At 73.7% G+C, this 46,789-nt stretch carries 29 protein-coding genes and 1 pseudogene; 12 read left to right on the top strand and 18 right to left on the bottom strand.

The window, feature by feature from the left end; translation table 11 throughout:
• The 4 genes from IH45_RS0127850 to IH45_RS0127865 all read right to left on the bottom strand — a co-directional run.
• A partial coding sequence (locus IH45_RS0127850; RefSeq protein ID WP_030674215.1) for a beta-ketoacyl [acyl carrier protein] synthase domain-containing protein occupies nt 1-1,156 on the bottom strand: 1,156 nt, incomplete at its 3' end.
• The gene (locus IH45_RS0127855) at nt 1,153-3,090 is read right to left on the bottom strand and encodes a non-ribosomal peptide synthetase (RefSeq protein ID WP_050515234.1); all 1,938 of its coding nucleotides are present in this window, start codon (nt 3,088-3,090) and stop codon (nt 1,153-1,155) included. The genes IH45_RS0127850 and IH45_RS0127855, both read right to left, overlap by 4 nt.
• On the bottom strand, nt 3,087-3,989 hold the full coding sequence (locus tag IH45_RS0127860; protein WP_030674219.1) for an NAD(P)-dependent oxidoreductase: 903 nt from the start codon (nt 3,987-3,989) through the stop codon (nt 3,087-3,089). The genes IH45_RS0127855 and IH45_RS0127860 overlap by 4 nt, the downstream gene beginning before the upstream one ends.
• Before the next feature lies 1 nt (nt 3,990).
• Entirely contained in the window at nt 3,991-4,836 is an 846-nt protein-coding gene (locus tag IH45_RS0127865) for a class I SAM-dependent methyltransferase (RefSeq protein WP_050515235.1), read from the bottom strand.
• Between the two features lie 573 nt (nt 4,837-5,409).
• On the opposite strand from IH45_RS0127865, the gene IH45_RS0127870 reads away from it, so the two are divergent.
• On the top strand, nt 5,410-6,603 hold the full coding sequence (locus tag IH45_RS0127870; RefSeq protein WP_030674222.1) for a cytochrome P450: 1,194 nt from the start codon (nt 5,410-5,412) through the stop codon (nt 6,601-6,603).
• Between the two features lie 90 nt (nt 6,604-6,693).
• On the opposite strand, the gene IH45_RS0127875 is transcribed toward IH45_RS0127870, so the two are convergent.
• From IH45_RS0127875 to IH45_RS0127900, 6 genes are all read right to left on the bottom strand, one after another.
• Nucleotides 6,694-7,245: an EF-hand domain-containing protein gene (locus IH45_RS0127875; protein ID WP_030674224.1), complete on the bottom strand. Its 552-nt coding sequence runs from the start codon at nt 7,243-7,245 to the stop codon at nt 6,694-6,696.
• Nucleotides 7,246-7,737: 492 nt separating this feature from the next.
• Nucleotides 7,738-8,562, bottom strand: a complete 825-nt coding sequence (locus IH45_RS0127880; RefSeq protein WP_030674227.1) for a SigB/SigF/SigG family RNA polymerase sigma factor — start codon at nt 8,560-8,562, stop codon at nt 7,738-7,740.
• A gap of 260 nt (nt 8,563-8,822) precedes the next feature.
• Complete coding sequence (locus IH45_RS0127885; RefSeq protein ID WP_030674229.1) at nt 8,823-13,067, bottom strand: hypothetical protein; 4,245 nt, start codon at nt 13,065-13,067, stop codon at nt 8,823-8,825.
• 3 nt (nt 13,068-13,070) lie between these two features.
• Nucleotides 13,071-16,709, bottom strand: coding sequence for a hypothetical protein (locus IH45_RS0127890; protein WP_030674231.1), 3,639 nt, complete (start codon nt 16,707-16,709; stop codon nt 13,071-13,073).
• A gap of 180 nt (nt 16,710-16,889) precedes the next feature.
• Entirely contained in the window at nt 16,890-18,380 is a 1,491-nt protein-coding gene (locus IH45_RS0127895) for a carboxylesterase/lipase family protein (RefSeq protein WP_030674238.1), read from the bottom strand.
• Nucleotides 18,381-18,401: 21 nt separating this feature from the next.
• Nucleotides 18,402-19,316, bottom strand: a complete 915-nt coding sequence (locus tag IH45_RS0127900) for an MBL fold metallo-hydrolase (protein ID WP_030674241.1) — start codon at nt 19,314-19,316, stop codon at nt 18,402-18,404.
• Nucleotides 19,317-19,531: 215 nt separating this feature from the next.
• Between IH45_RS0127900 and IH45_RS0127905 the strand changes: the two genes are divergently transcribed.
• Nucleotides 19,532-22,285 (top strand): helix-turn-helix transcriptional regulator, encoded by a 2,754-nt coding sequence (locus IH45_RS0127905; protein WP_030674244.1) that lies wholly within the window; start codon nt 19,532-19,534, stop codon nt 22,283-22,285.
• 157 nt (nt 22,286-22,442) lie between these two features.
• On the opposite strand, the gene IH45_RS0127910 is transcribed toward IH45_RS0127905, so the two are convergent.
• The 3 genes from IH45_RS0127910 to IH45_RS0127920 form a co-directional block, all read right to left on the bottom strand.
• Nucleotides 22,443-23,057, bottom strand: coding sequence for a hypothetical protein (locus IH45_RS0127910; protein WP_158813285.1), 615 nt, complete (start codon nt 23,055-23,057; stop codon nt 22,443-22,445).
• A gap of 150 nt (nt 23,058-23,207) precedes the next feature.
• Entirely contained in the window at nt 23,208-24,308 is a 1,101-nt protein-coding gene (locus IH45_RS0127915; protein WP_030674250.1) for an alpha/beta hydrolase, read from the bottom strand.
• A 241-nt stretch (nt 24,309-24,549) separates the two neighbouring features.
• Nucleotides 24,550-25,251 carry a formylglycine-generating enzyme family protein gene (locus tag IH45_RS0127920; RefSeq protein ID WP_078897813.1) on the bottom strand — a complete coding sequence of 234 codons (702 nt, stop codon included), beginning with the start codon at nt 25,249-25,251 and terminating at the stop codon, nt 24,550-24,552.
• A gap of 314 nt (nt 25,252-25,565) precedes the next feature.
• On the opposite strand from IH45_RS0127920, the gene IH45_RS0127925 reads away from it, so the two are divergent.
• The gene (locus tag IH45_RS0127925) at nt 25,566-30,065 is read left to right on the top strand and encodes a cation-translocating P-type ATPase (RefSeq protein WP_078897814.1); all 4,500 of its coding nucleotides are present in this window, start codon (nt 25,566-25,568) and stop codon (nt 30,063-30,065) included.
• Here IH45_RS0127925 and IH45_RS0127930 read toward each other — a convergent pair.
• On the bottom strand, nt 30,050-30,484 hold the full coding sequence (locus IH45_RS0127930) for a DUF3224 domain-containing protein (protein WP_030674262.1): 435 nt from the start codon (nt 30,482-30,484) through the stop codon (nt 30,050-30,052). The two genes, IH45_RS0127925 and IH45_RS0127930, sit on opposite strands and share 16 nt — an antisense overlap.
• Before the next feature lie 113 nt (nt 30,485-30,597).
• Between IH45_RS0127930 and IH45_RS0127935 the strand changes: the two genes are divergently transcribed.
• The 3 genes from IH45_RS0127935 (at nt 30,598) to IH45_RS0127945 (ending at nt 33,904) form a co-directional block, all read left to right on the top strand.
• Nucleotides 30,598-31,602 carry a helix-turn-helix transcriptional regulator gene (locus tag IH45_RS0127935; RefSeq protein WP_030674265.1) on the top strand — a complete coding sequence of 335 codons (1,005 nt, stop codon included), beginning with the start codon at nt 30,598-30,600 and terminating at the stop codon, nt 31,600-31,602.
• A gap of 148 nt (nt 31,603-31,750) precedes the next feature.
• On the top strand, nt 31,751-32,809 hold the full coding sequence (locus IH45_RS0127940) for a hypothetical protein (RefSeq protein ID WP_030674267.1): 1,059 nt from the start codon (nt 31,751-31,753) through the stop codon (nt 32,807-32,809).
• Between the two features lie 147 nt (nt 32,810-32,956).
• A complete protein-coding gene (locus IH45_RS0127945; RefSeq protein WP_030674276.1) occupies nt 32,957-33,904 on the top strand; it encodes an erythromycin esterase family protein in 948 nt (315 codons plus the stop codon).
• A gap of 5 nt (nt 33,905-33,909) precedes the next feature.
• Here the strand turns inward: IH45_RS0127945 and IH45_RS0127950 are convergent, their stop codons facing one another.
• Both IH45_RS0127950 and IH45_RS0127955 read right to left on the bottom strand, forming a co-directional pair.
• Nucleotides 33,910-38,049, bottom strand: a complete 4,140-nt coding sequence (locus IH45_RS0127950) for a non-ribosomal peptide synthetase (protein ID WP_234440699.1) — start codon at nt 38,047-38,049, stop codon at nt 33,910-33,912.
• A gap of 326 nt (nt 38,050-38,375) precedes the next feature.
• Nucleotides 38,376-39,332 (bottom strand): threonine/serine dehydratase, encoded by a 957-nt coding sequence (locus IH45_RS0127955; RefSeq protein WP_030674280.1) that lies wholly within the window; start codon nt 39,330-39,332, stop codon nt 38,376-38,378.
• A 246-nt stretch (nt 39,333-39,578) separates the two neighbouring features.
• Here IH45_RS0127955 and IH45_RS0127960 point away from each other — a divergent pair, with 246 nt between their 5' ends.
• Complete coding sequence (locus IH45_RS0127960) at nt 39,579-40,556, top strand: hypothetical protein (RefSeq protein ID WP_158813287.1); 978 nt, start codon at nt 39,579-39,581, stop codon at nt 40,554-40,556.
• Between the two features lie 65 nt (nt 40,557-40,621).
• Nucleotides 40,622-41,998, top strand: a complete 1,377-nt coding sequence (locus tag IH45_RS0127965; protein ID WP_050515236.1) for an amidohydrolase — start codon at nt 40,622-40,624, stop codon at nt 41,996-41,998.
• A gap of 3 nt (nt 41,999-42,001) precedes the next feature.
• On the opposite strand, the gene IH45_RS0127970 is transcribed toward IH45_RS0127965, so the two are convergent.
• Nucleotides 42,002-42,877, bottom strand: coding sequence for a helix-turn-helix domain-containing protein (locus IH45_RS0127970; RefSeq protein ID WP_158813289.1), 876 nt, complete (start codon nt 42,875-42,877; stop codon nt 42,002-42,004).
• A 433-nt stretch (nt 42,878-43,310) separates the two neighbouring features.
• Here IH45_RS0127970 and IH45_RS0127975 point away from each other — a divergent pair, with 433 nt between their 5' ends.
• The 4 genes from IH45_RS0127975 to IH45_RS0127990 all read left to right on the top strand — a co-directional run bounded on the left by IH45_RS0127975 (nt 43,311) and on the right by IH45_RS0127990 (nt 46,502).
• On the top strand, nt 43,311-43,502 hold the full coding sequence (locus tag IH45_RS0127975) for a hypothetical protein (RefSeq protein ID WP_030674306.1): 192 nt from the start codon (nt 43,311-43,313) through the stop codon (nt 43,500-43,502).
• On the top strand, nt 43,499-43,726 hold the full coding sequence (locus IH45_RS0127980) for a hypothetical protein (RefSeq protein WP_158813291.1): 228 nt from the start codon (nt 43,499-43,501) through the stop codon (nt 43,724-43,726). Before IH45_RS0127975 ends, IH45_RS0127980 begins: the two co-directional genes overlap by 4 nt.
• A 264-nt stretch (nt 43,727-43,990) precedes the next feature.
• Nucleotides 43,991-45,793, top strand: a complete 1,803-nt coding sequence (locus tag IH45_RS0127985) for an ABC-ATPase domain-containing protein (protein ID WP_030674312.1) — start codon at nt 43,991-43,993, stop codon at nt 45,791-45,793.
• 88 nt (nt 45,794-45,881) lie between these two features.
• Complete coding sequence (locus IH45_RS0127990) at nt 45,882-46,502, top strand: GNAT family N-acetyltransferase (protein ID WP_030674331.1); 621 nt, start codon at nt 45,882-45,884, stop codon at nt 46,500-46,502.
• Nucleotides 46,503-46,522: 20 nt separating this feature from the next.
• On the opposite strand, the pseudogene IH45_RS1000000146995 reads toward IH45_RS0127990, so the two are convergent.
• Nucleotides 46,523-46,789, bottom strand: a pseudogene (locus IH45_RS1000000146995) (NAD-binding protein); the annotation flags it as partial.

Below are 46,789 nucleotides of genomic sequence, written 5' to 3' on the forward strand. Positions count from 1 at the left end.
GGGCGTCGGGGGTGGGCGGGATGCGGCCGTGGCGGACCATGAGGGCGGCCTTGATGAATCCGGCCACCCCGGCGGCGGCGTCGGCATGGCCGATGTTCGCCTTCACCGAGCCCAGGCGGCATGTGCCGCGGCCGGTGGCGCCTGCCGCGCGGTAGGCGCGGGTCAGGGCGGTGACCTCGATGGCGTCGCCCAGCGCGGTGGCCGTGCCGTGCGCCTCGACGTAGCCGATGCTGTCCGGGGCGACGGCAGCGTCCCGCAGCGCCGCCTCGATGACGGCCTGCTGTCCGGGGACGCCGGGCGCGGCGTAACTCAGCTTGTCGTTCCCGTCGTTGTTGACGGCGCTGCCCATGATCACGGCGTAGATCCGGTCGCCGTCGGCGCGGGCGTCGGCGAGGCGGCGCAGGGCCACGATGCCCAGCCCGTCGCCGGACACGAAGCCCGAGGCGTCCCGGTCGAAGCAGCGCACGTACCCGTCGGCGGACCAGACACCGCCCGCGCGGCGCAGATAGCCCTGGCGGCGCCACGGCGACCAGGACACACCGCCGGCCAGCGCCAGGTCGCAGTCGCCCGCGGCCAGCGCCCGGCAGGCGACGTGGACGGCGACCAGCGACGTCGAGCAGGCCGCCTGCACGGCGAACGCGGGTCCGGTCAGGCCGAGTTTGTAGGCGGCCCGGGTCGGCAGGAAGTCCTTGTCGTCCGCGGCCATCAGCAGGTCCGCCGACGTGCCGAGGAAAACGGAGCTGTCCGGGGTCCGGTGGGTGCCGACGGTCTGGCCCGCGTAGATGCCGACGTGCCCGGGGAACCGCTCGGGGTCGTGGCCGGTGTCGTCGAGCGCGTGCCAGGCGGCCTCCAGGAACATCCGCTGCTGGGGGTCCATGACGGCGGTCTCGCGCGCGGAGTAGCCGAAGAACGCGGAGTCGAACCGGTCGGCGTCCCAGAGGATGCCGGCGGCGGGCACCAGCGCGGGGTCGGCCAGGCGCGCGGGTCCGGCACCCGCCTCGGCCATGTCCTCCGGCGTCAGTTCCCCGATGCCGCGCCGCCCTTCGGCGATCATGCTCCAGAATGCGTCCGGTCCGGTGGCGCCGGGAAAGCGGCAGGCGATGCCGACGACCGCGACATCGGTCTCCCGCCAGTCGGGGTCGGGCGCTGCGGTCACTTGAATCCGCCTTTCACCGTGCGTACGGCCGGTAGAGGAAGCCCGGGAGCGCGCCCGGCGCCGGGCGGTGCGGTGCCCGCGCCCCGGGCGCCGTTGCGGGTGCGGTCGAGGAGCGCGGCGAGCCGCCGTACCGTACGGGCGTCCATGAGGTCGGCAGCGCCGAGCCGGGTGCCCCAGCGCGCGGTGACGGCCGCCTGGATGCGGATCATGTCGAGCGAGGTGGCGCCGAGGTCGGCGAAGTCGTCGTCGGGGGCCACCTCGTCCAGGCCCAGCACCGTCGCCACCAGCTCCGCCAGGTCCCGTTCCCGCCCGGGGGCGGCGGTGTCCCGGCCGGCCGGCGGGGCGCACCGCCGTACCGCGGGCGGTGCCAGGGCCGTACGGTCGATCTTGCCGTGCGCGGTGAGCGGCAGCCGGTCCACAAGGACGAAAGAGGACGGCACGAGGTGGGCGGGCAGCAGCGCGGCCAGGTGCCGGCGCAGCGCGGCGCCGGTGACCGTGGCGCCGGGGGCCGCCTGCACGTACGCGGTGAGCCGGTCGGTGCCGCCGACGGGCGGCGGGCTGTCGGGCTCCGGCTGCGGTACGGAGCCGTCGGGCGCGCCGCGTGTCGCGGTCACGGCGGCCGCGGTGACGTCCGGGTGGCGCAGCAGGGCCGCCTCCACCTCGCCGGGCTCGATGCGGTAGCCGCGCACGTTGAGCTGCGCGTCGATCCGCCCGAGGAAGAGGTAGGAGCCGTCCGGGAGGCGGCGGGCCAGGTCGCCGGTGCGGTAGAGCAGGCGGCCGGGGCGGGTTGCGAAGCGGTCGGGGACGAAATGGCGCCGGGTGTCCGCCGGGCGGTCGAGGTAGCTGAGCCCGACGCCGGGTCCGCCGATGTGGACCTCGCCGGATTCCCCGTCCGGTACGGCGGCGCCCCGCTCGTCCAGAAGGTGCACGGAGACGCCGGGCAGCGGGTGCCCGATGCCCGGGGTGCCCTGTCCGGGGCGGCAGCGGCCCATGGTGGCGCAGACGCCCGCCTCGGTCGTCCCGTACGCGTTGAACAGGCGCACCCGGCCGCCCCAGCGCCGCACCAGGTACTCGGGCAGCGGCTCGCCGCCGGAGGTCAGGGTGGTGACGGGGATGGGCTCGTCCTCCGGCAGCGTCGCCACCAGCGAGGCGGCGCCGGAGAGGTGGCTGATGTGCAACTCCCGCAGTGTGCGGCTGAGTTCGGGGCCGTGCAGGGGCACGTCGGGGCGCGGGACGACGAGGGTGCCGCCGCTGAGCAGGCTCATGGCCAGCTCCCAGATCCACACGTCGAAGGTGAACGGCGCGAACTGCAGGACGCGCGCGCCGTCCAGGTCCCCGTATACGTGCTGCAGCCCGTGCGCGAGGTTGACGACCGCGCGGTGCGGTATCCGTACGCCCTTGGGCGCGCCGGACGAGCCCGAGGTGTGCAGGACGTAGGCGAGGTCTTCGGGGCCGGGGGCGTGCTCGGGCGCGGCGGCCGGCGCGGGTGGGCGTGCGGGCGCCCGGAGGGTACGGCCCGTCAGGCGTACGCAGGTCACCGTGTCCCCGGCGGGGCCGGACAGCACGGCGGGGTCCGGCTCCCGGTCGGTGAGCACCGTCCGTACCCCGGCCTCCCGGAGCACCGCCAGGTTGCGTGCGGCCGGGTACGACGCCGGCAGCGGCACATGGGCGCCGCCCGCCGTCCAGAGGGCCAGCACCGCCACGGGCAGCAGGGGCGAGCGCTCCATCGTGACGCCGACGGTGTCGCCCGGCCGCACTCCGGCGCGGGACAGTTCGACGGCCAGGGCGCGGGTCCGGCCGTCCAGTTCGGCGTAGGTCAGCCGGCCGCCGGGGTGCGCCAGCGCGGTGCGCCCGGGCACCGCGCGCACCCACCGCCGGAAGAGCGCGACCGCGCCGGTGTCCGGCTCCTCCCCCGCCCGGCCGCCGCCCGTCATGCGCCCTCCACCGGGCTTGGCCCGGCGCCCCGGCGGGCGCGGAACTGCTCGGTGAGGATGGCGATGTGCTCGCGCCGGTGCCCCTGGTCGAGTGCGGTGCGCACCCGGTCGCGCAGGGCCTTGAGGTACGAGGCGTCGATCCCGGCGTCCCGGGCCGCGCCGGTGAGGTTCTCCAGGACGTCGATGTGGGTGGTCAGCGGGGCCTGCTCGAAGTGGTAGTCGCCGCGTTCGATCAGGTCGAGGCCGACCCGTACGGTGTTCTCGAAGCCCGGGTCGTACAGCGGCACCGAGTCGGCGAACGCGCCGAGCGGTACGCCGATGTGCTCGGCGATCGCCGCGCACTCCAGGAAGCCGCTGACGAATGCGTAGTAGAAGGCACTGGCCACGACGTGGTACGCCTTCGCGTAGCGCGGTTCGGCGTGCAGGTGCACCTGGTGGCCGGACATCGCCTTGGTCACCGGGCCCAGCTCGGCGAAGTCCTCCGGCGCCCCGCCGTAGACGGTGAAGCAGGCGTCGGTGCCGATGGCGTCCGGGTAGTTGAGGATGGCCGCCTCCATGTAGCGGCCCCCGGCGCCGGTCACCCGGTCCTGGAGCGGTCCGACGCTCTCCGGCACGCCGCTGGAGTGCTGGACGACCAGCCGCCCGGACAGGTCGGCGCCGGACTCTTCCAGCACGCGGTGGGTGACGGGGTAGTTGAGCAGACACAGCAGGACGGCCCGGGAGCTGCCGATGGCCTCGGCGGCGGTGGCGTGGACCTGAATGCGCGGGCTCTCCGCCGCCACCTCGTGGGCGCGCCGCGCGGTGCGGTTCCACACCGCCACCTCCAGGCCGGCCGCGGCGCAGGCCCGGATCACTCCCGAGCCGATCACGCCGGTGCCGATCACGGTCACGTCCGCCATGTCAGTGCTCCGTCCTGGTGAAGGTCATGAGGATGGCGCCGACCTCGGGCGCCTCGGCCCAGCCGGCGAAGGCCGCGAGGAGGCGGCCGGCCTGTTCGTCCCCCAGCGTGTCCGCCAGGCGGGGGCGGACCTTTTCGAGCCGGGCCAGCAGCCGGCCGAAGGAGCCCCGTACGTTGTCGGTGAGGTCCAGGAGTTCGGTGATGTGCAGCCCGGCCTCGCGGGCCGCCGCCAGGTGTACGTGCGGCGGGTCCAGCGACACCGCGTTCAGCAGGCTGAGGTACGGGCCGATGCGGTCCAGCAGGTCCCGGGTGATCCGGCCGCGGACGTACGGGGTCTCGACGACGAGCCGGCCGCCCGGCCGCAGCACCCGGGCGAGCGCCCCGTACAGCTCCGCGACGTCGAAGTGCGGGGTGCTCTCGAAGGCCAGCGCCGCGTCGAAGGAGGCATCCTCGAACGGCAGCCGCAGCGCGTCGGCGTGCTGGAAGCGCACCGCGTGGCCGAGCCCGAGCTGCCGGGCGTACGCGGACGCGGCGGCCAGGGCCCGTTCGTCGATGTCGATGCCGACGACGCTCGCGCCCGAGGTCTCGGCGAGACGGACCGCGGGACGGCCGTTGCCGCAGCCCACGTCCAGGACCCGGCTGCCCCGGGCGGCGGCGAGCTTGGCGAGCACCAGCGCGGTCAGCCGCTCGGTGGCCTCCTCGACGGTCGCCGGGTCGTCGGCACCGGTCCACACGCCGAAATGCCGGTCGGGTCCGGCGGCGTCTTCTTCGAGGACGGTGAGCATGGCGTAGGTGCGCTCGATCTCCTGGTGGGAAAAGGCTCCGGCCCAACTCGGTTCGGCGGACATGCGGAAATACCCTCCGTCGTGATCTGTACCGCATTACGGACCGGCCGGGACCGGCCTGCCGCTGCCCCCTCCCTCTTTCCGCTGCCGGTACGTGAAAATGCGCGTACGGACGGCCGCGCGGGCATTGCGGTGCCACCCTGCGGCGCCGGAAGTCCGGCGGTACGAAAACAACGCGATGCCGGGAGCGCTCCCGGAGGTCCGGCATCCGGCTGCAAGAGTTGCCGAGGGCCGGGCGGCCGTCAAGCAACGGTTTTGGCCACCCGCCGGGCCCCGGCCGGAACGCTCCGGGCCCACGGCCACGGACGGGCCCGGCGGAACAATTCGTCCCGACCCCACCGTCCCCTTCGACACCTTGCGATCCGGCGGAATCGGCCATCTTCCGCATGCCGTACGGGAAATGACCAATAGGGGTCGCCCCTCGGCGGCACGGCACCACTAACGTCTTTCCGGTGAGTTGCCGCGCCGGATGGCACCCGGACGCGGCGCAGGCACGGAAAGCACCGCACGCCCGGGGCGCCGGCACCGGGGAAAGACGATCGCGGGCAGGGCTCCTTCTTCCGTACTGGAGATTCCGTGGACACACACCCCGAACCCATCGATTACCCTTTTTCCGAGCCGTCCGGGCTCACCGTCGATCCGGAATACGAGGACTGCCGCAACCGTCCCGGCCTGACGTGGATACGGCCGCCGTACGGTGACGACGCCTGGCTGGTGACGCGCTACGCGGACATCCGCTTCGTCCTGCGGGACCGGCGGTTCGTGCGCACGCCCCCGCCGGGCAGCGACGAGGCGCGGCTGACCCCGCTGCCGTTGCAGGACAGCATCCTGAACACCGATCCGCCCCAGCAGCCCCGCCTGCGCAAGGCGCTCGCCCAGGGCCTCATGTTCAACGCCGAGCACGTCCGGGAGCTGGAGGAACTGGCCACCGGGGAGGCGCGGCGGCTGCTGGCCCGCGCCACGGCCGGGCCGCCCCCGGCCGACCTGGCCGCCGTGTACACCAAGCCGCTCACCGTGGCCATCCTCTGTCCGCTGATCGGCATCCCCGAGGAGGACCTGGCGGTCTTCCTCGACTGGTTCGAGGGGTTCGCGGGCACCGGCCTGCCCGCCGACGTGGTGGAGTCCCGTATCGAGGAGATCTCCCGCTACACGGCCGGGCTCATCGCCGACCGCCGGGAGCGGCCGCGGGAGGACCTGGTCAGCCGCCTGGTGGCCCGGCTGGGCCAGGACGACGGGCTGTCGATGGCGGAGCTGGGCGAGCTGGTCAACGACATCCTGCTCGCCGTCGACAACGTCACCACGCAGCTCACCAACGCCTGTTACGTGCTGCTCTCCTCACCGGCCCACTTCCGGGAGCTGACGGCCGACCCGGGCCTGCTGCCGCGCGCGGCCGACGAGCTGCTGCGCTACGCGCCGTTCCCCTCGCACGTCACCTTCGCCCGGTACGCCACCGAGGACGTGAAGGTCGGCGGCACCCTCGTACGCGCCGGTGAGCAGGTGCTGCCCGCGCTGCCGGCCGGCAACCACGACCCGCGGATGTTCGCCGAGCCGGAGCGGCTGGACTTCCACCGCGCCGGCAATCCGCATCTGTCCTTCGGCCACGGCACCCACCACTGCATGGGGCCGCCGCTGGTGCGGATGCTGGTGAAGGTGGCCGTGGCCGCCCTGCTCGGCCACCCCGGCCTGCGGCCGGCCGCGGCGGACGAGGAGCTGCCGTGGCGCGCCGACCTGATCATCCGGCGGATCGAGGCGCTGCCGGTCACCTGGTGAGCAGACGGAAGCGGAGGCCGGGCCAAGCCCGGTCTCCGCCCGAATTCCGCGTGCCGACCGCGAATTCCGCTCTTCGTGTGCGCCAGGATTTCAGGTACGGGTCAGCGGCCCGAACACCTGGCTGCTGCGGTCGTCCGCGGCCTCCCTGGAGTAGAGGTCACGACAGGCCACGAAATACTCCTCGTGGCTGATGCGTCCGTCGTTGTCGGTGTCGATGCTGCGGGCGCCGGTCCGGGCGTCGCGGGTGGACAGACCGAACGCGCGCAGCAGTTCGGCGTACTCGTCCTGGGACAGGTACCCGTCGCTGTCCGTGTCGGCCACGTCGAACTCCGCGTCCGTGATCGGACGGAGCAGACCGTCGGCCGTGGAAGGCTTCGCGTTGCGGTCCATATAGCCCTGGAACTCGGTCCGCGAAATCCTGTTGTCCTTGTCCGTGTCGGTCAATTCGTACATGATCTGCCAGGCTTTGGCGTACGCCTCGTGCAGGCGCGCCCACTTGGGGCTCTCCTTGCTGTAACCGAAGTGCGTCAGCGTCCGTTCGGCCAGTCGCTGGAGGTCGACTTCCTCGATGTAGCCATTACCGTCGACGTCCGCCAGGTTGAACCACTGGTCCGATTTCTGCGCTATGACACCGGCGACCATTCCGCTCTCCGTTCCTGTAGACGGCAAGCTGTGATTCGCGCATGGAGCACTCTACCGACGCGGGTGTAAGGGTCCACCTCGAAAATGCGACATTCGCCCGTCCGCACGGGAGTTTCCGCCGGGAATTCCGGTACCGGTGAGGGGGATCGGCCGCAGCGGTGGGCGAGGTGAGCGGTGTCCGCGTCAGGCTCCTGCGTCTGCCGGGGCGCAGCCGTGCGGGGGCTCTGCGGTGAGCGGGGAGGCGACAGCGGGGAGGGTGTCGTACGGCGGCCGTACGGACAGCCTCGGGGGTACCCCTGCGGCCGGACAGCGGCCCGGCGCCCGAGGAGCCCTGCGGCCGGACAGCAGCCCGGCGCCCGAGGAAGCGGACACGATCGCGGAACTCCTGCGGGACGGTGCCGCGGCGCGGCCCCGGCCCAGGACGGCCGGACCGTCCGGGTCACCCCATGGATTCCGGTTCCGCGCCACGGTGCCCGCTCCCCGGGAGTACCGTCATGCGGCGGCCCGGTACTCCTCGTCCGTCTTCCGGGTGACCTCGGCGCGGACCCGGGCAAGGGCGCGGCTGATCAGACGCGAGACGTGCATCTGGGACAGGCCCAGCTCGGCGGCGATGGCGCTCTGCGTCATGTCCTTGAAGAACCGCAGGTACAGGATGCGGCGTTCCCGTTCGGGGAGCTTGGCCAGGGCGGGCTTGACCGCCTCGCGGTCCTCTATGAGCCCGAAGCGGCTGTCGGCCGAGCCGAGGGTGTCCATGAGGGTGTAATCGTCGTTGTCGCCGCTGCGGTCCAGGGCCACGTCCAGCGACAGCGACCGGTAGGTCTCCAGGGCCTCCAGCCCGAGGACGACCTCCTCCTCGGTCAGCCGGGCGTGCCCGGCGATCTGCGCCACGGTCGGTGAGCGCCCGTCCAGGGTCGTGCTCAGCTCGCGCACGGCCTTGCGGACCTTGTTGCGCAGCTCCTGCGTACGCCGGGGCACGTGCACGTCCCAGGTGTGGTCGCGGAAGTGCCGCTTGAGTTCACCGGTGATGGTGGGGATGGCGAACTGCTCGAAGGCGTCGGCACGCTCGGGATCGAACCGGTCGACCGCCTTGACCAGACCGAGCGCGGCGACCTGCTTAAGGTCGTCGAGCTGCTCCCCGCGCTCCCGCAGCCGCACGGCCTGCCGGTGCGCCAGCGGCAGCCAGGCGGTGATCACCCGCTGCCGCAGCCGCTCCTTCTTGGGCCCGTCCGGCAGCGTGATCAGCAGTCGCATCTCCTCGGTGGTGTCGGGGTCGTCGGCACGGCGCCCGTGGTGGCGCGCGATCGTGGTGGTGGCCATCGCCGGCTCTCCTTAGACGCGGGTGGGCGGTTCGCAGGCTTACGAGTGGCCACTCGCCGGAACACGGCAGACTGGCCCCTCTGTGACGGGGTGCCTGCGGTTCCGAAGCACTGACGCTCTTGTGTCCAGGCATGCGCGGCTCACACACCGAGAGAAAGGATTTTTCTTTCGGGCCTGCCCCTGGGGCAAAGGCCCTGGTGGGACGGCCGGTGCAACAACCTCCGGCCGGGCAGCGGGCGGCCGGTGAGGTTGCCGCCCCCTCACTCCTCCAGCACGACCTCCCCGAACACCGTCGTCGTCAGCCCGAAGAAGTCCGCGTGGACGAGCCGCCGGGACACCGGGCGGGTGACGCCGCCCGCGGTGACGGTGGCAGTGGCCGTCGTGCGGTCGCTGAAGAAGGTCTCGGACTCCTCGATCAGGAGGCGGTGGCGGCTGGGGGACGGGAAGCGGCCGGGCGGCGGGGTCAGGTCGGCGGTCCAGACGAAACCGGTGCCGTGGGGTGTGCAGGTGAGTTCGGCGGTGGCGTCGGCCGACGTCCAGTCGAGGTCGCCGGCGTTGCGGGGCCGCTGCTGCACGGTGGCGACGACACGGCGGCTCGCGGCGGCCCCCTCGCGCCCCGGCCCGGCGAATTCGCCGACGTCGTTGGCCGCCGCCGGGCCGCTCAGCTCGATGCGGATCCGGCCGTCCGCCGTCATCGCGGCGGTGACCGTCCGGTCGGGCAGCAGCTGGACGAACTCCCCGGTGACCACCTTCGACAGCTGGAGCGGTTCGACGGCGTACGGCTGGTAGCGGGCGAGGGCGGGCCGCAGGAAGGGGAAGTAGGCGGGACTGTCGGCGAGGTCGCCGAGGTTCACGTCGATGTCGCAGGACCACAGGCCCAGCTGTCCGTCGTAGACGGGGGCGAAGGTCACGGCCGAGACCGTTGCGGGTGCCCCGCCGACGGTTTCGGCCAGGGTCCGGCCGGTGTGGGTCCCGGCCGCGTTCGGGAAGTTGGCGGGGCGCAGCCGCGGCAGGACCGAGTCGTCGGACCGTACGGGGTCGATGCCGCAGCGGGTGACGAGTTCGGCCGGGAGCCGGCTGCCCGGGTCGAGGACGACGGCGAGGAGTTCGTCGTCCCCGGAGCTGAACCACGGGCGGCGGAGGTACACGCGGATGCCCGCGGCGCGGCGGGTGCGCGTCACCCGGTGCGCGCCGGTGTCCACCGTCTGTTCCCAGGTGAAGGTGGGGACGATGTGGCTCACCTCGGGCGGCTCCGGGCGCCGGGTGGCCGGGACCGGCCAGCCCCGCCCGGTGGGCCCGGAGGCGGCGGGCCCCCGGCTGGTGATCAGTTCGGGCCGGTCGGTGATCGCCGGGTGGAAGTACTCACGGAAGCGGGTGGTCGCGGTCGGTGTGTAGGTGACGTTGCGGTGGCGGGTGTCGCGGAACTCGTGCCGTACACCGCTGAAGGCGAAGGTGTCGCGGCGGGGGCCGGGCGTGAGGTCGCCCACGTGGTCGTACCCGGTCACCCGCCGGGGCGCGGGCTCCTTGACGTCGTCGAGCCACTCCTCCCAGGTCGCGTCGAGGTCGATCCGGCCGGTGCTCCTGGCGTGCAGGGAGAGCACGCCCGCGACGAGCGCGGAGGTCTCCCCCGCCGTACGGGCGAACCGCAGGTCCGCCAGGGACGGCGGCGCGAGCGGTTTCTCGACGGCGTGGACGAGGGTGAGTTCCGTCCACGGCGTGATCATCCAGTTCTCGCCGGCCGCCGACGCCACCGTCAGTTCCCGCCGCTTCTCCGGGGTCAGGCGCAGCGGGTCGTTCCACGCGGGCGAGGCCGTGAGCAGCTGCCAGACGCGGAACAGCCGGAGGTCCTGTTCGGCGATCCGGCAGCTCATGCGGACGGTCACGACCTCCGCCTTCGGTACGTACACGGTCAGGACGCCGCCCGTCGGCGGGTCCGGCGGGCGGTCCCCTTCCACGATCCGCAGCCGCAGCGGCCGCGCCTGGGGCCAGGTCCCGGTGAAGTCGTACGTGCGGTGGGGCCCTTCGTCGGTACCCGTGCCCGTACCCGGCAGCCCCCGCAGGGCGATGCCGCGCGCGGGCACGTCGGGCAGGTACGGCAGCAGCAGTTGCGCGGCGTCGTGGACGACGTACTCGCCGGTGTGCAGGCCGCTGCCGCGTGCCACGGGCAGCTCGGTCAGCGGGGACGTGTCGTGCGGGCTGTGCTTGGCGACGTGGATCTCCCCGGCGGCCTTGAGGTCGCGGGTGACGCGCGGGTCCTCGGGAAGGCTGACGACCGTGTCGAGGTAGCTGCCGGCCTCGCGGGACGCCGCGGCGAAGTACTGGCGGCGCAGCGCGTCCGGCTTGCCGGGTCCGAAGACCGCGTCGTACACGCCGTGCTGTTCGGCCATCTGGAGCGAGCTCTTGGGCGGGCTCAGGTGACGTTCGTCAAAGGCACGGTAGCGGCGGTCGAGCCCGTCGGCGGGCGACACCTTCCCGTGGTCGGGCACCTGCCCGTTGCGGAGGTCGGCCCACTCCCCGGGCGACAGCGGCCGGCCGGACGCGTCGATGGTGCTGCGGATGACCAGGTGCGGTTCCGACTCGCCTTCCAGGAACGGCCACCTGGGCACGATCACGGGCGGCGGTACGGGTTCCCAGCGGCCGTAGGTGACGGGTTCGGTGGCGGTGCCCTCGACGGCGGGGGCCTCGGGGCCGAGGCTGTTGCCGGCGAGGTCGACCAGGCGGGCGCGCAGCCGGTAGGTGCGGCCGTAGCGCAGGGCGGGCAGGGTGCCGGGGGTGGGCCGGAACGCGGCGGCGAGCGGGAAGCGGTCGGAGATCCCGGGGTCGGGCACCTGCGGCCGGTCGCCGGGTCCCAGGGTCCGGCCGGGCGGCGGCGCGGCGAGGCTCCAGCCGTGCCAGCCGAAGAGCGCCTGGTGGACATAGAGCTGCCGGTCGTCGGTACGGTCCCGGGTGACGGCGGATGCCTTGACGTGGCCCTCGTCGGGGGCGGCGCCGATCGGCACGGCGGGCGCCCCGGGCCGCCTGATCGCGTAGTCCCCCGTACGGGCGCACAGCGGGAACCAGGCGGCGACGCGCCCGGTCCGCTCGTCCGCCGGGCCGACGTCGACGCGCAGGCCTCGTACGAGGTGGGCGGCGTCCAGGACCGCGGCGGCGACGGGCCTGCCGTCGCCGCCGACACCTGCCGTGTGCCGCGCGTCGGCCTCCATCTGGTCGGCCAGGGTCCGGTCGCGGTCGTCGTGGACGACGGTCAGGCCCGCACCGTGCAGGGCCGGAAGGGCGGTGGGGTCCGCGGCGGCGGCCGTGCCCGGCTCGTTCGTGCCGCTCAGGTACTGGCCGAGGACGCGGGAGAACTCCACGAACTTCAGCGCCGCGCCGTCCAGGTCCAGATCCGTGACGTGGACGGCGTCGGCGCCCAGCTTGAGCATCCGGTGGCCGTGGAAGCCGTCGTCGGCGGCGTACGGTTCGAAGCGCCGGCCGGGGACGTGGCGCAGCGCCGTCCAGGGGCGCAGCGACTCGTCGGTGTTCAGCTGCCCTTGGGCGGCGGTGAAGCTCACCCGCGCCCGCCACCCGTCGGCGAGCCCGGCCGGTGGCGTGACCAGCAGGTCCAGGGCCAGGCCGAAGCGGCGCAGGAGTTCCGGGTAGTCGGCGAGGAGGGCGCACGCGGTGTGGAAGTCGAAGTCCGGCTTCGTGGGCGGGGGTTCGGCTTCGGGTGCCGCCTGGTCCCTTCCGGTCCCGGCCGCCGCCGGTCGCGGCGCGCGGTCGTAGAACCGGTACATCTCGGCGAGTCCGAGCAGCGCGCCGTCCTCGGCGTACTCGCGCGCGGCCCGGTCCATGTGCCGGGGGCGGTACGGATCCGGGTCCGCGGCGGCGCGGGGCCGGCCGTTCACCGGCCGGGCGAGGAGTTCGTCGAGCCGCCGGTAGCCGGCGCCGACCTGGCCGGCGAAGGTCCGGATGGCGGAGGTCAGTACGCCGCGGAGGTCGCTGCTTTCGGGGTGGTCCCAACTGGCGGCCGGGCCCGGGGACCCACCGGCCCTCAGCGCCGCGCCGTTCTCCGCGCCCCCGCCGGTCGGAGGCGTCGCCCGGCGGACCGCGGTCGCGCTGACCGCGGCCTCGTACAGCGCCGTGACCTGGTCGCGGACCGCCCCGGCGGGGTACGAGCGCAGCGTGGGGGGCCGTTCGGCCGCGGCGGCGAAGGCACCGGCGGGTGCGCGGACCACCGTGTCGCCTTTGAACAGTTCGCCCCACAGCACGCTGTCGGCCGGCGGGAAGCGCCCGGTCCTGGCCGTGGTGGGGACGAGGACGCCGGGTCCGGTGGCGCCGGGTGCCAGGAACTCGATCCGGAGCGCGGGCGTGTACCTGCGCAGGGTGTCCGGCCAGTCCCGGAAGCCGGCGAAGGCGTCAAGCCGGGTGCCTCCGGTGAGGCGGGGGCTGACCAGTACGGTCAGCCGGAGCGTGCCGTCGGCGGCCGGGCCGTCGGGCAGTACGGTCCAGCGGATCGTCTCGGGCATGGCTCAGCTCACTTCCGCGAAGGCGGTGCAGTATTCGGTGACGGGATCGCGCCGGGTGCCGGTGACCGGGTCGGTGTAGGGCGCCATCATCTCGGCGAAGGTGGGCGGCCTCAGTGGCTCCTCGGCCGCCGCGCCGAGCGGTGCGGGGGTGGGCCCGCTGCCGGCGAAGCGCTTCTCGCATTCGATGGTGACCGACTGCGACCAGAAGCCGATGTGCACGCTGACGGAGATCCTGGCGCGCCCGTACACAGTGCCGGTCGCGATCTCGAAGGTGAGGTCGAGGTAGATCTCGATGGAGGCGGAGACGATGCCGAGGACATCGACCTCGCCGCGGGCGCGGAAGTAGCCGGTCAGCCGGGACTCGCCGGTGGCCAGCTCCAGGCGGAAGTAGATGCCCGCCATGACGGACAGGCTGCCGCTGGCCACCCCGAAGTTGAGCGAGACGGCCGCGCCGAATTCGAGGGCCGCTTCCAGTACGGCGACCCGCTTGGGCGTCAGCACGATGCCGAAGAAGCCTCCGCCGCCGAGCAGCGAGACGGTGAGGCGGAACGGGGCCTGCCGGCTGCAGAAGGCGAATCCGATCTCCAGTGACCGGCCGAGGAAGGGCAGGTCGAGGTAGGCGTCCAGCCGCAGGTTCTCCAGGCTGAAGACGCCGATGGCCAGGTTGGGCAGCGGCAGCCCGTACCGGGCGACGATGCCCGAGGGCGTGACCTGGATGCCGGGCGGGTCGCTGAAGCCGTCCACCGGGATCAGCCGGCGCAGCGTCTGGACGAAGGCGAGCGGGCCGGTGAAGTCGACGCTTTTCAGGACGACGTCGATGTCGGGCTTGCGCCCGGCGCGTGCGACGAAGCGGACGTGTTTGAAGCTCAGCCGCAGCGCGTTGAACTTCGGCACCAGGTTCAGGGAGAAGTTCTCCAGGCTGCAACTGACGTCGGCGCCGACGCTCAGGTCTCCGCGCAGGGAGCCGCGCAGGTCCACGACGAGGGACAGCCGCCCGTCGGCGTCCGGCTGGAAGACCGGCGAGCCGTCGAGGAGTACGGGCTGGATGTCCGGGTTCCACTCCAGGCGCGCGTTGACGGTCTCCGGCAGCTTGAAGCCGTTGGCGGCGGCCTGTACGGCGTCGCGCAGCGCGATGACCTCTCCGGCGGCCCGGGTCCAGGTCGCGAGCTGCTGCTGGACGCGGGTCAGCAGCGTACGTACGCCCGGGTCCGTACCGGCGGGCAGGGTGCCGACCAGGTTCCCCAGCGCGGTGGCGAAGGCGTTGAAGGCGTCGTCCACCTGCCGCATGGTGATCGGGCCGGTGCGCCCGGCGAGCCCTTGGGCGACGAAGTCGGCGACGACGGCGGCGAACTTCTCCGCCGTGTCGGCGACCTGGCGGGCGGCCGGCGGATAGCGGTCCAGCTCGTGGGTGAGCAGTTGCCGGGCGCGGCCGAGGTCGGAGAGGAAGCCGGTGACCGCGCTGACGGTCTCGGTGAAGAAGTTGGGCACCTTCAGGGCCTTGCCCAGCCCGTCCACGCCCTTGATCACCTCGGCCAGCGGGACCACGCCCAGCAGGCTGGGCCCGACCGCGTCCAGCACGTCCAGCGGCCGGAAGAACTCCTCGGGCTTGAAGGTGCCGTTCGCGATCCGGTCGAGCGCGTCCTGCCCGCCCGCCACCGGGACGCCGGAGACCGGCCCGGTCAGGCGGGACAGCCCGGACACGATCATGCTGGGCGCGGTGAGGCCGCCGGACCGGTCGCGCTGCCCGCCGAAGTCCATGCGCAGGGGCCCGTCGGCGGGGGTGAGCAAACTGAGGAAGACCTGCCCCGCGTTGGCCTTGCGGACCGGGCCGCCGACGGTGTCGAAGCCGGACAGCGCGTACCGCTTCGCGTAGGCGACGGGCACCGTGGCGTCCGCGCCGCTGAGCCGGCCGACGGCGGGCACGGTGGCCTGCGCCCAGCGCAGCTGCGGCAGGAACGGGGCGTTGCGCGAGACGGCGGGGTCGCCCGTCGCCGACCCTGCCAGCGCGGGCGGCGCCGCCATGCCCCACACCATGCGGGCCACATCGAGCCGGGTGTCGTCGGGCCGCAGGACGGGCGCGAGGGCCACCGACTGGCCGAGGAGGTCGGCGCTGGCCTCGGGCGGGTGCTCCACCGCGACGGCACCGGCCAGGGCCGCGGGGTTGGGCGGATTGCGGTCCAGCGCGTTGTACTCGGCGACGGCCGCGGCCAGCCCCTCCCCGGTGGCCAGGGTCTCGTCGAGGAACAGCAGGGGCGTACGGAACTCCACCGCGTTGCCTCCGTGGTCCACCGCGGTGACCTTGAAGTGGAAGAGCTTTTCGGCGGGCGTCGCGGGGAAGAACTTCCGCCGGTCGGCGGGCGGGACGAGGTTCGGCGTCTGCGGGGTGTCGAGCCGCACGCTGGTGAAGGGGAACAGCACGTTCGCCAGGTCGCTCGCGGGGCCGGGCCCCGCGGGCAGCGGGGTGTTCGGGTCGTACGTCCGCAACGGCTGCCGGACGACGACGAATTCGCGCTGGATGAGATAGGCGCCGCGGACGTCGTCGAACTTCCGCTCCGTGACGCGGACGTACACCGCCTTGTGCCCGAACGGGCAGAGGAAGCCCTCGCGCATCACCCGTACGTACTGGTCGCGGCCCATGGAGGCGCGGTGGCGCCACTCGGAGAGCGACACGCCCCGGGGCCGCTGCGGCCAGCTGCCGAGACCGTCCAGCCAGCCGCCGGCCGTCGAGAGCATCAGCAGCCGTACGGCGACGGGCTCCGGCACGTACGGCGTGCCGTCGGGCTTGAGGAGGCCCGCGCCGGTGGTGAGATCCACGATGTCCCGGCGGTCCTCGGGCTCCAGCGCCTGCCGGAACGCGTACGGGGCGCCGGGATCGCCGCCGCGTTCCCGGTTCCAGACCGCGCGGACCGTTCCCGCGTCGAGCCGGGTGTGCCACAGCTCGACGCGGGTGCCGGGACCGGGCGCGGGGATCCGGTCCCGGTGGACCCACCGCGCCTTCTGGGACGGGGACAGGTAGAGCCGGTAGGGCAGTTCGATGCCGGTGCGGGGGCGGGCGGGGTCGGCCAGCGGGTCCTGCGGGCCGGCCGCGGCGAGCGGTGCCCCGGCCCCGGCGGGGGCGGTCGGTACACCCGCGGCCCGTGCGAGGGCGAGCGCGGTCTCCGGACCGTGGCGGGCGGTGAGTTCGGCCGTCGTACGGAGCAGCCGCACCATGGTCATGGCCCGGGCCGCGGCGTCCGCACCGGCGGTGGGCGGTGGCCGGAGCGCCAGGGCCACGGGCGGCGTCTCCGGTACGCGCGCGGCGTCCACGACGCGCAGCGGCAGCCGTCGCATGGCGTCGAGCAGGCCGTCCTCGGAGAAGGGCACCGCGTCCTGCGGGCCGACATCGAAGACGAGAACGCTCCGGCCGCTGATGAGGGAGCCCACCGGCAACTCGCGCGATTCCCCCGGCACTTCGTCGCTGAAGGCCTGCTCGACCGTGTGCTGCGGGCCGAAGGCGACGGCGATCCAGCCGTCCGCCTGCGGGTCCGCGCGCACCAGCCGTCTGTTCCCGCCGGTCTCCTCGACCTTCAGCCCGGCGAAGCCGAACGTCAGGTCCAGCAGATCGGTACCGCGCAGCAACCGCAACGCCGCCGGAGTGCTCATGACGCGCCCCCTCCCCCGCACACCGGCCGGGCTCTCCCGGCCGCGTGCGCAGCCCCCTTACCACCTACCTCCGACAGCGCAGCCGCACCAGAGGGAGCGGACGGTTCCAGGGTCCCGAAGTTTGTTCGAAGCTTTTTCCAGGGCCCTATGCGTCCGGCGTCAGCTCCGGTGCGTCCGGTGTCAGCTCCAGGCCCGACGCTCCGGGCCGCGGGGATCGTCGGCCTGGGACCACTCGGTGCCGATACGCATCGTGGCTCTGCGCCCGGTGTCGTACGGCTCCCAGCCGGGGTCACCGCTGCGGGCGAAGCGGATCCACGCCCCGTGCATGCGGGCGGCGAGATCCGCGGGCGGCCCGTCCGGGCCGAGCAGGGCGTCCGCACCGTTCAGCCGGGGATCGTGCGCGAGGTCGAAGACGAGGGGCAGCTCGACCGCGTGGGTGGCGCCGAGCAGTCCGTCCAGCGCTCGGGAGCGCCAGGCGAATTCGTACGCGTAGGTGGCGGCCCTGGGCCGGGCGGCATGGGCGTCGGCCAGGGCCCAGCTGCCCGCACCGAACAGCGCGTCGCCCAGGACGGCGGACCGCAGCGCGCCGTGGGACGCCCCGGGGCGGGTCTTCCGGTAGGTCTCGACGAGCCGCGCCGGGTCCGGGTGCGCGCGGGCCGCCGTGGCGTCGACGTCCTCCGCGGTCGAGGTGGCGTAGGCGTCCACGGGGACGAGGTAGAGGTTCCCCTCCTCGGTGTTGGTACCGATGAGCAGGTCGACGCCGGCGCCGAGGCCGGTGGCGACGGCTTCGGCGGGCTGGGTGTCCAGGACGAGGCCGAAGGGGCTGAGTCCGAGCAGCGGGTCGCGGTGCGTCGCGGTGCGCAGATCGATGCCCCCGAGCCGGGCGGCGGTCTCGACCAGCCGCTCGTCGGAGATCTCCGCGAAGGCGCCGCTGCGGGGTTCGATGCCCAGGTCCTCGGCCGCCGCCCCGGTGACCCGGGCGGCCTGCTCGCCGGTGAACGCCCCCAGGCCGTTGCCGCTCTGGACGATCGCCCGGCGGAAGAGCCCCGCGGCCTCGGGGGCAGCGAGGAGGCCGCCGACGATGGTGGCCCCGGCGGACTGGCCGAAGAGGGTGACGTTTCCCGGGTCACCGCCGAAGGCGGCGATGTTCTCCTGGACCCAGCGCAGGGCCGCGGCGGCGTCGAGCAGTCCGCGGTTGGCAGGCGCGCCCGGGATGTCGAGGAATCCGGCGATGCCGAGCCGGTAATTGAAGGTGACGAGGACGACGCCGTCGCGGGCGAAGGCGGACCCGTCGTACAGCGCGGACCGCGTCGACCCGGCGACGAACCCGCCGCCGTGGACGAACACCATGACGGGCAGCCCGCCGCCCGCCGCGGCGGGCGTCCGGACGTCGACGGTGAGGTAGTCCTCGCCACGGCTCCAGCCCGCGCCGAAGTACGGGCCCATGTCCACGCGGCCGAGCCGGCGCTCGGACTGCGGCGCGTTGGGCCCCGGCGCGGTGGCGTCCCGTACGCCGTCCCACGGTTCGTGCGGCCGGGGCGGCGCGAACCGGCCGGCGCCACGGGGCGGGGCAGCGTAGGGGATGTTCAGGAAGGCCGCGGTGTCGCCCCGGCGCAGGCCGCGGACGGCGCCCTGCGCGGTGGTGACGACGGGATCGGTGTGGTGGTTCACGGTGGTGCCTCTCCGCGGGTCTCAGACCTGCTCGGTGTACGGGGCGAAGGGGGCCCATCCCTTGATCGCGAACTTCTCTCCCACGCGTTCCACTTCCACGGCGCCGTGGCCGCCCAGGTGCGCGGGGATCACGAGGGCATGGGTGTCGGCCGCCCGGCCCAGCACCTTGCGGCGGGTGGCGCGGGCGCCCGCCGGGTCCTCGCAGAAGCAGCTGTTGGCATCCGGTTCGAGGATCTGCACGGGGGTGTGCAGCATGTCGCCGACGAACACCGCGCGGTCCGTCCCGGAGGCGAGGGTCAGTACGGAGGAGCCGGGGGTGTGTCCGGGGGCCGCCTCCAGGCGGAGGTTCGCGTCGATCTGGTGGCTGTTCTCCCACAGCAGCGTCTGCCCCGCCTGATGCACCGGGGCCACACTGTCCTCGAACACATTCTGATTTCCTCGGCCGAGTACCGGCTCGTGGCCGTTCTCGGGATTCCAGAAGTCGAAATCGTCCTTCGGCATCAGATAGGTGGCGTGGGGGAAAGTGGGCACCCAGTGCCGGCCGTCCAGGTAGGTGTTCCAGCCGACGTGATCGATGTGGAGATGCGTGTTGATCACGATGTCCACGTCCTCGGGCCGGACACCGGCCCGCGCGAGGTTGGCCAGGAAGTCCGTTTCGAGGTGGCTCCAGACCGGGGCATAGGGGCGCTCCTTGTGGTTGCCCACGCCGGTGTCGACCAGGATGGTCCGGCCCTCGCTGCGCAGCAGCCAGGTCTGGATGGCGGAATTCACCCTGCGGGTCCCGGAATCCAGGAAATGCGGGGCCAGCCAGGAAGCGCCCTCTCTCCACGCTTCCTTCGGGCTGTCCGGAAAGAACGTCTCCGGTGTCATGTCGACGGAGCCGAAGTATTCCCATACGCGGGTGATGGTGACATTCCCGAGTGTGATCTGTTCCATGGTGCGTCCCTGGCAATTCGGAGGATTTACCGGAACCGTACGAGCGCCCTCGGCACCCGCGGTATCCGTCACCTGACTGCACCTGTACGCGGCTCGGGCAGCGGTCCCGGCCGCTTGTAGCCTGGACCGGCAGGGGCAAAACGGCTCCGATGCGATGAGCCGAGGCTTCTGGAGACTCCGTGGACGACGGACACGAAGGCCGCCTCGGCGCGGCCATGGGACCGCGGGTCGTCGGCCGGGACGCGGAGCTGGCGCGCCTCTTCCGTACGGTGGACCCGGCGTCGGCGGAGCGGGTGCTGCTGCTGGTCGGCGATGTGGGTACGGGAAAGAGCGCGCTGCTGGACCGCGCGGCGCGGCACGCCGAGGCCGACGGCACGCACGTACTGCGAGCCGAGGGGAGCGAGTCGGAGTCGAGCCTCGCGTTCTCCGCACTGCATCAGCTGCTGCGGCCGGTGACCGCCGAGGTGGACGCGCTGCCGGAGCGGCAACGCACAGCGCTCCGCGACGCTTTCGGCATGGGCCCGGCGACGCCCCGGCAGGCGAGCGCGTCCGACCCCATGCTGACCGGCGTCGCCGTCCTGAGCCTGCTGTCCGCCCTGGGCGACCGGCAGCCCGTACTCGTGGTGCTGGACGACGCGCAGTGGTGCGACCGCGCTTCCCTGGACGCCCTGTCCTTCGCCGTCAGACGACTGGACGGCGACGAGCCGGTCACGGTGCTGATCGGGGCCCGCGCCGGCACGGCTCTTCCGGGATTCGACCGCCACGCACCGACCATCACCCTGGAACCACTCGACGACACCGCGGCCAACCAGCTGCTGGACCTCCAGCCGAACAGCCCCGCCGGCCGCACCAGGGCGCGGATTCTCGACCAGGCCGGCGGCAATCCCCTGGCGCTGGCCGAGCTGGCGAGGGCGGCGGGCGTGCACGGTACGGCCACGCCGCTGCCGTCCGCAGGCCCGCTCCCGCTCACCGAGCGCCTGGAACGCCTCTTCGCCGGCCGCTTGGACAGCCTCCCCGCCCCCACCACGCGAGCCCTGCTGCTTCTGGCGGCGATGGACAGTGCCGACTCCGCACTCGCCGTACCGGCCGGGCCGGCGGAGGCCGGGGACGCGGTGTGGCTGCCCGCCGAGGAGGCCGCGCTGGTCCGGCGGACCGGCCGGGACGTCCGGTTCCGCCACCCGCTGGTCCGGGCCGCCGTGTACCACTCCGCCCCTTCGGCTGCCCGGCGCGCGGCTCACCGCACGCTGGCCGAGCGGCTGCGGGACGAACCGGACCGGCGCGCCTGGCATCTGGCCGCCGCCTGCCCGGGGCCGGACGCGGACGTGGCGGCGGAGCTGGAGCGGACCGCCGGCCGGGCCCGTCGGCGCGGCGGTTACGCGGCGGCGGCCAAGGCGTTGCAGCGCGCCGCCGAGCTCGCGCCGGAGCGCGAGGACAGCGCCCGGCTGCTGGTCGAAGCCGCCCGGGCGGCCGTGTTCACCGGGGACCTGGCCTGGGTCGAGGAACTGGCCGCTGCGGTACGGGCGCGTACGGACGACATGTCGCTGCTGAGCGCCGCGGCCGTGCAGGCCGGACGGCTGGCGGTCCTGACCGTACGGCACACGGTCGTGTTCTCCCGACTCACCGTAGCCGCCGAGCAGTTGGCCCTCACCTACCCCGCACAGCCCGCCCCCGCGCTGGACCTCCTGGCCGGCGCCGCCGTGGTCCGCTTCTACTCCGGCGAGGACGCCCAGCAGCACCGCATCCAGGACATCCTGCGGAACCTCCCCGCAGACGCCGCGCACACGGACCTGCGTGCCTGGGTACAAGCCGTGTCCGACCCCTTCGGCAACCGACGCCATCTCACCGCACTCCTCCCCCGGTTGACCGCCGAGGCGGAAACCCATCCGGAACGGCTCACCACAGTCGGGATCATGGCGTGGCTCCTGGACGAGACCCCGCGGGCCGTCCGTGCCTTCGACGCGGCCTTCGCCCGCTGGGAGTTGCAGGGGCCGCTGCCGGAGGGATTGGGCGGCGCGGTGGCCTGGGCCTATGTGGAACGGGGGCGGTGGGGGCAGGCCCGTACGGCCTGCGCCCGTGTCACCGCGGTCGGCCGGGCCGCCGGCCTCGACCACGCGGTGGCCTGTGCGGCCACGGTGGACGCCACCGTACTGGCCTACCAGGGGGACGCGGCGACGGCCCGCGCCCGTGCCGAGGACGCGCTCGCCCTGATCGACCCGCTCGAAAGCCGCTCGGTCGCCGTCTACGCCCGTCGCGCGCTCGGTGCCGCGTCGGCCGCGGAAGGTGCGTACGAGAGCGCGTACGGCCAACTTCGCATGATCTTCACGGCGGACGGCGCGCCCGTGCACTACCACGCGTCCTACCCGGCCCTCGCGGACCTGGCCGCCGCCGCTGTGCGTACCGGCCACCACGAGGAGGCCGCGCAGATCGTCGAACGATCCGCACACGCGCTCGCGGACCACGCCTCACCCCGTCTGCGCGCGCTGATCAGCCGGGCCCGCGGCCTGCTGGCAGCCACCGAAGACGCCGAACCGCACTTCCGGGCGGCCCTCGCGGACCCCGCACTGGAGCACTGGCCCTTCGAACGCGCGCAGACCCTGCTGGACCTCGCCGAGTGGCTGCGGCGCCGTCGGCGTATCGCGGAGGCGCGCGGTCCGCTCACCGAGGCCCTGGAGACCTTCCGGCGCCTGGGCGCCCGCCCGGGGATCGAGCGCGCCCGCGCCGAATCGCGCGCCGCCGGTCTCGACGTCGCGGACACGCCCCCCGACGCGCTCGCCGAACTCACCCCGCAACAGCAGCAGATCGTCCGGCTCGCCGCCCGCGGACTCACCAACCGCGAGATCGGCGAGAAACTCTTCCTCTCTCCCCGCACGGTCGGCTCCCACCTCTACCGCAGCTTCCCCAAACTGGGCATCACGGCCCGCTCCCAGCTGCGCGACCTCGTCGAAGCCACCGCCACCGCCATTGATTAGCCGCACGGAAACGGGCTGCCAAACAATGCGCGGTGCGGTGGAGTGGGGGTATCCGTGTCCCGGCCACGGTGCCCGCGTCACCGCGGGCAGCCGACGGCGCACGGACGCACCCGGGTGCAGCCGGGCACCCTCACGGGGGTGGGGTGCCCGGCCCGCGTCATGTCAGCCGCATCCCGTTGGCCGTGACGACCACGTCGTAAGCGCCCTTGAAGCCGCCCTCCCCCACGTAGCACCGGTAGCCGGAGGGCTTGTCGAGCGGGACCAGGCGGGCCTTGGGGACCTTGTCGCACCGCAGCGACCTGGCCGCCTTGCCGCCGTAGATCCCGTACTGCTTCCACGCCCGCGCGCGGACGCCCTCGTCGGTGACCACGCCGCCCTTCGTCGGGGCGGCCGTGTACTGCATCAGGATGAAGCCGCCCTTGGTCTCGACGGTGAAGGGCACGTCGACGCCCAGGTACTTGACGGTGCACGTGAACTTCTGCGGCTTGTCGCCGACTTCGGCGGTGTCGCAGGTGGCGCCGGTCTGCTGGGGCACGCCGCCGCCCATGGCCAGGACGCGGCTTTCGAGGTCGTACTTGATCTGGTCCAGGACCGGCGCCTTCTTGCCGGGCGCCGGGTGCTGGGGCGCGGCGTTCCCGGACGGTGTCGCCGTCGGGCTCGGTACGGGTGTGCCGCTGGTGAGCAGCGGGTCCGGTGACGACCCGCAGGCACTGGCCGCCGCGACCACCAGGGCCACCGTTGCCGCCGTACGTATCCAATTTCTGCGCTGCACTGCTGCTTCCCCGTTTCCCCGTTGGGTGTTGATCATCGAGCGTCGTCCGGCGGGGCTGCCCGCCGGACGACGCTCGATCATAGGGTTCGGGCGCGGAAGCGGAGCGGGCGGGTACGGTTCGGGCCGGTGCGGGGAAGCGCACGGCACGGGCTATGCCCGGAGGTGGCCGCTCATCCACTCCAGGGCGGCCGGTATCTCGCGGCGCCAGGTGCTGAAGATGTGGCCGCCGCTGTCGAGGATGATCGACGCGATCCGGCCCGGGGACTTGGTCTGCCGGATAAACTTCAGCGTGTCCTGGTAATTCGACTCGCCCTGCTTGCTGGAGGTGACGAGGAGATTCACCGGGGCCGCGGGAAGGTTCTTCTGCCGCCACATGAGGTCGTTCTCCCGCTCCAGCTTCTTGCTGCCGCCGAAAAGGTCGCCGGTCTCAGCGTCCAGCGGGACCTTGTAGCTACCGGAGAGGGACACGCCGGTGGAGAACGCCTCCGGGTGGCGCATCGGCATCTTCAGGGCGCAGTAGCCGCCCGTGGAATCCCCCATGACGCCCCAGTTCCTGGCGTCGGTGCCCACCCGGTAATGGCTCGCCATGTCGTGGCGCACGTCATGGGTGAAGAACGTCTCGACCTGCGGGCCGTGGGGAACGTCCACGCACTCCGTGTCCCGCCCCGGCACCACGGTCGGGCTCATCATGACGAATATGGTCGGCTGCATTTTGTTCTTGTCGACCAGGTCGTGCTGGGTCTGCGGGTAATCCAGCTTCTTGTAGAGGGCCTGCGGGGTGCCCGGGTGGCCGGTCAGCACCACGGACACCGGGAAGCGCTTCTTCGCGTACTTGGCCTGGAAGTACTCCGGCGGCAGATACACGAACGCCGGGCTGTTGATCTTCGATTTCCCGCCCTGGAGCACGACCTTCTCGATCCGGCCGGCGGCCTGCGGCTCGGCACCGCCGGGCAGGCCCGCGTGCTCGCTGCCGAGCACCTTCACTTTGGCGCCGTTCGGTGCGGTGCTCGCGACATCCTGCCCCTTGCCGAAGAGCTCTCCCCAGGAGCCGAAGAGAAGGTACGAGGAGTTCGCGAGAAGACCGACCAACGCGAAGATCGACAGCTGGGTCGCCAGCAGCAGACCGACGCGGCCGAGAACCGCGCGCCAGGTGCGCTTGGACAGGCGAGGCCAGAGCCAGACGGTGAGGACAAAGAGTGCTACCGCGAAAAGGACGGCCAGGAGCAGCACTTTTTTGCTGGTGAGACCCATGTGGCGCTTTCTTACGGGCGGCCGGTCAGCCGGGCCGCGGGTGCTGCCCCGGGCCCTGGTACACCGTCGTACAGGGCGCGGAAGTCCAGAGGGCGCGACTCAAGACTCGCACGTCCTCTCGACCGGGGCGACGGGAAATAACGGCTGACCGGCTAGATGGCGAAAAGTCCGGGGCGGTTGCGTGACGTCCGGGACGGTTGCGTGACGCGGGCCACGGCCGCATCACGGACCGGGGGGAATCTCAGCCCGACCGGGCCAGCCGGAATCCGAGGTCGTCGATGCGCAGCGTCGGATGGCTCTTGCGGCGGCACGCGGCGCGGCAGCCCCGGGGCCGGTCCAGCCAGCCGCCGCCACGGAAAGTGCGGTACGGGCCGTAGACGTCGGCGTCGTAGACGTCCCAGCACCATTCCCACACGTTGCCGATCATGTCGTACAGGCCCCAGGCATTGGGTGACTTGGTCGCCACGTCATGCACCTCGCCACCGGAGTTGTCCCGGTACCAGGCGATCTCGTCCAGCTCGCCGTAGCGGACGCCGGAGATCCCGGCCCGGCACGCGTACTCCCATTCCGCCTCGGTCGGGAGGCGGTAGCCGTCGGCGCTCCAGTCGCAGGCCACGTCCTGGGCGTCGGGGTCGGTACCCGTCGTGTAGCAGGGCTGTCGGCCCGTCGCGCGGGAGAGCAGGTTGCAAAACCGTACGGCGTCCAGCCAGGAGACCTCGGTCACCGGCGTCCGGGGCCCGGCCGGCCCGGCGGGCGCCGTGCCCAGTACGGCGCGGTACAGCTCGCGGGTGACCGGGTACGGCGCCAGCCGGAAGGCCGCGACCCGGGCCCGCCGCTCCGTCTTCGCGGCCTCGTCCCGGAGGACGACCTCGCCCGCCGGTATCGCGGTCAGGGGCCCGGCCGTCACCCGGTGCGGGGCCGTTGTCGTGTCAGGGCTTGTCACAAGGGTGTTCTACCCGATCGGGGGTGGGCCGTGAGCCCGCTCCGGGGCGGTGCCCTACGGGGGACGGGGTATGCCGTACAGCCGTCACTTGATCTTCATACGCGGACACGGTGCGGCCACACCACCGATACGGAACGGCCGCACCACCGACGCGGTGCCGCCGCACCACCGGCACAGCGCGGCCCTGCCGCACCCGGATGGCGCAAACGGCGCCTCGGCGTGCGGCCCGGCGCGTGTAGGGCGACGCCGGAGGGTTACCCATTGCGGTACCCCGGCGCGGTCCGCCGGGAAGTCCTCCGAGTGAGGGGCCTTCGATGTCGCTGTTGTCCGGTGTACCCGGCCTGTCCGGCCTTCGCGTGCCCGGCGTGCCGAAGCCGTCGCTGCCGCTGCCCGGCCCGCTGGTGCGGGGTGTGCGGACGGGCGCCCGCGGGGCGCTGGAACTGGTCTGGCAGCTTGCGGGGGTGCCCGGCCGGGCGGTGTGGTCGCGGCCGGGGCGCTGCTACATCGCGGTGCACGGGGTGCAGACGGCGGGCGGGGAGCGGGTCGCGCGGCGGGTGGAACAGGTGCTGGAGCGGCAGCCGGGGGTGGAGTGGGCGCGGGTGAACGGCCCGTCCGGGCGGGTGGTCGTCGCGCTGGGGCCGGGAGCACCGCGGCAGCGGGAGCTGATCGCGCTGGTGGCGGAGGCCGAGGCGGGCGGCGCGGACGCCCGTACGGACGCGGAGTGCGACGTGCACGGTGAGTGGTGCCAGGAGCCGCACCACCCGTGTGAGGGGCCGCGGACCCGCCAGTCGATGACGGGGCTGGCCGCCGACACGGTCGGGCTGGGCATCGCCACGCTGGTCCGCCTGACCCCGTGGGCTCCGCTGCCCGCCGAGCTGGGGTCGCTGGCGGGGCTGTTCCAGCACCACCCCCGGTTGCGGGCCTGGGTGGCGCGGGGCCTGGCCGGTCCGGCCCAGGCCGAGTCGCTGCTGCCGGCGGTCAGCGCGTTGGCGCAGGGCGTGGCCACCCGGGGCGGCGGGCTGATGCTGGACGCGGTGCAGCGGGTCGCCCAGTGGCGCGAGGCGGACGCGTACAAGAAGGCCTGGGAGGCGGTGGAGCCGCAGCTGGTGCGCGGCCCGCAGGACGCCGCCGCGGAGCCGATCGTGGTCGAGCGGCCGGTGCCGGCGCCGAAGGACTCGACGGACCGCTATACGGAGCGGTCGCTGGTCACCGGGATGGCGGCCGGGGCGGCGGCCGTGCCGTTCGCCGGGCCGCGCCGCGGGCTGGCCGTGGCGCTGGCGGGCATGCCGAAGGCGCCGGAGGCCGGGCGCGAGGGGTTCGCCACGTACCTCGGCCGGTTCCTGGCGCTGCGGGGCGTGGTGGCCATGGACCGGGGCGTGCTGCGCCGGCTCGGTCAGGTGGACTGCGTGGTGCTGGACGGGACGGCGCTGCGCGGCGACCGGTACGACCTCGCCGACCTGGAGCTGATGGCGGACGCGGACCCGGACGGGAGCACCGCCCGCCTCTTCGAGCTGTTCGACGCCGACGAGCCCCTGGAGACGCGGCGGTCGGCGGACGGCTGGGTGCTCGGCCCGGCGGCGGATCTGCCCGGCCAGGAGGGCGGCGGCCACGACAGCGCGGCCGAGGACGCCGCGCACCGGCTGCGGAAGAAGGGCTACGACCACCTGTTGGGCCTGGCGCGTCACGGGCAGCTGCATGCGGTGGCGGCCCTGGCGGCGCAGACCGCGCCGGGCGCGCAGGCCGTGGCGGCCGCCGCGCGCCGCGCCGGGGCGCGGATCGTGCTGGCCTCCGACCGCCCGGACGCCGAGTGCGGGTACGCCGACGCCGTCCTGCCGGGCGGCAAGCGGCTGGTGGCCTCCGTACGGGAACTCCAGGCCAACGGCGCGGTCGTCCTGCTCGTCTCGGGCAACCGCCGCGCGCTGGGCGCCGCCGACTGCGGCATCGGCGTGCACCGCAAGGGAAAGGCGCCGCCCTGGGGCGCGCACCTGCTGGTCGGCGGTGATCTGAGTACGGCCGGTTTGATCGTGGACGCGGTGGCGGTGGCGGCGCGGGTGGACCGGGAGAGCGCGATGCTGGCCGCGGGCGGCAGCGGGGTGGGGGCGGTGGCCGCCGTACAGGCTCGCCCGTCCCGCGCCACCCGCCGCGCCTCGGCCGCCGGGCACACCGCCGGGTCGGCCGCCTTCTGCCTCGGCGCCTGGCGTGCCCGGCAGTTGCTGGCCCGCCCGCCGGTGCCGGCGGCGCAGAGCACGCCGTGGCATCTGATGCCGGTGCCCCAGGTGCTGGAGCGTCTGACGGCCACACCGGACGGGCTGTCGTCCCACGAAGCCACGGCCCGTTCGTCGCCCGCGCGGCAAACCGACGGCCCGCAACGCACGGGCCTCGCCGCGGCGTTCGTCGAGGAACTGGCCAACCCGCTCACCCCGGTGCTCGCGGCGGGCGCGGCGCTGTCCGCCGCCGTCGGCTCGCGCACCGACGCGGCGCTCGTGGCCGCCATCACCGGCACGTCGGCGCTCGTCGGCGGCGTGCAGCGGGTGCGTACGGAAGCGGCGCTGGCCGAGCTGTTCGAGCGCTCCGCGGTCAGCGCGCGGGTACGGCGGGACGGCGACGAACGGCAGGTCACCGCCGGTGAACTGGTCCCGGGCGATGTGGTCGTGCTGGGCGCCGAGGACGTGGTGCCGGCCGACTGCCGCCTGCTGACGGCCGAGGGCCTGGAGGTGGACGAGTCGTCGCTGACCGGCGAGTCCCTGCCGGTCGCCAAGGACCCCGCGCCGGTGGTGGCGGCGCAGCTCGCGGACCGGCGCTCGATGCTGTACGAGGGGACGACGGTGGCCGCGGGCCGGGCCACGGCCGTGGTCGTCGCCACCGGCGCGGCCACGGAGGTCGGGCGCAGCCTGGCCACCGCACGGCAGGCCGCCCCCACGGCCGGGGTGGAGAAGCGGCTGGCGTCGCTGACCAAGGCGAGCCTGCCGATCGCGCTCGGTTCGGCCGCGGCTGTCGCCGGGGCCGGGCTGCTGCACGGCAGGCGCCTGCACCACACGCTGGCCTCGGCGGTGAACCTGGCGGTCGCCTCGGTCCCCGAAGGGCTGCCGTTCCTGGTCAGCGCGGCCCAACTGGCCGCCGCCCGGCGCCTCGCCGAGCACGGGGCGCTGGTGCGCAATCCCCGTACGATCGAGGCGCTCGGCCGCGCCGACGTGCTGTGCTTCGACAAGACCGGCACCCTCACCGAAGGCACGCTGGAGCTGGCGGAGGTCAGCGACGGCGAACGGGCGCTGCCCGCCCGCCGGTTGGACGACGTGCGCAAGAAGGTCCTGGCCGCGGCTCTGCGCGCCACCCCGTCCGGGCACTCGGCGGAACCGCTGGCGCACCAGACCGACCGGGCGGTGGTGTCCGGGGCCCGGCGGCGGCACGTCACCGTACGGGACGGCGCGCCCGGCTGGCACCGTACCGACGACCTGCCGTTCGAGCCGTCCCGCGCCTATCACGCCACCACCGGGCGGTCCGCGCGCGGCGCGCTGCTCAGCGTGAAGGGCGCGCCCGAGAACGTTCTCGAACGCTGCGCCCGGCGCCGTACCGGCAGCGCGGCCGACCGCCCGCTCGACGACGGGGAACGCGCCCGCCTGGCCGCGACCGCCGAGGAGCTGGCCGGCGCGGGCCGCCGGGTCCTGGCCGTGGCCGAACGCCCCATGGAGCCCGGCGAACCCCTCTCCGAGGAGGCCGTGGACGGGCTCGTGCTGCTCGGCTTCCTCACCCTGTCCGATCCCGTACGGGCCGGAGCGCCGCCCGCCGCCGAGCGGCTGCGCGAGGCCGGGGTGCAGATCGTCATGCTCACCGGGGACCACCCGGCCACCGCCGACGCGATCGCCTCCACCATCAGCAACGGTGCCTCCCAGCGCGTGTGCAGTGCGGCGGACCTGGACGAGCTGGACGACGACGCGCTGGGCGCGCTGCTGCCCCGGGTCGATGTGATCGCCCGGTGCAGCCCGCACCACAAGGTCCGCATCGTGCAGGCGTACCAGCGCATCGGCCGGGTGGTGGCGATGACCGGCGACGGCGCCAACGACGCGCCCGCCATCCGGCTCGCGGACATCGGCATCGCGCTGGGCCGCCGGGGCACCCCGGCCGCCACCGCCGCCGCCGACCTCGTGGTCGGCGACGACCGGCTGGAGACGATCATCGCCGCGCTGCTGGAGGGCCGGGCGATGTGGACCTCGGTCCGTGCCGCGCTGGCCGTCCTCATCGGCGGCAACCTCGGTGAGATCGGCTTCAGTGTGCTCGCCGCCGCCCTCACCGGCCGCGCCCCGCTGACCGCCCGGCAGATCATGCTGGTCAACCTGCTCACCGACCTGGCACCGGCGCTGGCCATCGCGGTCCGCGAACCGCCCGGCGACGGCGGCGAACGCCTGCTGCGCGAGGGCCCCGACCGCTCCCTGGGCGCCGCGCTCACCCGGGAGTTGCTGCTGCGCGGCTTCACCACGACCCTCGGCGCGACGCTGGCCTGGGGCGCGGCCCGGCTCACCGGCCGGCGCCGCCGCGCGGGCACCGTGGCGCTGGCCGCGGTGGTCGGCACCCAGCTGGCCCAGACGGTTCTCATCGGCGGGCCGGACCGCAGGGTGCTGGCCGCGGGCCTGGGGTCGGCCGCGGTGCTGGCGGCGGTCATCCAGACGCCGGGTGTCAGCCGGTTCTTCGGCTGCACCCCGATGGGCCCGGTGGCCTGGGGCATCACCCTGGGCGCCATCGCCTCGGCCACCCTTGCGGGCGCGGCGCTGGCCCCGCTGGTACGGCGGCTGCCGCCCGCCGGTCAGCCGAAGTCGTAGTCGAAGGTGTACGGAACGGACGGCTGCCCGGGCTCGTGCGTGAAGGCGCCGGTGCCCCGCAGTCCGGTCAGTTCCCCGGTGCCCGAGCCCGGCACGACCTCGAAGGTGCAGCGCACGCTCCCCCGCTCGTCGAACGAGCCGCGCTCCTCCACGGCGAACGTGCCCCGGCGCCCGTCGACACTGCCCTCCAGCAGTTCCATGCCGGTGAACGTGCCGGTCTTCTCCGTGCTGTAGACGATGGTGTACTCGCAGATCGTGTCCGCCGCCTCGATGCCGCCGGAGAAGGCGTTGGTGACGGCGGCGTGCGCGAGGCGCGGGTACGTGCCGTCCGGGCGGTTCCCGAGGGCGCTCTCCTCCCAGCCGGCGTACGTGAAGTGGCCGGTGAGCTGCGTGCGGTCGGCGCTGGCCTGAGGGGACATGGCGATCCTTTCGGTCGGCGGAGCGGCCTGCCGTGGCCGGTCCGCGCGGTGGTGATCACAGCCTGGCCGCCGTACCTGACACCTTCTGTCAGGTACGGCGCGACAATGACCGCATGCGTGCCGACCGTCTGCTCTCCCTCCTCCTGCTGCTCCAGAACCGCGGCCGGATGACCGCCACCGAACTGGCCGCCGAACTGGAGGTGTCGCCGCGCACGGTCTACCGGGACGTCGAAGCCCTCGGCGCCGCGGGCGTCCCGGTCCGCTCCGAGCGCGGCCCGGACGGCGGCTACTCGCTCATGGACGGCTACCGCACCCGGCTGACCGGCCTGTCCGACGCCGAGGCGGAGTCCCTGTTTCTCGCGGGCGTACCGGGTGCCGCCCGCGAACTGGGCCTGGGCGCGGTCCTGGCCACCGCCCAGCTCAAACTCCAGGCCGCGCTCCCGCCCGGCCTGGCGGACCGGACCCGCCGCCTCCAGGACCGCTTCCACCTGGACGCCCCCGCCTGGTTCCGGGACGCCGACCCGGTCCCCCACCTGGCGTCCGTGGCACGCGCCGTCTGGGAACAGCGCACACTGCGCGTCCGCTACCGGGCCTGGAACGGCACCGTGGCGGAACGGGAACTGCACCCGCTCGGCCTCGTCCTCAAGGGCGGCATCTGGTACGCGGTCGCCGCTCCTGCCGCCCAGTCGGACAACGGCACGCCGAGCCCGCGCACGTACCGCATCTCCCGCCTCCTGTCCGCCGAAGCAACGAACGTCCCTTTCGAGCGGCCACCCGCCTTCGACCTGGCCGCCCACTGGGCCGACTCCTCCCGCCGCCTGGAATCCCAGCTCCACCAGGACACGGCACGCCTGCGTATTTCCCCCCGCGCCCAGCGCCTGCTCCCCATGCAGTTCGGCGCGGCGGGCACCCAGGCGCTGAAAACCGCGGGCCCACCGGACCACGAAGGCTGGACGGAAGTGGATCTCCCGGTCGAAACCCCGGCCGTGGCCGTCGGTGACCTCCTCAGGCTCGGCACAGAGGCCGAGGTTCTGGGTCCGCCCGAACTCCGCGCGGCGGTGGCACGGACGGCGGCGGAAGTGGCGCGGCGGTACGGAATGCACTCTGCCGAAGAGTGATGGCCGGCCCCGCCCAAAAGTCAAAGTGCCGTTCGCCACATTAACGCAGGACTGAAAAACGTTGCCCGCGGCCGGGATGGCGCCCGAAGCTTCCTCGTCGTCAGCGGAATTCCACAACCTCCGCATTGCTCACGGACTGAGGAGAAGTATGAGACGTACGCATGGTGTCGCTCGCGTCCTGCTTTCGGCGGCGCTGGTCGCGACGATGGCCGGTGCCGTGGCGCCCGCTGCCGCCGCCGCTGCGCCGCGGGCCTGCGCGTGGACACCGGCCACCCTGCCGCTGCCCGCCGGCGCGCTCACCGGCGAGGTGGTCGCGACCGACGGAAGCGGTGGTTACGCGGGCACGGTGTCTTATGGCGCGGGTTCCGAACAGGGCGGTCGCGCCGTGCTGTGGAAGAACGGGAAGTTCACTGATTACGGCAATCTGGCCGACCCCGTATACCAGAACTGGGTCACCGTCTCAGGCGTGAACGACGCCGGGACGGTCGCCGGAATGGCCTACCGGGACGCCGACGGGCTGCCGAGCGCCCTCCGCTCACACAACGGCAGGATGGAGCGCCTGCCCGAACTGCCCGGCGCCGACGCTTCGCGGGCGGAAGGCATCAACGACCGCGGGGACATCGTCGGCGCCGTCGAGACGACGGTCAACGGCGCACCGTACTGGAATCCGGTCGTCTGGCCCGCCGACAAGCCCGGAACCGTGGTGAAGCTGACCGGCCTGCCCGACGCGGAGGCCGTTGCCACCGGTATCGACCAGGACGGCACCGTGCTGGTCTCGGTGGACGACGGCCGACGGGTGCCGTACCTGTGGAAGGACGGCAAGGCCCGCGCACTGCCCCTGCCCAAGGGCGCTTATGACGTCATCACGCGGGGGATATCGAACGGCCGTGTCGTCGGCCAGGTCTCCTACGACGCGGGAGACCCGTCGCGGAGCGTGCTGTGGGATCGCGACGGCCGGCCGAGCGTGCTTCCGCGGAGTGACGATGTCTGGGGCATCAACCGCGACGGCCGGATCGTCGGCCGCACCGACGACCCCGACTGGCACGAATTCGGCGTGTGGCAGCTGACGAAGCTCGGTTCCACGCTGCGCTACGCCTCCGACCGCGGACTGGAGATCACGGTTTCCGGCGACGACGGCACGATCGCCGGGCAGAGCTGGAAGATTCCCGGCGGCATGGACGAGCCGACCGTCTGGTCCTGCCGCTGAGCGATGCCGCAGGCGGCGGCTGAAGCGGCCTGACAGTGGCTGTCTCACCGTCTGAAGTCCGACTTGACCTCAAGTCCGATCGAGGTCCCAGGATCCTCTGGTGTCACGCACGCGCCGTACGGTGCTCGCCCCCGAGGAGAACCAGTCATGACCGCGACAGCCGCCGCCACTTGGCTACGGGACCACGCCCACCCGCTCACCACCACGGACCCCGGCGCCCCGGCCGCCGCCCTCGCGCCTCTGGACAGCGTCGTCCGGGACGCGCGGGTCGTCGCGCTCGGTGCCTCGGCGCGGCTGACGCACGAGTTGGCCACCGTCTCCCACCGGATCTTCCGGTTCCTGGTCGAGCGGCACGGATTCCGTTCGCTGGCGCTGGAGGGGGACGACGCCGTACGGACCGGGCTGGACACGTACGTCCGGACCGGGGCCGGGGCCCCGCGAGAGATGTTGGCGCACGCGCGGCCCTTCTGGCGGATCGAGGAGATCGCCGAATCCGTGGAGTGGATGCGGGCGTACAACATCGCGCATCCGGATGACCCGGTGCGTTTCGCCGGTTCCCCCGAGGGGCGGCCGTCGCCGCGTGGGCCGGGCCCGGGCGGACTCGCGGAGATCGAGCGGGTCTTGGCGGCGGACGTCATCCGGTGGCACGAGCACACCGGCGACAAGGTCGTCTACTGGGGCGGCCTCGCACACACCGTCAAGGGCGACCCCCGGACCGTCTCACCCTCGTCGCCACCGGAGACGCACCGCAACGCGGGCGGCTACCTGCGCGAACGCTACGGCGCCGGGTACGTCTCGCTCGGCCTGACCATTCACCACGGCTCGGCCCCGTCGGCCGTTCCGGCCCCGCCGGAGGAGTTCGCCGAAGCCACCCTCGGGCGCTCCGGGCTTCCGGACGCGTACCTCTGGAACCTGCACGAGCCGAGCCCCGCCGCCGTACGGGAATGGCTCGCCGCGCCGGTCAAGATGCGGCTGGTCGGGCCGCACTACGACGCCCGCGACGATGCCGCGCACCACCTGTCCGGCGGCTCCCTCGCGGACTGGTTCGACGCGCTCGTGCACATCCGGGCCGTCTCGCCCGCACGCTTCCTCTGAAGGGCTCACCGCCCCGTCCCCACCACCCCCGCCCCCAGGTGTGCCCCCACCACCCGCCCGACCCGGGCCAGCGGCCCCGCCTGGGTCATCGCATGGTGGGTGCAGGTGATGTCGTGGTTCTCGATGTGGCCGGTGATCAGGTGGCGCCAGGAGTCGGCGGTGGGGGCGTGGGCGGGCTTGTTCTCGGTGGCGTGGAAGTAGAGGAGATCGCCGTCGAAGACGCCTTCGGAGAAGGTCGGCAGCAGCTTGACCGAGTTGGTGAACACCTCGGTGACGGCGGTGAGGCGGTCCTCGCCGAGTGCGGGGTGCTCCTTGAGCGAGTCGAGCAGTTCGTCGCCGCCGTCCTGCCCCCGTAGCACCGCCGCCACGCCGGGGACCGTCAGCGGACGCGGGAACCGGTCCGGGGCGTGGCCCGCCGCCTCCAGGAGGAGGGAGAGGATGTCGTGCTCCGTCACGGCGGAACCCGTCGCCCCGTGCGGGTCGATGGGGCGCGAGTCGAGCATGGCCAGCAGCGCCACCCGTTCCCCCCTGGCCTGGAGCCGGACGGCGATGGCGTGGGCGAGCGCGCCGCCGAGGGACCAGCCCAGCAGGTGGTAGGGGCCGGTGGGCTGGACGGCGCGGATCTGGCCGACGTAGTCGGCGACCATCTCCTCGAACGTGGTGGGCAGCGCCGTCCGCTGTGCCAGACCGCGCGCCTGGAGCCCGTACACCGGCAGGTCGGGGTCCAGGTGGCGCAGCAGCCCCGCGTAACACCAGCTGAGGCCGCCGGAGGGGTGGACGCAGAACAGCGGGGGCCGGGTGCCCTGGGTGCGCAGCGGCAGCAGCACCTCGAAGCCGTCCGTCGCGTCGCCGGATTCCAGCGCCTCGACGAGGTCGGCGACGGTCGGCGCCTCGAACAGCGCGCGGATGGAGAGTTCGGCGCCCAGCGCGGAGCGGATACGGCTGATGAGCTTGGCCGCGAGCAGGGAGTGCCCGCCGAGGGCGAAGAAGTCGTCGTCCATGCCGACCTGCCGTACCCCGAGCACTTCGGCGAACAGTGCGCACAGCACCTTCTCCCGGGCGCTGCGCGGCTCCCGGCCGTTGCGGGCGGCGGGGGCTTCCGGAGCGGGCAGGGCGGCGCGGTCGAGCTTGCCGTTCGAGGTCAGCGGCAGCCGGTCCAGGAGGACGAAGGCGCTGGGGACCATGTATTCGGGCAGGCGGGCGGCGGCCCAGGTACGCAGGGCCTCGGCGTCGACCGGGGCGGGTGCGAGGGGCGTACGGCCGTCGGCGCGCCGTGAGGTGGGGATGCGGGCGGGTGCGGTGCCGCCGGGGACCACATACGCGGCCAGGCGCCGGTCGCCGGGCGTGTCCTCCCGTACGGTCACCACCGCGTGGGCGACGCCCGGGTGCCGGGCCAGCGCGGTCTCGATCTCGCCGGGCTCGATGCGGAAGCCGCGTACCTTGACCTGGCCGTCGGCGCGGCCGAGGTATTCGAGGATGCCGTCGGGCGTCCAGCGTGCCCGGTCGCCGGTGCGGTACATGCGCGAGCCCGGCGCGCCGCAGGTGCAGGGCACGCCGGGGTCGCCGCAGGTGCCGCCCGCCGATCCGCTGCCCGCGTGGGCGAACGGGTTGGCGACGAACCGCTCCGCGGTCAGCGCCGGCCGGCCGAGGTAGCCGCGCGCGATCTGGTCGCCGGCCAGGTACAGCTCGCCCGGTACCCCGGCCGGCACCGGGTTGAGCGCGGCGTCGAGGACGTACGCCTGGACGTTGCGTCCGGGGCGCCCGATGACGGGCGGTTCGTCCTGGTCGGCGATGCGGCAGTACACCGCGTCGACGGTGCACTCGGTCGGCCCGTAGTAGTTGTACGCGGTGGTACCGGGCAGGGCGCGCAGCGTCTCCCACAGGGCGGTGTCGACGGCCTCGCCGCCCACCATGAGGATGCGCGGGCGGTGCCGCTCGCCGGTGCACAGTCCGGCGGCGAGCAGCTGGTGCAGATGGGTGGGGGTGAGGTCGAGGAAGTCGATGCGCCGGTCGGCGATGTAGGCGACGAGGGCGGGCGGGTCGAGGCGCACGGCGTCCTCGACCAGGTGCAGTTCGTGGCCGGCGGCCAGGAACAGCGGGCCCTCCCAGGCGGTGTCGAAGGAGAACGCGGCGGTCAGCGCGGCCCGCAGGCGGCGCCGGGCCGCGGCCGTCTCCGGGTCGATCAGTTCGGCCTTGTGGTCGAAGAAGAGGTTCGTCAGCTGCCGGTGTTCGACGACGACGCCCTTGGGCTGCCCGGTGGATCCGGAGGTGTAGCTGACGTACGCCGGGTGGCCCGGCGCCAGCGGGCTCCGGCGGTCGGCGTCCGTGGGATCGGTGACCGGCCGGTTCGCCAGGTCCCGCACGGTCGCGGGGTCGTCGAGGCACAGCGCGGTGGCGGTGTCCGGCAGCCGCCCGCCGGCCGCCGTCGTGGTGAGGACGCACCCGGGGCGGGTGTCGGCGAGCAGGAAGCGGATCCGCTCGGCGGGCAGTTCCGGGTCGACCGGCGCGCACGCGGCGCCGGTCTTGAGCACCGCCAGCAGGCCCGCGATGTGCTCGGCCGTGCGCGGCAGCGCCAGCGCCACGAACGTCTCGGGCCCGGCGCCGCGTTCGATCAGCGCGTGCGCCAGCCGGTTGGCGCGGGCGTTCAGTTCGGCGTACGTCCAGGTGGTGGCGCCGCAGACGAGCGCGGTGGCGTCGGGCGTGCGGCGGGTCTGCTCCTGGAACAGGTCGGGCAGGGTGGTGACCGGGACCGTACGGGCGGTGTCGTTCCAGCCGGTGGTCACCCGGCGGCGCTCGACGGCCGGCAGCAGGTCGATGCCGCCGACGGGCTGTCCGGGGTCGACCTGGGCGAGCGTGTCCAGCAGGGCCAGGAAGCGGCGCTGGTGGGCCGCGATGGCCTCGGCGTCGTACAGGCCGGGGTCGGCCTGGAAGTCGATGCGCAGGCAGCCGTCGTCGGTGCGCTCGTAGACATTGACGCCGAGGCCGGTGACCGGCCCGTTGGAGAGGTTGTGCAAGGTGGCCGGGTGCCGCCCGAAGCTCAGCTCCCGGTCGTAGCTCATGATGTTGATGCCCCAGTCGCCGAGGTGGCCGCCGGTGTGCGCGGCGCCCAGCTCCTGGACGAGGTACGGCGACGGGTAGCGCTGGTGGCGCAGCAGCCCGCGGGCCTGCTCGGAGGTGTGGCGCAGCAGTTCCCGTACGGTCGTGTACGGGCCCAGCTCGACGTGCAGCGGCAGCACGTTGGCGAGCATGCACGGCGTGTTGCGGGGCACGGCGCCGACGCGGCCGGTGACGGTGAGGTCCAGCGTCACGTCGGTGTTGCCGCTCATCCGGTGCACGTACAGCGCGAGGGCCGCCATCGCGACCACGGGCATCCCGGACCGGGCCTGCCGGGCCAGGGACCGCAGTCCGTCGGCGGCGGGCGCGGGCAGGTGGGCGGTCTTGCGGACGAAGCGGTGCGGGACGGTGGCCAGCCGGCTCGCGAGGCCGGCCCCGGCGGACCGGCCGGCGAACCGCTCGGCCCAGAACGCGCGGTCGCGGGCGAACCGTTCGGAGGCGTGGTACGCGGCCTCGTCGGCCAGCAGTTCCTCCAGCGTGTTCAACTGGCACGGGGGGATCTCCGCACCCGCCTCCAGCGCGGTGTAGACCTCGGCGACGCGCTGGATGAGGAGGGAGAAGCCGTAGCCGTCCAGGACGATGTGGTGCAGGGCCATGTACAGCACGCAGTGGTCGTCCGGCAGGCGCAGCACGGCGAAGCTGAACAGCGGGGAGCGCCGCAGCCCGACGGGCTCGCGCAGGTCGGCCCACATCCATGCCTCGGCCCTGGCCCACGGGTCGCGCGGCGGCCCGGCCGTGTCCGGGTCCCGCAGGTCCACGACGGGCAGCGGCCAGCCGTCCGCCAGGTCGGGCACCTGCCACACGCCGCCGTCCTCGTCGGTCTCGAAGCGGACCCGTACGCTGTCGGTGTCGGCCACGGCTCGGCGCACCGCGGCGTCCAGCAGGGCCAGGTCGACCGGGCCGTGGATGTCCACGTACTCGGCGGCACGGTAGATCGGGTTCTCCGTGTCCAGCTCCTGGGAGAACCACACTCCCGTCTGCGCGACGGTCAGCGGCATTCGGCGACCGCGGTTGCCTGGCGTCCTGTTCATGCTTGCCGTCTCCTGACGAAGGTGCTGGTGTTCACGGCGGCCGGGCCGGTGGCGGGGCCATCCGACCGGTCGCACCTCACGCGCCATACAGGGCCAACGAGCGCACATGACGGGTGTATCGGTTCGTCGGCAAATCTCTTTGCACGGGTGTGCGGAGACAGGAGCGGCGCACGGTACGCGGACCGTCTGCGCGGCTGCTCACGCGCAGCTCACCGGTGGAATCCCGGGTGCCTCGCGGGGCGGTGCCGGGGACCGGGCCGCGGGCCGGCCCCCGGCCTGGCGGTCACGCGTACGTCGAATGTGTGCGCCAAAGCGTGCCGCCGGGGTCACTCTCCGGGGCGTACGAGGTCCGACGGGTCGGTGTTCGCGCCGCACACGACGACGCACACCCGCTCTCCGGGCGCGGGCCGGTACGCGCCCGAGCGGAGAGCGGCGTAGGCGGCCGCCGTGCCGTGCTCGACCGCCAGTTTGCGGTCGTCCCACAGCGCGCGGCGGGCGTCGAGGATCGCCTCGTCCGGTACGAGCAGCGAGACCGCCTCGGCGCGCCGGGCCCAGTCCAGGGCCATGCCCGTGACGCGGCGGGCGCCCAGCGAGTCGGCGGCGACGGACCGCACCGGCACGTCGACGATCCGGCCCGCCTCGATCGCGGCGTTCAGCGCCCGGCAGTTCTCCGGTTCGACGGCCACGACCCGTACGCCGTGGTGGTGCGCTGCCGCCGCGACCCCGCTGAACAGGCCACCGCCGCCGACCGCGACCACCACCGTGTCCAGGCCGGGCAGCGCCGCGCGGATCTCCTCCAGCAGGGTGCCCGCGCCGGCCGCGATCAGCGGGTGGTCGTACGCGTGCGACTCCAGCGCCCCGGTCCGCGCGACGTGCTCGCGGGACGCCTCCAGGGCGGCGGCGTACTCGGTGCCCGCCTGGCGTACGTCGGCGCCGAGCAGCCGCAGTTTGGCGACCTTGACCGGCGGCGCGGTCTCCGGCACGAACACGGTCGCCCGGATGCCGTGCCGGGCCGCGGCCCAGGCGCAGGCCAGTCCGGCGTTGCCGCCGGAGGCGATGACCACGCCGGCCTCGGGCAGGGTGCCCGCCGCGCGGTGCGCCGCGATGAAGTTCGCGGCGCCGCGGGCCTTGAAAGAGCCGGTGTGCTGGGTGAACTCGTAGGCGAGCCAGCCCTCGGCGGGGCCGAAGGTGCCCGGGTCGACCGGCGCGACGGTCACCGGGCGCACATACCCGGCGATCCGGCCGGCCGCCGCCCGCACGTCCTCGTACCTGATGCTGCTCATCGCGGACCACTCTCCCGGATCGGACGTCGTGAACGGTGCCGCCGGCCGGGAGGCCCGCCTCCCGCCCGGACCGGTCCAGTTGATCACGCGTCCCCGTGCGTCCGTCTCCGGCCAGGGGGCGAAAGTCCCGCCCCGTCAGGACTTTCCGCCCTTGGGGCGCGGGACGGCACGACGAAATGATCTTGGTACGCCGGGCCGGCGGCGCGCCGCGACCGCCGGCCGACCGAAGGGAAATCTCCGCACGTCATGACATTACGCACGCCCGCCGTGGTCGCCTCGGCCGCCGCGACCGCCCTGTTCGTGGGGCTGCTCCAGGCGCCCGCCGCCCAGGCCGCCGACGGTCCGCGGCCGTCCGCTGCCCGCGCGCCGGACAACGTGCTGTGCATCTACAGCACCGAGATCACCGACCGCACCACCGGCGGTTATGTCTGGGACGTCGCCAAGCGGGCCCACGCGCTGTGGAAGAGCGACGACTTCCAGCACAAGTACGGGAACCTGTCCTACGCCGAGCAGACGAACAAGCTGCTGTACGAACTGAACGTGAGTCAGCACGTGTTCGGCCACAGCTGGCTCGTGCACTTCAATTCCGGCGGCAAGCTGCACCGAAAACTGGATGGAGGCGGAGAGGCCCGTTACGACACCTATTCGTTCCAGCCGAACGACCCGGACGGTACCAACGGCGACGGTTCGCCGGTCGACGGCATGTCCGTCAATTACACCGGCTACGACATCAACGTCCCGGGCAAGCCCCTGGTCGAATGGGACCGGCCGAGCCGCAAGCAGGACCAGGGGCAGGCACATTCCCCGCGCGCCGCGCGCTGCAAGAAGCTGACCGGCACGCAGCAGAAGGCCTTCGGCCACGAAATCCGGCGGCGGGCGGAGCTCAACGAGAAATACACGCTCCTGCCGAGCTGGAATTTCGTCCTCACCGGCGGCTGGGCGGGCACCTCCGCCCGTAACTGCACCACCTTCGCCCTCCAGGTCTGGGACGCGACGATGAAGGACGCCCCGTCCGAACGTCTCGACGCGCCCGGCGGCCTGCCCGCCGCCGACATCAACAAGCTGGGCGGCGAGGTGCCCGGCGACCTGACGCAGAGCGAGTTCTCGGCGTGGATCCCCGCCCTGGCCGGGAAGTGGATCCGCGAGAAGAACGGCGGGCAGAACGAGAACACGGAGGTCCCGCGCTTCGCGGACGACGTGTTGGCGTCGGCCGACGCACGGTAGGCACCGGAGGCGCCGAGGGGCGGTGTGCCATGGTCGTGGCACACCGTCCATCCCAGGGAGCCACCGTGCCCGACCGCACCCCGCACACCCCCTCCCGCCCCGGCGCCGCCGACCTGGTGATCGAGGGCGGCACCGTGCTCGTCCACGACGACCACGACGGCATCGGCTTCCGCGAGGACGCCGCGATCGTCGTACGGAACGGCCGTATCGACGCGGTCACCACGGCCGCGGCGGTGGCGGACCTGCCCGCCGCCGAACGCCTCGACGCCCGCGGCCGGGCCGTGCTGCCCGGCCTGATCAATTGCCATACCCACGCGCCGATGGTGCTGTTCCGGGGCAGCGCCGAGGACCTGCCCACCGAGGAGTGGTTCAACGAGCGGATCTGGCCGGCCGAGACCAACCTGACCGACCGCGACGTGCGGCTCGGCGCGCTGCTCGCCTGCGCCGAGCTGATCCGCTGCGGCGTCACCACGTTCGCCGACCACTACTTCGCGATGGACGAGGTGGCGCACGCCGTGGAGGTGAGCGGGCTGCGGGCGAACCTCGGGTGGGCGTACTTCTCCTCGATGGGACCGGCGGGCCGCGAACGCTCGCTGGACTTCGCGCTGCGCCGCCGCGGCGGGGCCGGCGGCCGGATCACCACCTCGCTCGCGCCGCACGCGCCGTACACCGTCTCCGACGCCGACCTGCGCGCGACCGCCGGGCTCGCCCGCGACCACGGCCTGCCGGTGCACCTCCACGCCGCCGAGAACCGCGAACAGACCGAGCACAGCCTCGCCCGCCACGGCCGCACCCCGATCGAGACGCTGCACCGCACCGGCCTGCTGGACGTGGACGTACTGATCGCCCACGGCACCGGCATCCTGGAGCGGGACCTCCCGGTCCTCGGCCGCGCCACCGCGCGCGTCGGGGTGGCCTCCGCCCCCAGGGGCTACCTGAAGTTCGCGTGGGACACGACGCCCGTACGGCTGCTGCGCTCGATCGGTGTTCCGGTCGGCCTGGCGACGGACGGGGCCGCGTCGAACAACACCCTGGACGTCTGGGAGAGCATGACGCTCACCGCCCTGGTGCAGAAGGCGGCGGAAGGGGACCCGCGATGGCTGACCGCCCGCCAGGCGCTCGACCACGCGACGACGCAGAGCGCCCGCGCGCTCGGCCTGGACGGGCAGGTGGGGCGGCTCGCGCCGGGGCACCGGGCGGACATCGTGCTGGTGGATCTCACCGGGCCGCACGTCCAGCCGGTGCACGACCTGGCCACCGCCCTGGTGCACAGCGCCCGCTCCGGCGACGTGTGCACCACCGTCGTCGACGGCCGCGTCCTCATGCGCGACCGCCGCCTGCTGACCGTCGACGTGCCCGCGATCACCGCGGAGATCCGTGCCCGGCTGCCCGCCCTGCTGGACCGCGGCCACGGCCACCGCGTACAGCATTACGACGGATGACGCTCACCGCTGCACATCGTCCAGATAGTCGCCCAGCGGCTGGAGCGGGGTCCACAGCTGCTCGAAGTAGGCGGCGAAGTAGGACATGTAGGTGCGGTCCTGGACGCTGAAGCCGTTCAGCTTCTGGCGGGCGCCACCGGAGAAGGCGAGGAAGACGACGCTGTCGTCGATCAGGGCCATGTTCAGGCCGTCCGCTGCCGCCGTCCACCGCAGCACGCTCGCCTCGTAGTTGAGGATGGCGGCGGTCTCCTCACGGTGCCGCCGGGCCCAGGCGAGGACGTGCTTGTCGGGCACGCCGTCCGTCTCCGGGACGCCGATGATGCGGCGGACGCTGCGCTGGTCCTCGGTGTCCTCGCGGGCCCAGGCCAGGATGTCCGCGAAGTAGTCGGCGGACGCCTTGGTCGTGTACTGGTCGGGCGGGTAGCGGCGGGTGTACGTGACCCGGATCTCCGACCGCGCCGACCGGACGCTGCGGGCCGCGGCGGAGTAGAACTCGGGGTTGCTGCGGTACCAGGTCGCGGCGAGCAGCGCGTCACCGCCGGCGTCCGGCAGCGCGGCCGGGCGGGCCGGCCCGGCGCCGCCGCCGTCCGGGTCCCTGCGCAGCGCGTCCAGGCGGCGCTTCGCGTCCCGCCACCGGTCCAGCCAGTCCCCCGGCTGCTCCCCGCACGCGGTCACGAAGGCGCAGGTCAGCTCCCAGCTGGGGAAGCGGCGGCCGTTGAGCATCGCGGACACCGAGCTGCGTCCGCACTTCATCTGGAGGGCGAGGCGGGCCTCCGTGGGCTCGAAGCACCGCAGGCGCAGTTCGCGCAGCTGCTCGGCGAAGGCCGCCACGGGTTCCGGTACGGGCTGGGGTGCGGGCGGGGACGGACGGCCGGTCAATGGATCATCCCCCGGAAGCGCGGTGGCGGCGGTGCCACAGATGTGGTGACACAGATGTTCCGTGCCTGTCCGTCATTGTCCGCCCGTGTCACGGGTGTTCGCCAGTGTCCGTGCGCGCTGTCGTGGTGCTCATGAATTCCGCCGCCCGTCGCTCAGGCATGGGCGCAGGTGAGCGCGGGGCCGAGACTGCCGTTACGGGCCGCGCCACCGAGCACGGCACCCGACGGGACGGAAGGAGCGCGCCATGTGACCTGACCGATGACCGACCGCGACCGGGCGGATCGCGGGAGCCGGAAGCATCCCGTACCGCCGCGGAAAACACGGAGGCCGCTCCCTGGTGCTTCTGGCGGGAAGCAGGGAACGGCCTTCTGCCGACCTCACGAGACCCCAGGCACGTCACATACGTCACGCACGTCACGCACAAGGAGACCTCATGTTCGTCCATTGCAGGATAGCCCTTCGCTGTACGGGCACCGCCTTCCTGGCGGTGCTCATCGTGGGCGTCACGCTGGTGACGCCCGCCCCCACCGCTTTCCCCCTCTCGCCGGAAGCCCTCTGGGTCCTGCTCGCGGCGTCGGCCGTGACACCGGCCGCCGCGGCGGGCGGAGCGAGGTGGGGGCGGTGAACGGATCGCCGAAGGCGGCGGCGTGCCGCCGGTGCGGTGCGCCGGAACCGCGCGTCTTCACCACTCCGGTCGTCGACTGCTCCGGCCGACTGCGGATCGCCACCTCCGTGATCTGCGCGTGCGGCGAAGCCACCCTGGTCGGCGTACGGCCGGCGCGTACGGGTGGCGGCCGGGACGCGCGGGCGGGCGAGGCGCGGCAGCTGTTCCCGTTCACCGTGTACTGACGGGGCGGGGACGGCAGCGGGACCGGGTACGGAACGGGCGGGGCCGATCGGGCCCCGCCCGTTCCGCGGCGCCGGACCGGCATGGACCGACGCGGACCGGCGCGGACCGGCGTCGACTGGCGCAGACCGGCATGGACCGGCATGGACCGGCATGGACCGGCATGGACCGGCATGCGACGGTACGGCGCCCGTCTGGGTATCGTCGGCCGTCGGGCCGGTGATCAGCCGGTGACCGGATGACGCGATGCGAAAGGTGCAGGCGCTGTGCGACGCCCTCAAGGCCGTGACCACGACCGAGGCCACGAATACGGCCGGGACCGCGGGCGGGACCGCGGCCACGGCCGTCCCGCCGACCGGCGGCCGGCCGGACGCCCGCAGGGGGTCCGGGACGGCCTGGCCGGGGAGCTGCGCCGGATGGACGGTGCCTCGTACGGCAGGTACAAATCCCTCCTCGGCTCCTGGGCCATGCCCGGCTTCACCCTGGAGGTGATCCGCGGGCAGTCCGACCCGTACGCGCCGCCCGCGCGCGTCGCCCTGCGCGTACCCGCCGAGGAGGCCGGGTTCCCGGCGGACCTGTGGGAGTCGCCGGTACGGCGGCGGGCGCTGGCGAGCTACCTGGCCCGGCGGGCCGCCGAGGCGGCGGACCACCGGTCGCTGCGGGTGGACGCGGGCGGCCAGGAGGTGCTGGAGCGCAGCTCCTGTCTGGTGGACGCACGGGACGGCGCGGTGACGCTGCGGCTGGGCGTGGACCTGCCGGGCCACGGCCGCCGGATCGACGGGCACGCGGCGGAGCACGTCCTGTGCGGGCTGCTGCCCGAGGTGGCCGCGCGGGCGCTGCGCTACGCGGCGCTGGACGCCGACGACGTACGGGCGTTCGCGGACGCCGTCGAGGACTCCGACGCGCTGCGGGCCGCGCTGCCCGGCCTCGGCCTGGTGGCGTTCGTCGCGGACGGCGCGGTGCTGCCGCGGCGCAGCGGCGTGGACGACCGCCCGGCGGCCGGCGGCGGAGTCGTGCCCTTCGCCTCGCCCGGGGAACTGCGGGTCTCGGTCGACCTTCCGCACGCCGGGACGGTCACCGGCATGGGGGTGCGCGAGGGCGTCACACTGATCGTCGGCGGCGGCTTCCACGGCAAGTCGACGCTGCTGCGGGCGCTGGAGACCGGCATCTGGGACCATGTGCCGGGCGACGGCCGCGAGCTGGTGGTGGCCCGGCCCGACACCGTCAAGATCCGTTCCGAGGACGGCCGCCGGGTCGAGCGGGTGGACGTCCACGCCTTCGTGGACCACCTGCCGAGCGGCGCGGACACCACCGACTTCCGTACGGACAACGCCTCCGGCTCCACCTCGCAGGCCGCCTCCCTGTGCGAGGCCGTCGAGGCGGGCGCGCGGGTGCTGCTGATCGACGAGGACACCGCGGCCACCAACCTCATGATCCGCGACGCGCGGATGCAGGCGCTGGTGGCCAAGGAGCGGGAGCCGCTGACGCCGTTCGTGGACCTGGTGCGCTCGCTGCACCGGGACCACGGCGTCTCCACCGTGCTGGTGATGGGCGGCTCCGGCGACTACATGGAGGTCGCGGACCAGGTGCTCATGATGGACGCGTACCTGCCGTCCGATGTCACCGCGCGGGCACGGCAGTTGGCGGCGGTACCGACCGGCCGGACCGCGGAGGCGGAGTCCTTCCCCGGCGTCGCGCACCGCCGCCCGGACCCCGGCTCGCTCGACACATCGGTACGCGGCAGGTCCCGTATCCGCGCCCGGGGAGACGACGCGCTGACCTTCGGCGAGCACGACGTCGACCTGCGGGCCGTCGAGCAGATCGCGGACCCGCGCCAGGTGGTCGGCATCGGCCTGGCCCTCGAACTGATGGTGCGGCGCGGGTACGTGGACGGCAGGCGCACGCTGGCCGAGGCGCTCGACCTGCTCGACGGCGACCTGGCGGACGGCGCGCACCGCCTCCTGGCCGTCCGCGACGAGGACTTCGCGCTGCCCCGCCGCCACGAGATCGCCGCGGCCCTGAACCGGCTGCGGGGACTGCGGGTTCTGGGGCGGCCTGCCGGGGCGTAAGGGGAGAGGTAGAGCCGTGTCCGTGACCGGAGACGCGGGCCCGGCCGGCCACACGCCGTCCGTACGCGGCCTTTGGCAAGATCCACCCATGACTTCGGCCAGGATTTCCTCCGCGACGTCCCCGATCCCTCCCGTCGTGCCCGGCGGCCGGCTGCGTGACAGTGAGCAGCCCACCCTCGCGCTGTCCACAGGCGCCGAGTTACGCCCGTGGCAGCCCGCCGACGCGCAGGTGCTGGTCGCCGCCTGCCAGGACCCGGACATCCGCCACTGGAACCGGCCCGCGCGGGTCTCGCCGGGCGACGCCCGGGACAAGATCGCCCACTGGCAGCAGCGGTGGCACGACGAACAGGCCGCCATCTGGGCCGTGGCGGGCGTGGGAGGCGGCGCGGCGGTGGGGCTGGCCGGCATCGCGGACATGGATCTCCGCGGCGGCAGCGCCGAGTTCCTGTACTGGCTGCTGCCGGCCGGACGCGGACGCGGGCTGGCCGTGGCCGCGACCGTACGGATCAGCCGGTGGGCCCTGGAGGATCTCGGCCTGCACCGGCTGCGGATCACGCACTCGGTGGCCAACCCGGCGTCCTGCCGCGTGGCGGAAAGGGCCGGTTTCCGCCTCGAAGGCACCATGCGCAGTGCGCTGTTGCACGCCGACGGCTGGCACGACGAGCACTTGCACGCCCGTATCGCGGGTGACGACTGGCCGGACCACTGAGCACCGGGCCTCGACCGTACTCAGGCGGTGGTGTGGCCGGAGAGGCGTTCGACGCCGCGCAGGAGGGCGGAGTGGTCGAGGCCGCCGTCGCCCTGGGCGCGCAGGGCGGCGACCAGGGAGGCGGGAAGTTGGCCTTCTTGCGGGTCAGGACGGTGGAGCCGGCCAGCCCGCCGTTCAGCACGTCCAGCGCGGCGCCGAGGTCGACGCCGGACTTCTCCAGGAAGACGACGGCTTCGGCGCAGGCCTGGAGGTTGACCGCGACGATGAGCTGGTTGGCGGCCTTGACC

It is taken from the genome of Streptomyces rimosus subsp. rimosus, assembly GCF_000720725.1.
Lineage (GTDB): Bacteria > Actinomycetota > Actinomycetes > Streptomycetales > Streptomycetaceae > Streptomyces > Streptomyces rimosus_A.

Bases quoted from the DNA above. Each gene is read 5' to 3' on its own strand.
- IH45_RS0127865 (WP_050515235.1), bottom strand. From the start codon at position 4,836: ATGTCCGCCGAACCGAGTTGGGCCGGAGCCTTTTCCCACCAGGAGATC.
- IH45_RS0127940 (WP_030674267.1), top strand. From the start codon at position 31,751: ATGAGACGTACGCATGGTGTCGCTCGCGTCCTGCTTTCGGCGGCGCTG.
- IH45_RS0127930 (WP_030674262.1), bottom strand. From the start codon at position 30,484: ATGTCCCCTCAGGCCAGCGCCGACCGCACGCAGCTCACCGGCCACTTC.
- IH45_RS0127975 (WP_030674306.1), top strand. From the start codon at position 43,311: ATGTTCGTCCATTGCAGGATAGCCCTTCGCTGTACGGGCACCGCCTTC.
- IH45_RS0127950 (WP_234440699.1), bottom strand. From the start codon at position 38,049: ATGAACAGGACGCCAGGCAACCGCGGTCGCCGAATGCCGCTGACCGTC.
- IH45_RS0127890 (WP_030674231.1), bottom strand. From the start codon at position 16,709: ATGAGCACTCCGGCGGCGTTGCGGTTGCTGCGCGGTACCGATCTGCTG.
- IH45_RS0127955 (WP_030674280.1), bottom strand. From the start codon at position 39,332: ATGAGCAGCATCAGGTACGAGGACGTGCGGGCGGCGGCCGGCCGGATC.
- IH45_RS0127915 (WP_030674250.1), bottom strand. From the start codon at position 24,308: ATGGGTCTCACCAGCAAAAAAGTGCTGCTCCTGGCCGTCCTTTTCGCG.
- IH45_RS0127860 (WP_030674219.1), bottom strand. From the start codon at position 3,989: ATGGCGGACGTGACCGTGATCGGCACCGGCGTGATCGGCTCGGGAGTG.
- IH45_RS0127875 (WP_030674224.1), bottom strand. From the start codon at position 7,245: ATGGTCGCCGGTGTCATAGCGCAGAAATCGGACCAGTGGTTCAACCTG.
- IH45_RS0127945 (WP_030674276.1), top strand. From the start codon at position 32,957: ATGACCGCGACAGCCGCCGCCACTTGGCTACGGGACCACGCCCACCCG.
- IH45_RS0127905 (WP_030674244.1), top strand. From the start codon at position 19,532: ATGGGACCGCGGGTCGTCGGCCGGGACGCGGAGCTGGCGCGCCTCTTC.
- IH45_RS0127990 (WP_030674331.1), top strand. From the start codon at position 45,882: ATGACTTCGGCCAGGATTTCCTCCGCGACGTCCCCGATCCCTCCCGTC.
- IH45_RS0127935 (WP_030674265.1), top strand. From the start codon at position 30,598: ATGCGTGCCGACCGTCTGCTCTCCCTCCTCCTGCTGCTCCAGAACCGC.
- IH45_RS0127855 (WP_050515234.1), bottom strand. From the start codon at position 3,090: ATGACGGGCGGCGGCCGGGCGGGGGAGGAGCCGGACACCGGCGCGGTC.
- IH45_RS0127900 (WP_030674241.1), bottom strand. From the start codon at position 19,316: ATGGAACAGATCACACTCGGGAATGTCACCATCACCCGCGTATGGGAA.
- IH45_RS0127960 (WP_158813287.1), top strand. From the start codon at position 39,579: ATGACATTACGCACGCCCGCCGTGGTCGCCTCGGCCGCCGCGACCGCC.
- IH45_RS0127885 (WP_030674229.1), bottom strand. From the start codon at position 13,067: ATGCCCGAGACGATCCGCTGGACCGTACTGCCCGACGGCCCGGCCGCC.
- IH45_RS0127880 (WP_030674227.1), bottom strand. From the start codon at position 8,562: ATGGCCACCACCACGATCGCGCGCCACCACGGGCGCCGTGCCGACGAC.
- IH45_RS0127925 (WP_078897814.1), top strand. From the start codon at position 25,566: ATGTCGCTGTTGTCCGGTGTACCCGGCCTGTCCGGCCTTCGCGTGCCC.